The following is a 57,671-nucleotide window of genomic DNA, read 5'->3' on the forward strand; positions in this document are numbered from 1 at the left end:
AATGTAAGCTCTATTTTATTTACAAACGAACAAAGAGTTAAAGCCAAAAACACCGCATTCTTTAAGACGATTGAAAAAACAAGTCAAATCGAAAAAAACCGCTTATGGCTAAACTTGACCAATTCAGATGGTGCCTTCAAGCAAATGCTTATTGGATATGCAACAGGAGCAACCAATAATTTAGATTATAATTATGACGCCACAACAATGGGAAGCAACTCCTACATTGATTTTTATAGTATTAACGAAACTAAAAAACTAACCGTGCAAGGCCGTGCCTTACCTTTTGATAATTCTGATATTGTTCCTATTGGTTATAAAAGCACTGTTCAAGGCAATCTTACAATTTCTATTGATCATACTGACGGTTTCTTTGACACTCAGGCAGTTTATCTAGAAGACAAAACAACAGGTAGTATAACCGATTTACGTACTTCTAATTATACTTTTAAAACAGCCGTTGGAACCTTTACAGATCGTTTTTTATTGCGTTATACAAATAAAACCTTAGGCACAGATGATTTTGAGAATGTAAAAGATGGGATTTTGGTTGCTGTAAAATCAAAAGCAATAAATGTTACTAGCGGAGCTGAAAACATTAAAGAAGTACAAATCTATACAATCGGTGGCCAAGCGCTTTATAGCAAAAATAAAATTGAGGCAAAAGAATTAAATATTACAAACTTGCATTCTACCAATCAGGTTTTATTGGTAAAAGTAATGCTAGAAAATGATCATACGGTCACAAAGAAAATTATATTCAATTAATACCAAAACCCATCTTTATGATGGGTTTTTTATTTTCATTTTTTTTATAATCAGAAAACAAAATCTCTAACCCATTCCAAAACTTGATTAATCTCTTCTTGCGAATTATAACTGTGAATGCAAAAACGAAGACGCTCCTGACCTTCTGGAACAATCGGAGAAAAAATGCACTGAACATCAAACCCTTTGTCCTGAAGTTGCTGTGATAACTTGCTTACATTCTTATTTCCTGGAATAATAGCGGAATGTATTGAGGATTTACTGTGAACGAACATTGGTTTTAGTCCTAACATTTTTTTCTGCTGATTAAAAAACACAATATTCCTCCGAAGCTTTTCAATAGCTTCTTTTTCAATTTCCAATTGATGGTACGCTGTAAAAATTGTTGCAACAGCATGAGGATACAAAGCAGTAGTATAGATAAAACTTCGAGCAAAATTGATTAAATAATCTCTAAGTTCGATGCTTCCTAAAACTGCCGCACCTTGACATCCTAAGGCTTTTCCAAAAGTTACAATTCGAGCAAAAATTCTATTATGCAAATGTAAATACTGAACCAGTCCTTCTCCTTTTTCACCAAAGACTCCTAAAGCGTGGGCTTCATCAACTACCAAATAACAATTGTATTTTTCTGAAAGCTGTACTAACTCTTCTAAATTCGGACTATCACCATCCATAGAAAAGACAGTTTCTGTTACAATATAAAATGTTGCATTTGAAAATTTAAGAATATACTTTTCCAAATCTTCAAAATCATTATGGATAAACGAATATGATTTTGCTTTAGACATTGCAATTCCGTCTTTTATAGAAGCATGACACAATTCATCATACAAAACAACATCACTTTCTTGCGGTACAGCGCTAAAAAACCCAAAGTTGGCATTATAACCCGAATTGAAAATTAAAGCAGATTCTGCCTCATGAAATTGCGCTATAAAACTTTCTGTAATTTGATAAAGCAAATGGTTTCCAGTTGTCGATCTTGAACCTGTTGCTCCATTTTGAAAAATCTCATTTTCTAATAGATAAGCATGAGTATGCTTATAAATAATTTCTGATTTAGAAAATCCGATATAATCGTTTGAAGAGAAATCCACCAGATTATTAAACACGGGTAATTTTCTAAACAGATTTTCCTCTTTACAGCTTTCTATTTTTCGATTAAGATTTTCTGGAAACTTCATAAAAACAAAGTTAGGCAATTCTTATTAGAATAAAATAAACAGCGGATTATAAGCAATCCGCCGTTATTCTAAATTTTAAACAGCACTTATAAAAGGTGATTGTCTAATGTAATTTGACTCGACCATCTCTTTTACCAGAAACTTTGATATATCCAACGCTGTAATTTCATCTCCCAAACAATCATCAAGATTTATAGAGATTTCATTACTATCATCAGAAAAAATAATTAACGGAACACGAACTTGCGTCCAATCTACCTCGCTATCATATAGAAGATCATAAGTGAATTGTCGGTCTTTCTGGATCTCAGGAAAATTAGCTTTCATCCAGTCTGTTGACATAATTGTTTTAGCGCTTTTTTTATCAAACGGAGTATCAATATTTAGTCCTGCAAGAAGAACATATCTTTGAATTCCATACTCATTCATAGCATTTAAAACATTCTTTGTTGACTGACTTGCCACCATTGGTTCTCCGAGCCTCTGTCCAACAGTACTGATCACAGCTTGACAATCTCTAAGCAATAAACTTATTGATTCATCATCAATAGCATCTCCTTTAATAATTTCTATTTTTTGATTTTGAATAGTAAAATTGTCCGGATTTCTTAATAGAAGTTTTACACTAAATCCGTTTTCTAGTAATTCGTTTACTAGATATTTTCCTGTTCTTCCGCCACCGCCAAGAACAGCAACTTTTGATATATTTTTCATATATATTCTTTATAAAATTTGACATAAAAAGTTATGTTCCATCATTCAAGATGAAACAAAATGCAAAAGCTTACTGAGCCTTTACAATCGATCAAATATTTTATAAAGAGATTTTGATACTTCAAAAGTAATAAAATAAAAAAGCCAGACAAAATGCCTGACTTACAATTTATTGTATTTTTCTTTCTCTACCCATTTAAAATTTCCTTTTTCAGTAGCATCAAGTAAATCAATATTGAGCTTATTCGAAAGATTTAGAGAGAATTGAAATGCAGATTCTTTATCTTCAAAACTGTACATTTCATAGTGCCTATTTTTGACATACCAAAGTTTTGTTCCAAACTCACCATATCTATCTTCGAAAAAAGAAACATATTCAAATTCTGTTGCCTTCAATTTCACATCATATGAAAATGGCCCAACAATATACCTAGAAATTATAGTGTTGGTCTTCAAATTTACCAGCATATTTTTAGTTGCAGAAAATTTAAAACCGTAAACCAAGCAATATGTCCCACACAAAAGAAAGACTACAAAAGCCCTAATCGCTATTTTAACCGACACTTCAATAAAAGCAAAATACACAAACAAAAGGATCATATAAATAAAAGCTCCAAAAAACACTGATGCCAGTAATAGTTCGTACCAAGCTCGTTTTCCTGCAAAAATCGAAATTTCATTCTCTGTTTTTTCTTCCATGCACCAAAAATAAAAAAAGCCAGACAATACTGTCTGGCTTTTTCAGCTTATTTTGAAATTGTCTTAGTCAACTAATACAATTATCTTATTGTTTTTCATTTCGATTGTTCCTGACTTAATCCCTAAAGTATAAGTTTGGTCATTAACTCTCGTAAATTTATCAGCAGCCTCTTTAGAAAAACTGAAGCTTGGAGCTGCAATTTTAATTGTTCCTTCTTCTAAGATTGAAACAATTGGGGCGTGATGATTTAAAATCTGAAAGCTTCCGTTAACTCCTGGTAAAGTAACTGATGTTACCTCTCCTGAAAATAATTTCGCTTCTGGTGATACTATTTCTAAAATCATTTTTTTTGAGTTATGAGTTATAAGTTATGAGTTATAAGTGAGTAGAAACTCATAATTTATAACTCATAATTCATAATTATATTAAGCTTCAGCTAACATTTTCTCTCCAGCTTCGATTGCATCTTGAATAGAACCTTTCAAGTTGAAAGCTGCTTCTGGAAGGTGATCTAACTCACCATCGATAATCATGTTAAATCCTTTGATAGTATCTTTAATATCAACTAATACACCTGGGATACCTGTAAATTGCTCTGCTACGTGGAATGGCTGAGACAAGAAACGTTGTACACGACGTGCTCTTGCTACCGCAAGTTTATCTTCTTCAGATAATTCCTCCATACCAAGGATCGCGATGATATCTTGTAATTGTTTGTATTTTTGAAGAATTTCTTTTACTCTTTGTGCACAGTCGTAGTGCTCGTTTCCTAAAATTTGAGGAGTTAAGATTCTAGAAGTAGAATCTAACGGGTCAACCGCAGGATAGATACCTAACTCAGCAATTTTACGAGACAATACAGTTGTAGCATCTAAGTGCGCGAAAGTTGTAGCTGGCGCAGGGTCAGTTAAGTCATCCGCAGGTACGTAAACCGCTTGTACAGATGTAATAGATCCTTTGTTTGTAGATGTAATACGCTCTTGCATTGCACCCATCTCAGTTGCTAAAGTTGGTTGGTAACCTACCGCAGATGGCATACGTCCTAAAAGTGCTGATACCTCAGAACCTGCTTGTGTAAAACGGAAGATGTTATCAACGAAGAATAATACGTCTTTACCTTGGTCTGATCCAGCTCCATCACGGAAATACTCAGCGATAGACAATCCTGAAAGTGCCACACGTGCACGAGCTCCAGGTGGCTCATTCATTTGTCCGAAAACGAAAGTAGCTTTAGACTCTCTCATTCCTGGCATATCTACTTTAGATAAATCCCATCCTCCATTTTCCATAGAGTGCATGAAATCATCACCGTATTTAATAATTCCTGACTCTAACATCTCACGAAGCAAGTCATTCCCTTCACGTGTTCTTTCACCTACTCCAGCGAATACTGAAAGTCCACCGTGACCTTTTGCGATATTGTTGATCAACTCCTGAATCAATACTGTTTTACCTACTCCAGCACCACCAAACAATCCAATTTTACCTCCTTTTGCGTAAGGCTCGATCAAATCGATTACTTTGATACCTGTAAATAAAACTTCAGATGAAGTTGATAAATCTTCAAATTTTGGTGCTGGTCTGTGGATTGGCAAACCGTTCTCTCCAGACTTTGGCAAATCACCTAAACCGTCAATGGCATCTCCAACAACATTAAATAATCTTCCATATACGTCTGGACCGATTGGCATTTGGATTGGGCTTCCAGTTCCAACTACTTCATATCCTCTGCTTAAACCATCTGTTGAATCCATAGAAATGGTACGAACAGTGTTTTCACCAATATGAGATTGTACTTCTAGAACTAAGATAGTTCCATCTTTTTTAGTGACTTCTAGTGAATCATAAATTTTTGGAAGTTCAACATCTTTACCGTTGAAAACTACGTCTACTACTGGTCCAATGATTTGAGCAACTTTTCCTATTACTTTTGACATTACTTATGTATTTATTAAATAGCTATTTAGGTTTATCGAAAATACCTCTTTTTTCAGAGCGCAAAGATAATTTTTTAAAATATAAAATCAATTTTTTTTTCATAAAAAATAGCATGATTTTGTTTGATTCATAAAACTTGCCCAAAAAACAACAAAAACAGCATTTTTTTAATAAAAGAAAAAACCGCTTCATTGGCATAAATGAGCGGTTTTTTAAACTAAAAAAAATGGCTTTTATGGAAGTGTTGCCGGATATTGAATTGGGTATTGAGCCAAATCGACATGACGAAGCGTTGAACCATACTTTTCATTAATAGCATCAATAAATATATTCGCTATCAATCCGTATCCTCTTGCACTTGGATGAACTCCATCTAAAGAAAATGCACCTCCAGTTACATAAGTAGATGACATTACGAAATTCCCAAATCGAACACCACCGCTTGATAATTGCGTCATAGTATTAACTGTGTTTACAAATGCAAGCCTTTTTTCGTCTGCAATTGCTTTTATGGCTAAGTTATAAGCATCAGTTGCCTTCTTCACTTCATTAACTTCGTCTTTTGTCAAAACCCAGTTATCAGCCAAAGGCACAGAAAGACCATTAACTTTTGTTGGATCTCCACCCACCGTTGTTCCAATAAATGTTCTTGCAGACAATACCACTAAATCTTCTTTTGTTGCTTGTCTATAAGATGGAATACCATACGCTGAAAGATTAGTAAGATAACTATCTACAACAACAACTGCATTATTTCCTGCTTTAAAATTTATAGTCCTGCGAGCCGCCTCGTCTGCCGCCAAAAGCTTATTGGCAACCATCTGCTGTAAACCTCCATTATAAGCTGCATAACCAGCATTTAACTGTGTCGCCAAAGCCGCACTAAGAGGAGCAGGATTATAAGGAACAGTTGTAAAATATGGCAAAGTTGTAATATAAGGTAAATTTGCCACAACTCCTTTTGCACCATTAGCCGTTAGAGCTGTAACCAAATTAGAATAAATAGTTTTAAACACTGTTGGATCTGTAATATCATTACTTCCATAAGTCGCTGGATTCATATTTCCAGTCTGATCTTTACCAATACCTCCAGAAGTAGCATAACTCAACACATCATTTCCTCCAATAAAAAGAGAAAAGAATGTCGGAGCCTGAGCCACAGCATCTGCCAAAACAGTAGTAGTGGCCGAACTAGAAAATCTTGCGAAATAAGGATTTGCAGCTCCAGTTGCTACACCTGCCACGTTTCCATAACCTGCCGCAACCAGATGGTAGCTTTTTGCCCCAGGAACTCCCATATTATTAAACGTTCCTGTTAAATGTGATGTTATCTCAGTTGTCGGTTTTCCTGAAACATTGACTGGAGCCTGACCATTAAAATAAAGCCTTGTTCCTGCAACAACATTACCTCCTAACAATAAACCTCCGATATTATCATTCATAAGCGGCTGTGTAAAAGCTCCACCACCCACTGCCACAAATTGCTGCGACAAGATATTTACATATGAATTTTCTTGGCCTTTTTTAAACAATGCATTATCGCTGTAACCTGCAGCAAAAGAATCGCCAAGCGACACATATTTAGTAAAAACCGCAGAACCTGGAACTACCGGAACTTCTTCTGGAGCATTATTATCATCATTATTACAAGCTGCCATAAAGGTTAAAGAAACCAGCAGCAGCATTTTTATATTTTTTTTCATGTTAGTACTTTTTAAATTATTACCTCTTCATTTTTCAAATAACTTCAAAGAAGCTACATCAATTTCACATAAATAATTACCCTTATGGATTAATTGTCCAAGAAGCAAACCACATTTGACCAATCATACCCGCCCCAATAACCTGAAGATAATCTGAGCCGAAAAGGTTTGTTGCTCCAACTTTAATAACCGATTTCCATTTTGGAATAGCATAATTTACCTGAGCATCCAAAACTGTATTTTCAGGAATCATACCATCCCCAAAAGAAGATTCCCATAAGTACTCAGAATTCCATCTTACATTTACATTAAAGCCTAAATTTTTAATCACTTTAGCATTTCCTAAAGAAGCTTTAATTCTATGTTTTGGAGTGTTGAATCCAGCCACGAAATCTGGGTCATCCGCTTGATTGAAATCAAACTGAGAGTAGTTATAATTTACACCCACTTCAAAATCTTTATAGACCTTTTTAGATAATCCCGCTCCAAAACCAAAAGAAGAAATTCGAGCAGTTGTATTGGTATAAACTTGATACACTCTTCTATCACCAAATGCAAGAGCTTGGTAAGTTTGCTGCACAGCAGGATTTGTCGGATCTGTACCAACAGTTCCATAATAAGGAGAAATAACTCTCGCAGTATTCATGAAATCATTATAAATATTATAGTAAGCGTTCAAATCTACAGACAAGTCATTTTGCACTACTGTACGATATCCTGCCTCAAAAGCCTGAACTTGCTCCGGCTTTACCAGTCCGATATCTGCAACTTGAAGATCTCCAGGATTTGCAGACGCAGCAAAAGCTTGAACCGATGCTACTGTATATGCATTATGGTAAGCATTCTGACCTGACATCCCTATAGTTGCTGGCTGTCCTGCGGCTTGCCCTGCCGCACTTACATTTACCGTTTCCTGAAAACGATCTAAGTTTTCTGGAGCCGACCCAATTAATGCAAATGGCCCTAAATCTAAACCAATATACTGATCTTGTGTAGTAGGATTACGGAAACCTGTTTGATAAGACAATCTGAAATTATGAGTTTTTGATGCTCCCGCAGAATACACAAATGAAATTCTTGGCGAAATGTTTCCATCAAAATTCTGACTCTTATCATAACGTAAAGATCCTGTAAACTTCAATCTATCGTCTAAGAATTTTTTCTGCAATTGAGCATAAGCACCATATTCTTTATATTCAATCGGACCATCATAATCTGTAAAAATTGTTCCCTCCGAATCCATCACATATTTTCTCCACGAACCTCCAACTTGAACTTCAGCCCATTTAATAACATCTCTAAAATTATAATTCACATCAGAATGATATAATTTTGAATGATCAATAAATTTAGCCCCTTGAGTCAAATCCGGATTCTGAATAACAGTCGACAAAGCACTATTAAACTGAGCACTTCCCGGCTCAAATCTTGGAGAACCTGATGGCTTTGGAATAAACGATATTTGCGCAGGCAGAACATTGTAATCTGCAAAATTTCTCGCAATTTGAGCAGACTCATTTGCATTAGTCCCCATTACCGCTCCAGCATATTGATATGCAGTAGCATAATTTGTAAACCACTCTTGATCAGATTTGGCTGCTCGGTTAACATTCCAAGCCGCAAACCTCATATCATAAGAATTTCCAGCATCTTCACTTGTAAAATATATTCTACCAAAAAAGTTTTTCCCTTTTACCTCAAACTTACCTTGTTGCATTAAGAAATCTTTCAAAGCATATCTGTTAGCCCCCTGATAAATTGTACTTCCTGTACCAATTTTATACTGAAGAATAAACTCTGTATCATCAGCCCATGGTTTAATATGCGCACTAAAATCAGCTTTCATGCTTTGAACCTTATTATCTGTTAAGTCCTGCTCACGATATCCCGTTCTACTAACTTGTCCAACGTTTGGAATAAAAGTAGTAACCTCGTCACCATAAATATTCAAACCATCATAGTTCTGATTCATAGCATGCCCAACAGAACCTCCCGTCATACTTCTCGTGTCGTTTGCGATCCACTCGGAAGCTTCCATGTAAGTAAAATTAGCCTTCATCGCAAAATGCTTCGTAAAAGCTTTTGCCGCTCTAATTCCAAAATCATTATAATCATTTGTTCCAGCAGCATCTTGACTAGTCTGTCCGTATTTGTAGTAAACACTTATTCCTTCATTAGTAAAAGGGCTTTTACTTGTCATAAACATAATTCCATTGAAAGCATTTGCACCATAAAGCGCCGAAGAAGCACCTGGCAAAAGTTCTACACTGGCAACATCAATATCCGAAACCCCAATAAGATTTCCTAAAACGAAATTTAATGCAGGAGATGAGTTATCCATTCCGTCTACCAACTGCATGAAACGAGTATTGGCTACTGTAGCAAAACCACGAGTATTTATCGATTTAAAAGAAATACTACTTGTATTAAAGTTTACCTCTTTTAAATTTTCTAAACCATCATAAAAAGTTGGAGCAGTTGTATTTTTTATTTCCTGAAGCCCCATACGTTCAATTGTAACAGGAGATTCAATTACTCTTTCCGGTGTCCTTGAAGCAGAAACTACAATTTCATCCAATTTCGTTTCTTCGTCTTTAAGCACCAGAACCAATTTTTGATTGGCTGCTGTCACATTAATCGTTTTTGACTCAAACCCGATGGCTGAAACTTTAACAGAAAAAGGGAGTTTGGCATTTGTTGTCAATTTAAATGTCCCGTCAAAATCTGTGGACGCACCACTATTTTCACCGACCACAACAACATTGGCACCAGGAATAGATTGCTTGTTACTGTCAGTAACCGAACCTGTAATTGTATTCTGCGCAAAAGATACTCCGCTGAATAACAACATAATTAGCAAGTAGACTCTCATTAGGGTTAGTTTTATCGTTAGTATATATAGCCAAAATACATAATTATTTTAATATGCATAAAAAAATGTTAAATAAAATTAATATTTATCACTGTTTTGTACAATATTTTAACTATTTACTAATTCAATTTATTAAAATAAAACCAAATAAAACCTAAAGAAAAATTAGTTTACTATGCATACATATAAATTTTTATCAAAAAACTGAAAAATTCATAAAAATACATGTCTTCAAAAAAATTTTTGACAATAAAAAAAAGCGAGACCTAAATCTCGCTTTTTTAACATATTCACTATTCCTACATTACTTTGACTCAACTTTTTCCAATCTTTTGTTTAAGTCTATGATTTGCTTGTTTTGTTCAATGATATATAGAGTCATTTCTTCAATTTTTTGCAATAATTTTGCATTCATTTCGCCAAGATTAACTCCATTTTTCAAAACTTCCTCTTCACTTGGAATATTTTCTAGATGTCCTTTTTCTACAATGTGCCTTTCTACTTCTTCTAAAGTTGGCAAACTATAATTCTTTTTAAAAACAAAATCTGACCAATCTTGCATATCTACTTTTACTTCCTTCGAGTGGATCGTTCCATTTACATCTAGTTTGTTTTTTGGATTTAATTCTCCTATACCAACGTTACCATTTGTTAAAATAGACATTTTTGCAATATAGTTAGTAATAAAATGCAAAGGATGGTTACTTTCCGTACCAACAAATCCACCACCTTCATGCCATGAAGAATGTGAAAAAATCCCAACTCTATAACTCGAATTTAATGAAGTTGCCAAAATCTTAGAATTATGAACTCCTGAAACATCTAATACTCTACCCCAACCCTGAACATTTGATGGATTACTAACTCCAACACCCAAATCACCTAATACAAAACCAGCTCCATCAATTTTCAAATTTCCAGAAGATTTAACATCATTCTTCGAATCTAAAAGATATCGCCAGCTTTCCCAAGTATATTGATCATAAAATGCACTTCTATAAAGAATTCTACCTCCATCCCATGTATTATCAAAATACAACTGCGAAACTAAATGACTTTCCTTTCCATGTATTTCTAACAAAGACCCAAATTCAGAAGGAGCATTTAAACCATGATAATTATCCCATAATCTTATTGACATAGGCTGCACACCTACTCTAGGAGGACTATTAAAATCTTTTTGACTATCACTCCAATTTAAACTTTTAGCCCCTAAATTACCATCAAAGGTCTGGCTGTAGCAATATGAACTAAACATTACCACACAAAACAATACAACTCTTTTCATATATTCTATTTTAACCTTTTTAATCTTTGAAAAGTCCTTTTAAAAACTCCCCCCGCTCCCGCACAAATCCTTTCGTGTAAAACGTTCTGCTTAAACATTAAACATCCTAAAAACTACCATATCAGCAATAAGTCCTTTTTGGCCAGAATAATCTATTGCACTGCTGTACACATAATCTTCTGCTTTATAAACCAATCCTTCTTCAACTGGATTATTGTGAACATAATCTATCTTTTGCCCTATCACTTTATTACTCCACAGTTCTATTGGCTTATTATCATGTCTCCAAAATTGATGATGCTTTACATTAGAACTTTTTTCTGCTTCTTTCTTAAAGAATTCCAACAAGAATTCTCGTCTGCTTTCTCTTGGGTTTTCTTGTATACTTTTGACTATAGATTGACTAGTAAATCTTTTCAAATCTCCAATCAATAATTCTGGATTTTGTCCAGTTATACTTCTGAAAACTAAATGCACATGGTTTGTCATAATACACCAAGCATGAATTTCTAATCCTTTCTTTTTTTGGCAAAACTCTAAGCTTTCCAAGAACAAATCTTTATATTCATTTCTAGTAAATACATCTAACCAGCCTACTACCGAAAAACTGATAAAATACAAGCCTTCAGGATTATGAAACTTATAATTTCTGCTCATTTTTTCTTAAGTACTTACAAATTTTAAACTTCAACTCATTTCCATTATGCCACACGAAAGGATTCGTGCGGGAGCGGGGCAGGTGGAATAACCACATTTTGCGGTAAAGCTCTTAAAGGAATTGAATTCAATTGTAAAGACTCCAATGCAGACTGATTCTGTTTAATCTAATTTAAAAGTACTTTATTAACAAAAAAGATTGTCAATATGTTTTTTATACAACTCACCTAAAAACTAATCTTAATCCCTTCTTTTATAAAACTATCAAAATCTTTATCGGTTTTAATTGGATAATCTCCTAACAAAAGACTTTTCTGAGGATCATTTTTATTATAAGCTACAACAAACTTGTCATTTACATTAGGTGAAGATGGTAATTTATAATGCATAGCATCATAATTATTTACATACTTAACATTATTTACCATATAAGAATATGTGATAGAACTATAGCGAACATTATATCCTATAGGTGCTCTAGAAAAGTAAACTTCAATAGTGCCAACTGAATAATCATAATCACCCAAATCTTTTATAACTTTACTCCTGTTTAACTTACTTGACCATAAAAACACAATTAAACTAACAATTATAATTACTGCCAAAACATTCGCATCATACTTTTTAAACATACCTTATCCTTTATATTTATTTTGTGAAATATTGTAATTGTACTTTTGCGGAATCACTGTTCGCTGTGGAATAAAAACTGGCGCAGGAGGAATAACTACATTTTGCGGTAAAGCCCTTAAAGGAATTGAATTCAATTGTAAAGACTCTAAGGCAGGCTGATTCTGTTTGATTGCCTGTACGGGTACTTTCGTATTATTAGGAATTTGTCTCGAACCTTCTAAACCTCCTAAAATTAACGCAGAACCTATATTAACCGGATTAAAGGCCGTTTTAAAGCCTTCATTAAAATCACCTGTAACCATTGATGTTGCTAAAAAAGAAGCCATCACAGTTCCAAAGGTATTATTTATTCCCTCTCTCACAATAGGATTGCCAAAACCAACTAATCCGTTTGGAAGCAACAATCCTAGACCTTTTCCAAATCCTAATGTCAATCCTCCTACAGCAAATCCATTAATAGTGCTTTCAAATGTAGTTGACATATCATCGCCATTAATTACAGAATTGCTAAAATTTTGAAATCCGGCTGCCCAAACAACACCATAAGGACCTCCATAAACTGTTAGTGCACCAGCCGCCGCTCCTGTACCTGCATACGATACAAATTTACCCCATTTAATATCAGAAAATTTTCCTGTTCCTCCCGTTATTTTATCCCAGTTTTGATAAACATTTACTGCTGCACTAACAACTATAATTGCCGCAACAATTAAAGGTACAATTTCCCCACTAGGATCTGTATAAGCTAATGGGTTATTCCAGCAATACCCATATCTATTAAAACTCTGCGTATTTGAAGGATCCTGCACAAAATTATCCGGCTGTAAAAAACGATGCAGCTTAGGATCGTAAATACGACCGTTCATATTTATTAGCCCTACACTCTGCAAATGTTCGTGACCTGTATAACCTCTGTCTAATATTGTCAATCCAGCAAGATTGTTTCCTGCACCATCCTGTACATTTACAACAGCTCCCCAGGCATCAAACAATCTTTTTTCAAGTATCGCTCCATTTGCATCAACAATAGACACAATACTGCCTTGATAATCTCTTTGTAAATGTAAGAGATTTTGCATATTTCCGTCGCTTTTTACTGCAATTGGCGCGCTGTAGCCATCTCCTCCTATATAGGTTATAAACTCAAAAACGCCTGTTACAATATTATGCTTAATCTCCATTGTGCCATCGGCAGAATAATATTTGCGTAGTGGTCTTTGGAGTTTATCATCCTGCAATCCTCCATAAAACATGGCGGTACGGCTATTTGCATCATTATAATTAAAACTTATTTTATCTATTCCTGCTTCTTCAATCTGTACTGGGCTTTTAAAAGTATTGTAACTAATATTTTGAACAGGTCTTGCCACATAATGTTCTAGCGCCTCTGGTGTTACGTCTATCGAATTGTTCTGATAAGGATTTCCTGTTATAGTATAACTGTAAGTTCCCAGATTATTCTGCGTTATTCTTCCCTGATCATCATACAATTGTTTTTCTTGTTCACCTCTAACATTTGTAAATTCTCTTAAACGGTCTTGTGCATCGTATTTAAAGTTTTCGTTTCGGCCAAATAAACTATTTTTTCTACTGGTTAAATTTCCGCGTTTAGCATCAAAAACAGTGTTTAAAGTCAAAATATTAGCAGAATTGGAAACTCTATCATACTTAAACAGCGTTGTTAAACCATATGTGTCATAATCACGGGTTATTGCCACTGGTCCGCTTTGGGCTGTACGCAATTGACCTCTTGCATTTACCGTATTCACCTGCCATAAAACAGCACTTGTAGCATTGTCCAATATTTGCCAATGTGAGCCATTTTTATAAACGTTTTTAACCGTCTTGCTGCTCAATTTTCCTCCAGCCACAGCAGTTGAAGTTTCAAGTTCTACTCTTCCAAAAGCATCATAACCTACCGTTTTTGTAAAACTAGCAAAAGGTGTTGTTTCAACAGAGCTGCTAACTCGCTTATAGTTATCATAAGTATAGTCATTAATGATAACATTTGTTCCATTACTTAAGTCTTCAAACTTAGAATTTAAAAGCAATTTAGAAGACGAGTCGTATGCATATGTTGTTTTTGAATTTGTATTGGTTCCCGAAATTGTTTTCTGTTTTATTTTTCCAACTTCATCTAGAACATATACTGTAGTTCCGTTTGGAGTGGTTTCTGAAATCGTTTCGCCAAAATCGTTATACCCGTACGTGTATGTTCCTGCTGATGCATCTACCAATTTTGTTTTCCTGCCCCAGCCATCTTGTTCTATTGTGGTATTAATGCCATTGTAATTTGATGATTTTAGATTTCCATTTGCAAAATAAGTATACGTAATAGTTCCTCCAGGACTATCGGTCATGGAAACAATATTGCCTATTGCGTTTTTCACCGAAGTTTTAGATTTTATTCCATCACTTATTGTTGTTGTTAATCCTGAATACGTAATATTAGTTACTTTTCCTGTAAACGATTCGTTTTGCATTGTTCTTCCATATTCATCAAAATTAGTTTGATTCCATTGAGTGGCTGATATACCAAAATAAGGCTCACTTACTTTATAATTTCTGTCATAAATATCGTATTCATACGAAATAAATGAGAAAGAACCATTAATATCTTTTATTCCAGATTTAGTTTTTCTTCCTAAACTATCAAAAGTTTCCTCACTTGCACTGCCATCATCAGCAATGATCGAAATAATTGTCTGTTCATTATTTTTAGTATAAGTACAACTGCTAATTTTTCCTAAATAATCAGTAGTTGTCGTTTTTTTAAACCATGAGTCATAATCATACGAAGTTTTTAACCCAAATGGATTTGTTTCGTTTTTCAATAACCCATTGCTTAGATTATACTCATAAGCAGTAGATAATCCTTCAATATCTTTACTTGTTGTCAAAAAACGCCCTGAAGCATCGTAAACATAACTAGTTGTTCTCGGAGTTAAACCTGCTGCTGTCACGGTTTTCTTCGTAACATTACCAAAAGCATCATATATATTATCCTCTACGATATAATCTGTATTTGTTCCTTTTTTCTTAACTTGAGTCAATAAGCTGTTTTGGTAAAAATACAATTCTTCTGACATCATTACATCACCTGAAACAGTAACACTTTGGTTCTTGGAGGAAGGTCTTCCAATTACATACGGAGAAGAGGCAGGAGCTTCATAACCAATATTTGAAACTGTAGTTTGAACGGTACTTCCCGATTCTTTTAGTACCGTAACAGATTTTACAACATTATTATAAATATCATAGTCTATTGTGGTTTCGGTACTTGTATTTTCTAAACCATTAAATTGTTTAGTTTTACTATTTTTAATTTTAAAAACTTTGTTAGATTGCAACTCACTTTCGTAAGTCAGCAATGATTTAGTGATAAAATTTGAAGGTGTATTAATCGATGTTCCACTGTTGGCATCTTCATTTATCTTAGCCGAAAATGTACTTCCTGGCTTAATCCATGTATTAGGCTTTAAAATTATACTTTGAGTTGCTGTTAAACTTTCGGTTCCTGTCACATTATAACCGTTATCTTTCACTATAGTATTTGGAATACTAATTGCATTAGGATTATATCTTAAAGGGAAATACAAACCTAACACCGTATAATTTTCTACATTAGCCCCTCTTAAATTAGTGTCAAATTTAGAAATAGTAGAGATTATTTGAGAATCATTTTGATACCAATTTGTTTTTGAGGTAGAACGAAATCCTAAGAAGCCAAGCCCTTCTGCATTTAAAACAGCTTCTGCATAAAAATAACGTTGCTTTTTAGATACCTCTTTACTTTGTTTTTCTAACATAGAGACCATCTTAAAACCTTGCGAAATTACAACATCTGTATTAGGAAACACTTCTGCTAAAGCCGAAGGCGTGTAAAAAGGTTCATAAGGATCTTGTTTCAGAGGTCTATATGTGATCGTCTCTTTTACTTGATTCCCATTGGTGATTCCTTTGAGCAAGACATCTTCACGATTATCTTTTGGACTGTTGAAAGATATAATTTCATTATCGCTGATTAAACTATACTCTAAATTTTGATTGATTTTATTATGATTTGTAAAGATTGGAATTGAACTTCTTTTTACTCCCGCAAGCTGAGATGATTTATTAATCAAGTTAAAACTAATTGCACTTCCTGTACAAGATAAATTTTCGAGCAAAACCAATTTTGTAATCTGAGACTCTCCTTTTCTTGAATAATCTGCACCGCTTCCTGTCATGACATATTCTACAGTAAAATTTTGCTGGTACAAAATATCTGTTTTTCCATCTCCATTAAAATCATTAGCAACAAAAGTATTCTCATTTAAACTGTAAGTAGTTGTTGGAAAACCAACAACACCAAAATATCCCATATATGAGGTATAATAAGGCAAACCTATTGCTGTATTTACTTTGTTGAATCTTGTTCCTGTAGAAAAATAAAAAGCCCAGCTATCTACATTGTCCTTTTGTGGTATTACAAAATCCATTTTTCCATCGCCGTTAAAATCTCCAAATAAAATTTGTCGTTTAAGATCCAAACTTGCATCAGCAATATCATTTTGATATAATAAAACCAGCTTTTTATCTTTAGTTAAGGTGTACACTCTTATATAGCTAGGTTCAAAAACATAGATATCAGATTTACCATCGCCATCAAAGTCAGCAACAAAAATTTTTGAATTTCCTACGCTGTTAATGACGATATTTCCAATATTCTCCGGTTCGTTGGAGTTAAGGCGTCTATCTAAATTAAAAAGATAAGATTTCCCTCCTTGATAAAAAGTTTGCGGATATTCTGTTGTGTGGTTTCCAAAATTACAAACCCTCGTAGTGTAATAGAAATTCTTTTCGATTGCAATCACGTCGGTTAAACCATCACCATCAAAATCTCCACTAACATACTCTATCGGAATATTTTCTAATACTAATCCCTTATAATCTTTGGGATCGCAATACGACCAATTAGATTCTTTTGCTACCGTTTTACTAAAATTATATTGTTTTTCATAATGTTTAGAAGTAGAAGAAGTAGAACCTGAACCGTAAAGCGAAATAATACAATTTGTATCTGTCTTTTTTAATGTGAGCCAACCTTGTGGTAGCAATTTATTATCTGAACTTAAAAAAGAAGCAGTAAAAATATTATCAAAAGTGTCAACATTCTCTGTTTTTCCAGAATTAAAAGCCCCAGGGGTTACATCAGAAAACAAGGTAAACTTATTTTTCCATCCCTCTGTCCTTGAAAACAATAAAACATCTGTTTTTCCGTCATTATCAAAATCACCAGATATATAGTCTGTATTTGTGTAATCTATTCCTGAAATTCCCAATGTTGCTGGTTGAGCTATTACCAAAGGAACATCGCTAACCGTAGTTTCGTATGTAAATATTGTTGGATTGTAACTCTTACTGTTATCACCACTTTTTTCTGTTAGGTTTTTCAATCTCTGATAACCCAAAGATGTTTCTTCCTGCTCTAAAATATAATTTCTAAAACCTACACCATTACCTACAACATTAATCTCTTTAAGAATTGTATTTCTAACAATACTTAAACCTCCAATATAAAACTGTTCCGCGCGTTTTCTAGTATCATATTTAAATTTTATTTCATTTATTGGCGTTATAGTTGTAATACTACCATATTTTATAGATATTATATTTAATACATTATTAAATGAATTCTCTGATGCAGAATAATTATAGCTTATTCGCACCCCTTGAGGATTTTCCCAATATGTAATTGCCCAATCTGTTATAGATCTAGAATCCGAAGAATAACCATAATGAGCCTTGGAACCATCCGGATATTCAACTAAAAAATAAGCAGGACCATAATTTACACCCAAAGGATGTACTCCAAAAGATGTTATTTTTATATTAGAAAAACTTTCAGTCTCATAAATTGTTTTATCAGCGCCGTAAACTCCATTAGTTCCATTTTTGACTATTAACCGCTGACCATCTAATGCAAATCGATCTAAGGCATTAAAATCAATTGCATCAATAACATCGTCATGAAATTTAGTTGTAGGAATTCTTGAAATTGTGGAAATTCCGGCTATATTCCATCCGTAACCCGCCATTCCATTTCCTCCCTGGCTATTGTATGATAAACTTATTTGCGGTACAACTCCATTAATCCCTGGAGGAACTGCAATAGGAATTTTGTAAGTTGCTGCACCAGTAAGCGAGACCGATAACTCCCCTTCTGTAACCCCCACTTCTGTTGACTGCCCAAAACCAAATAAACCAATTAATAAAAACAATAGGCTGATATAAAACTTCTTCATTACGAACTACTTTTTAATGATTTTAATAGACTTTTCTCCTCCGTCTCTATAAGAAAGTAAGACCAGATAAACCCCAGTTGGATATTGCTGAAAAGGGATGCTTAAATTATTAGTATTGGAATTGGGCTGAAAAGTTCGCAATACTTGTCCTGTAATAGAATAAACATGCACAGAAGCCACATAATTATCATGTGCCAATTCCCACTTTAAATACAATTCTTCTTTTACAGGGTTTGGGTAATAGGAAACAACATCTTCTGGAAAGAATTTTTCTAAATCATTTTCGGTTAAGGCTTCCGGTTCTACAATATCTTTTGCAGATTTAGCCAAACAGTTAATACACAATATTCTGCTTATTTGATTACCAGCCTGATCGTAGCTGAAGTTGAGCTTGGTTTGGGCTATTGAAAAAAAGGAGCAATGAAGAAAAATAAGGAGTAAAGTTTTTTGCACGGCATATAAATTTAAAATATTTCTTACAAACATATAATTATATTTTAAATCCTACAAATTTAATGTTAAAAAAAAATTAAAAGCACAAAAAAAGCGAGACCTAAATCTCGCTTTTTTAACATATTTTATATTTAAATAAAACCTATTCTACTGTAACCGATTTCGCTAAGTTACGAGGCTGGTCAACATTACAACCTCTCATAACTGCAATGTAATAAGATAGTAATTGCAATGGAATTGTTGTAACTAATGGCGACAATGCATCTGAAGTTTCTGGAATTTCGATTACATAATCTGCTAATTCACGAACTTGAGTATCGCCCTTTGTAACTACAGCAATAATTTTACCGCTTCTTGATTTAATTTCCTGAATATTACTTACAATTTTATCGTAATGTCCTTGTTTTGGAGCAATAACAATAACTGGCATTAATTCGTCAATTAAAGCAATCGGACCATGCTTCATCTCAGCAGCCGGATAACCTTCTGCGTGGATATATGAAATCTCTTTTAATTTCAATGCACCTTCTAAAGCAACTGGGAAATTATATCCTCTACCTAAATAAAGACAGTTTGGCGAATCTTTAAAAGCAGCAGCAATCTCTTTTGCTTTATCATTTGTTTCTAAAGCTTCAGATACTTTCTCAGGAATGATTTCTAATTCTTGAAGATACGTATGGAAATCTGTATTTGACAACGTTCCTTTTGCTTTTCCTAAACGTAAAGCAATCATCGTTAATACTGTAATCTGAGTAGTAAATGCTTTTGTTGAAGCCACTCCAATTTCTGGACCTGCGTGTGTATAAGCACCCGCATGGCTTTCTCTAGAAATAGAAGACCCAACTACGTTACAAACTCCAAATACAAACGCTCCGTTTTCTTTAGCCAATTTAATAGCTGCCATAGTATCCGCAGTTTCACCAGATTGCGAAATAGCAATAACTACATCATCTTTATTGATAATTGGATTTCTGTATCTAAATTCAGAAGCATATTCTACTTCAACAGGAATACGTGTAAATTCTTCAAAGATGTATTCTGCTACTAAACCTGCATGCCAAGAAGTTCCGCACGCTACGATCAGAATACGTTTTGCGTTTAAGAATTTCTCCAAGTTATCTTCAACACCTGCCATCTGAACAATTCCTTCATTTGCGTGAAGCCTTCCTCTATAAGTATCTTTAATTACACTTGGCTGCTCGTAGATTTCTTTAAGCATGAAATGATCATACCCTCCTTTTTCAATCTGCTCCAAGTTCATTTGAAGTTCTTGAATATAAGGATCTACTAAAGAGTCATCTTGGATTTTTCTAATTTTAATTGGCTTGTGCAATCTGATATTTGCCATTTCGCCATCTTCCAAATAAACTGCATTAGAAGTATATTCAATAAATGGTGAAGCATCAGAAGCAACAAAATACTCTCCTTCTCCAACTCCAATTGCCAACGGACTTCCTAATCTAGCCGCAACAAGTTCGTTTGGATTTTTTTTATCAAAAACAGCAATTGCATACGCACCAACAACTTGATTCAACGCAATCTGAACCGCTTTACCTAATTTAATATTTTCTTTCTTTTGAACTTCTTCTATTAAATTAACTAAAACTTCAGTATCTGTATCTGATTTAAAAGTATAACCTCTTTTGATAAGCTCCTCTTTCAAAGGTGCATAATTCTCTATAATTCCATTATGGATGATTGCCAAATCTCCAGAATTAGAAAGATGAGGATGCGAATTCACATCATTAGGAACCCCGTGAGTTGCCCAACGTGTGTGTCCAATTCCAATATTCCCGTTTGTTGTAAAACCTTCATTGGCTTTAGCTTCAAGATCAGAAACCTTACCTTTTGTTTTACAAACTTTAATACCTGCCTCTTCGTCATACAACATAACGCCGGCACTATCATATCCTCTGTACTCAAGACGCTTTAATCCTTTTATTACAATAGGATAAGCCTCTCGGTGACCGATATATCCAACAATTCCACACATATATATTTATTAATTTGGTTTCGTGTAGTATACTTCGAGTTTCAGTCTTTTCTTTTCTTGTTCTGAATCAGGTGAACCACCTTTTTTCCCTCCAAATAAGACTGTACCCAAAGGATTCATAACTGATGTTCTTGCTGCCGCAGAAAAATATTCAATTGGATTATCATTAATTTGAATCTTGTTCTTCAACGCATTAAACGTAAGCGTTGTAGCACTTTGAGAAACAACCAGTCCTAAATCAACATTTTTAGCCGTTGCATCCTTAATTAAATTACGAAAATGGCTTGTGATTCTAATTTTATAACTCGTTCCTCTTTTATCTGAACCCACAGTAATCAAACCTCCATAAGCAGAAGAAGCATCTGCAGAATAATCTGCCAAAACGGTATTATTTGTCAAATTGTACAAATACACTCTATTTGGCTCTTCTGTACCTGCCATTTTAGCGGCATCAATATAAAATACTAAGTTAGCTTCGTTAACCTTCCAGTTCTTAAGCACAACATTACTTCTAATTTCATCCAGCTCATCAGGAACACCATTTCCGCCACTTACAGGTACACCAACAGAATTATAACTCAATACATCTGTCTGATTAAAAAGTTTTATAATAGCCAAAGATCCCTGTCCGCCTTTTAGATAAAGCTTTTCGTCTCCCTCCGTTTTATTCACATTTGCCGTTATAGCACTTACATACTCAGGATTTCGCACATCATCTAGAAAATTAGCTGTATTTGATGTTGTTGCAGAAGCACCTTTTAACCCCATTTCGATCTTCTTAATCTCCATAGCGTCATCGGCATCTGCTGTAGATTCTGTTTTAGCTTTATAATAAATCGTAATTTTACCTTCACTAAAATTCATCAAAGCCATATTACTTGGACTAGACCCAGATTTTTCAACATTAAAATACAGACCTCTGAAATATTCTTGAAAAACATCTTCTGATGAAAGTTTAGAAGCCGCTGCATTCAATATTTTATCTTGAAAAAACTGCTTATTAAGATGCAAAGTCATCTGAGGTTTTTTTCTATCTGTTGTTACTACTTTTGTAGTAGGATCAGTAGTTTTGGTTACAATCTCTTTTGCATTAAAATAAAACTCATCATTCTCTAAAACCCCACCATTATTTAATCTTTCTCCAACTTTTTTATTAGAGAATTCTGTATTTTGATCTGTATAATAAAACTGTGGCAACTGATTACCACCACTAAAATAACTACTTCTCATCTGGATTCCAGATTCATAAACGCTTAATTTTAGTTTTCCATTTTTATCTCCGTAAATAGAATCTAACTCATAAGTATTGTTCCCATCTTTATCAGTAGCTGTAATATGGCTAAAATATGGAATTTCTATTTTTACACTATCAATTACAGCAGACGCCCCAATTGTTGGAGCATAAGAGGTCAATCCCACCTGAGTTACAAAATTTGCAGTTGTAGTCCCAAAAAGCGGATTATCAAAAATACCTAACGCATTTGGCGTCATATTATTTGACTGAATAGGAGTAACTTCTTGATTAAAAGCTATAACATCATATTTTTCAGACTCAAGTCCAAAGTGATCATCACCAACCAAACCATCACCAATCGCATTGAAATCTTTGTCACAAGAATATAAAAAAACAGCCAGTACAGCTAAAAGAGATTTCTTAAAAAAAGAAGTTTTATACATGTCTAATAATAAAATTAAAATTTAAAGTCCAAATGTTCTGTAGAAATTTGTATAAGCATCAGCAAATCCATCTTTCCCGGCGAAAGGTAAAAAAGGTTTTCCTGAAGATTCTATAAATTTTGTTAAACTTGGAGAAACATTTTCTGACGCAATAATTACCCCATCTGAATGTAAGATGCTAGCTTTTAAAACATTCTCGTAATTTGGAGTTTCTAAATCTGACACAGCCTCATGCGGAACACCGTCAAATTTAACTTTATTGATCATCTCTAAATCTAGATTTTCATCAAACGATTGTCCGTAAACAGAAGTAATAATTTTAGTTTCAGAAAACAATGCTTCATGTTTATAATAATGCTTCATATAAATTGGAAGCATAGCTGCAAGCCAGCCATGAACATGTATAATATCTGGAACCCAGTTTAATTTTTTTACAGTCTCTACAACACCTTTTGCAAAGAAAATTGCTCTTTCGTCATTATCAGGATATAAAGCGCCCTCCTCATCTGTAAAAGTGGCTTTACGTTTAAAATATTCATCGTTATCGATAAAATAAACCTGGATTCTTTCTTTCGGAATAGATGCTACTTTAATAATCAACGGCATGTCTAAGTCATTCACTACCAAATTCATCCCTGAAAGTCTAATCACTTCATGCAATTGGTGTCTTCTCTCATTGATATTCCCATATCTTGGCATGAAAATTCTTATCTGACCACCTTGATCGTTAATCATTTTCGGTACGTCATAAGACATTAAAGAAACCTCATTTTCAGCCAAATAAGGCACGACTTCAGATGATACGTATAATATCCTCTTATCTTTCATAATAGTATTTTACTTAATTTTGGTAATAAAAACGTCGCAAAATTACAAAAATTTATGCAGTTTATAACTAATATATTATGTTTGCACTAAATTTTAATAATACCTCGATGCATATTTTCTACAGTAAAGCAGCGTTGATAGCCTATCTTAAAACTATCAAAACCGCAAATTCAACTATCGGATTTGTACCAACAATGGGCGCTTTACACCAAGGACATTTGGCTTTAATGCAGCGTTCGCTAAAAGAAAACGACGACACAGTAGTGAGCATTTTTGTCAATCCAACACAATTTAACAACCCAGAAGATTTAGCAAAATATCCTAGGACACTAGAAGAAGATGTTAAGAAAATGCGTACATTAAGTGATAAAATTATTTTATACGCACCTTCAGTTGAAGATATTTATGAAGGAAATACCGTTTCGCAGGCTTTTGATTTTGACGGATTAGAAAACCAGATGGAAGGAAAATTCCGTCCTGGTCATTTTAATGGCGTTGGAACAATTGTCAAAAGGTTATTTGAAATCGTAACTCCAACAAATGCTTATTTTGGAGAAAAAGATTTTCAGCAGCTTCAAATTGTTAAAAAATTAGTTGAAAAAACAGAATTACCTGTAAACATTGTGGGATGCCCAATTTTTAGAGAAGAAAATCAACTGGCAATGAGTTCAAGAAATGAACGTTTGACGGCAGAGGAAAGAAAGGACGCTTCAATTATTTACAAAACTTTAACTGAGGCAAAAGAGATTTTCCAAAATCATAGTCCGCAAGAAACAATCGAATTTGTAGAAAATTCTTTCAAAGACAATAAAGAGTTTGAACTAGAGTATTTTGTTATTGCTGACGAATCTACACTTTTATCTATCGATCAGAAAGAGAATGATAAAAAGTACAGAGCATTTATAGCTGTATTTGTTAATTCTATAAGGCTGATAGATACCATTTCATTAAATTAATCTAACTTTGCATCATGCAAATTCAAGTTATAAAATCAAAAATTCATCGTGTTAAAGTAACCGGTGCCGATTTAAATTATATTGGCAGCATTACTATTGATGAAACTTTACTAGAGGCTTCAAACATTATTGAAGGCGAAAAAGTATCTATTGTGAACATTAATAATGGCGAACGTTTTGAAACTTACGCTATTAAAGGCGAAAAAAATTCAGGTGAAATCACTTTGAATGGTCCAGCTGCAAGAAAAGTTCAGAAAGATGACATCATCATCATCATTTCTTACGCAACCTTGGATTTTGAAGAAGCGAAAACTTTCAAACCTTGGATTATTTTCCCTAACGAAAATGATAATTCGCTAACCTAATCAATTCTTTCATTTTTAAGAATTTACTTTCTTTGTCAAAAGCCATTTTTGAACAAAGAATTCTTCTTTTGTCTCAATCCAAAATGATTTTGACACTAAAACATTGCGCTTCAATTTTTGCCCCATTTAAGAACGAAGCAAATAAAATAGTATATTGCTACACTATTTTCAATACTTTTTAATTTACTGAAATGCCACAAATCATGAAAAAAGTTTACCTACTGACACTTTTGATTTCGTTCTCGTCGTTTGCCCAAAAAACGTTCGATAATATTAAATCAGAAAAACTGGGAGAAGAGCGTAGAATTACAATCGGACTTCCTGCTTCTTATGAAGCAAACAAAGACAAAAAATACCCTGTTCTTTATTTATTGGATGGAGATTATTTATTTGATCCGTTCTCTGGAGCCATAAGTTATGGAACCTATTGGGATGATATTCCAGAAATGATTATCATCGGAATTCATCAAAACAAAGATGAAGAACGCTATGATGACACCACAATAGATCAAAATGAAGGTCTTCCTTTTGAAAAAGGAGCAAAGTTTTTCGAATTTATTGGAGCAGAATTAATTCCTTATATCGAAAAAAAATATCGCACCTCGCCTTTCAGACTTATTGCAGGTCATGATGTAACAGCAAGTTTTGCCAATTTTTATTTGTACAAAGAAATTCCGCTTTTTAATGCCTACATCTGTTTAAGCCCAGAGCTTGCCCCAAAAATGGAAGTGCGCATTGCGGAGAAGTTTGCCAAAATAAAAAGTCCAATTTTCTATTACCTTTCTGCAGGAGAAGGCGATATTAAGAAAATTAAAGAACCGATAGAAAAATTAAACAGTAATATTAAAATCGCTAATAATCCGTTAGTGAATTATAAATATGATGTATTTAAAGGTGCAACGCATTACACAGAAGTTTTGCATTCAATACCAAGTGCTTTGTACCAGATTTTTGAAATATACAGACCTATAAATTCTGCCGAATACAATGATAAAATTGCGGTTCTTCAAACAGGTTATGCGGAATATTTAGAAAAAAAATACACTGCTATGTCTGAAGTTTTAGGAGTTCAAATTCCTGTTCGAATGAGTGATTTTAAAGTAATGGAAAATCTTATTTTAAAAAGAAACGCTTACGACGAATTAGGTAAAATGGCTGAAATTGGAAATGTAAATTACCCAAAAGCTATGTTAGGCGAATATGAATTGGGTTTGATGTACGAAAAAATGGGTGATCCTAAACATGCTTCAAAAAAATACCAAAATGCTTCACAAATGGAGCCAATTGGTGATTTGAATAAAGACTTGATGTATGAGAAAATTGACGAAATGAATACACTTGCTAAAAAAAGTAAATAATGTCAAAAGTTAAAACTTCCTTTTTTTGCCAAAACTGCGGAACCCAATATGCCAAATGGCAAGGGCAATGCAATGCGTGCAAAGAATGGAATACGATTGCCGAAGAAATTATCCAAAAACAGGATAAAGTAGCTTGGAAAAGTGAACCTACTCCTACAAGCAAAGCGCCAAAGCCTTTAAAAATTAACGAAATTGATTCTACGCAGGAAGTTCGAATGGATACAACCGACGGCGAATTAAACCGTGTTTTGGGTGGCGGACTTGTTCCTGGATCTTTAACCCTTTTGGGCGGAGAACCCGGTATCGGAAAAAGTACACTTTTACTTCAAGTATCATTAAAGTTACCTTATAAAACATTGTATGTTTCTGGAGAAGAAAGTCAGAAACAGATAAAAATGCGTGCAGAAAGAATTACACCAAATAGTGATAACTGCTATATTCTAACTGAAACTAAAACGCAGAACATTTTCAAACAGATTGAAACCATTCAGCCTGAAGTTGTCATTATTGACTCCATTCAGACGTTGCATACTGATTACATCGAATCGACCGCAGGAAGTATTTCTCAAATCCGTGAGACTACAGCAGAACTGATCAAATTTGCCAAAGAAAGTAATATTCCAGTCATCTTAATTGGCCATATTACTAAGGATGGAAATATCGCAGGACCAAAAATTCTAGAACATATGGTTGACACCGTTCTTCAGTTTGAGGGCGACAGAAACCACATTTACCGAATTTTGCGTTCGCTTAAAAACCGTTTCGGTTCAACATCCGAACTTGGTATTTACGAGATGCTTGGAAGCGGTTTACGAGAAGTAAGCAATCCTTCTGAAATTTTGATTTCTCATAAAGACGAAGAATTATCTGGAACTGCAATTGCTACAACTTTAGAAGGCATGCGCCCACTTATGATTGAAATTCAATCTTTGGTCAGCACGGCAGTTTACGGAACTCCGCAACGAAGCACAACAGGTTATAATGCAAAACGACTAAACATGATTTTGGCTGTTTTAGAAAAAAGAGCTGGATTCCGTTTAGGCGCAAAAGACGTTTTCCTAAATGTTACTGGTGGAATTTCTGTTGATGATCCTGCCATTGACTTGGCCGTTGTTGCGGCAATTTTATCTTCTAATGAAGATATTCCGGTTGGAAAAGGTTTCTGTTTTGCTGGCGAAGTCGGACTTTCTGGCGAAATTCGTCCTGTTAATCGAGTGGATCAGCGTATTCAAGAAGCTGAAAAATTAGGTTTCGACACCATATTTGTTTCCAAATACAATAAAATTGCTTTAAAAAACACAGGAATTAAGATTGAGCTTGTTGCAAAAATTGAAGATGTTGCAAGCATCCTTTTTGGCTGATTTCAAATACCACTCCTTCTATGAATTTTCCAAAACAAAAAATATACAAGGCATTAAAAATACTAGGAATAGTAATTTTAGTGCTTTGCATCGGACTGTATTATTTTCGTAACTCACTTTTAAACCAAGCCATCGCAAAAGTTACCCATAAAATGGCTGTTCGGTATAACAGTAATTTTTCTGTAGAATCGGCTTCATTTGATGGTTTATCGACTATAAAATTGACAGATGTTGTTTTAGCTCCAATAAATGCTGACACGCTTGTTAAAATAAAGAATGTAGAAACTAGCATCAGTTTAAGCAATTTACTTATTGGAGATGTTCAGCTTGGAACTTTAAAAGTTGATAACGGTTACATTCAATTAGTCAAAAAAGGTAAAAAACGAAATTTTGATGCCTTTTTAAAAAGAGACAAAGAAGAAACAGAATCAAACGAAAAACGTAAATATGCTTCATTTGCTTACAGAATCATTTCTAAAGTATTGAATTTGGTTCCGACCGATATGGACTTGAAAAACTTCAAATTCAAAATCGACGATAACGGAAAACAAACCAATATCGCGGTAGATAAATTAGTTTTAAGCAACAAACAGCTCGAGACCAATCTTCATGTCCAAGCAAAAGATTTTGATCAACGCTGGAACATTAAAGGATTTGCGGATCCAAGAAATAAAAAAGCAGATATTCGTTTTTTCAATTTAGATACTGGCGCGATTCGCGTTCCGTATTTAGATGAGCGTTATAACTTAAAAGCAAGTTTTGATTCTATTCGATTGAATGTTCAAAACATTGATAAAAGCGGAAGCGAATTGCATATTGATGGTTATACTTCGATTACCAATCTTAAAATCAATCACCCAAAAATTGCCAGCAAAGATGTTGTAATAAAAAATGCTCGTTTTGATTACCGATTTTTATTAGGCGATAGTTTTATTTCTATCGACAGTTCTTCGACTATGCAGTTGAATAAAATCAAAGTTCGTCCTTACATTTCTTACGACACTGAAAAAGATACGGTTTATACTTTGAAAGTTGATATTCCGAAAATGAAAGCGCAGGATTTTATCGTTTCGCTTCCTGATGGTTTATTCACTCATTTTCAAGGAATGCAGGCAACCGGAAATTTTGATTACAAACTAGATTTCAAATTCAACAAAAATAAACCAAATACGCTTGTTTTTGATAGTAAACTTAACAAAGAAGATTTACGAATTACCAAATACGGAGAAGCCGATTTAAATAAATTAAACGGTGAATTTGTTTATCGTGCGATTATTCAGAATGTATTGCAAAGACCAGTTTTGGTTGGAAATGCAAATCCGAATTATACACCTTTGGACCAAATTTCGCCTTACTTGAGAAAATGTGTTTTAACAACCGAAGATCCTTCTTTCTTCTCGCATCGAGGATTTATAAACGAAGCGTTCAAACAATCGATTCTGAAAAACATTCGAACTAAAAAATTCTCTCGCGGTGCCAGCACAATTAGCATGCAGTTAATTAAAAATGTTTTTTTAACTCGTGAAAAAACGCTTTCGCGAAAGCTTGAAGAAATTCTACTAGTTTACATTTTAGAAAACAACCGAATTGTAAGCAAAGAAAGAATGCTTGAGGTGTATTTCAACATCATTGAATGGGGACCAAATGTTTACGGAATTGGTGAAGCGAGTCATTTCTATTTTCAAAAAAGTCCTTCAGCTTTAAATGTAGACGAATGTTTGTACTTGGCAACGATTATTCCGAAACCAAGAAAATTCATGTATCAGTTTAATGATGAAGGTAACTTGAAAGATTACGCTATTAAAAACCAAAAATTCTTGAAGAATTTGATGTTTAGAAGAGGACTTTTAGTTCCAGAAGACACGATCGGATTATTGCCGGTTTACATTTCTGGAAATGCGCGTTCTTTAATCAAAATTAAAGTTCCAGATTCGACTGCAGTCAAAACAGATTCTTTGGCTGTTGATGATGAATTTGATTTATAGTTGTTTTCTGCCACGAAGGCGCTAAGACACGAAGTTTTTTTCTTTTTAATCTCGCAAAGACACAGAGTCGCAAAGTTTAATCCATTAAATTCAATAGCGTCCAGCTTTAGGATGAAAATATAAATGCAAATCAAAGGGCTTTAGCCAAACTAGTAAAGTTTGGCTAAAGCCCTTTTTCTATTTCGATCATATTCCTATTCAAAAAACTTTGCGACTCTGCGTCTTTACGAGATTAAAAAAACTTCGTGTCTTAGCGCCTTCGTGGCAAAAAAACTTAAGGCGCAGGATCGGGAATTATAGCCTGAACCGCATCAATTTCAGCTAAGATTTGTTTAGAAAGCGTAATATCTATCGTGTCGATATTTTCTTTTAATTGCTCTAAAGTTGTTGCGCCAATAATCGCACTTGTCAAAAATGGCTGTTGCAATACAAATCCCATTGCCAATTGCGTTAACGTTAAACCATGTTTTTTAGAGATTTCCTGATACAACTTAGTCGCTTCGGTACATTGGTCGCTACTGTAACGTTTGTATTGCGGAAAAAGATTAATTCTCGCTTTCGGATGACTTTCTCCAGTTAAGAATTTTCCAGTCAAAACTCCGAAGGCTAAAGGAGAATATCCTAATAAACCAACATTTTCATATTTTGAAACTTCTGCAGAATTCACTTCAAATAAACGGTTCAATAAAGAATACGGATTTTGAACGGTTTTGATTCTTGGCAGATTGTTGTATTTGCTTTCTTCCAAAAGACGCATCATTCCCCAAGCGTTTTCATTAGAAACTCCGATGTGTTTGATTTTACCTTCTTTGATTAATCCGTCGAAAGTTTCTAAGATTTCTCTGAAATTATCTTCCCAAACATCATCATGTCCATGAAAAGCACGCTGACCAAAATTATTGGTTTTCCTTTCTGGCCAATGCATTTGATACAAATCGATATAATCAGTCTGAAGTCTTTTTAAACTGTTTTCAACCGCATATTTAATACTTGCTGGAGAAAAATCCAGCTTTTCACGCATGTATCCAAAATTCGGATTTGGCCCTGCAATTTTAGAAGCCAAAACCACTTTATCTCTATTTCCTGATTTCTTAAACCAAGTTCCAATAACTTTTTCAGTGCTTCCGTAAGTCGCTTCACTCGCCGGAACCGAATACATTTCGGCTGTGTCAAAAAAGTTTACTCCTCTTTCAAGAGCATAATCCATTTGTTCGTGTCCTTCTGCTTCTGTATTCTGCTGCCCGAAAGTCATCGTTCCAAGGCATATTTTACTAACTTTTATATCGGTGTTGGGTAATGTTGTGTATTTCATTCTTTTTAAGGTTCTGAGTGGCTAAGGTTCTAAGTTTACCTTCTTTGTTTTTTAAATTATTAATTGAAGAAACACAAATGTACGAATGGATTTTTCAAATCGGAATGCGTCAAAGGTTAAAAAAAGTACAAGATTTTTTTAAGCTGCTAAGGTTCTGAGAAACTAAGATTCTTAAGTTTTCTCAATGAAAAAAGGTTCAAAGTAAAACTTTGAACCTTTTTAAACCTTAGTGCCTTAGAACCTTAGCACCTTAATTTATACTATTAAGCATCTCCGCAATCTCGTCTAATCTAGGAGTCAAGATAATTTCGATTCTACGGTTTTTAGCTTTTCCTTCTGGAGTTGCGTTGCTTGCTAGCGGAGAAAACTCGCTTCTTCCAGCTGCTGTTAATTTTTGTTTATTGATTTTTGAGTTTTCGCTTAAAATCGCTACGATTGCTGTTGCTCTTTTAGTCGATAAATCCCAGTTGTTTGCAATTGGTCCAGAACCAGCATACGGATCGTCGTCTGTATGTCCTTCGATTAAAACAGAAAGATCAGGATTATCACCTAAAACTTTTCCAAGTTCTACAACCGCTTTTCTACCTTCAACACCAACTGCCCAGCTTCCTGAATTAAAAAGCAATTTGTTTTCCATAGAAACATATACTTTTCCGTTTTTCTGTTCAACAGTTAAGCCTTTACCTTCAAATCCGTTTAAAGCTTTAGATAAAGTTTCTTTCAGCTTACGCATTGATTCTTCTTTAGCCGCAATCATATCTTCCAATTCTTTCAAACGATTAGCCGTTTTATCCAAACGAGCTTGTTCATCTGCAAGAGCTTTTCCTTTTGCTTCCAATTGCGCTAATAATTCACGGTTTTTAGCCATGTTTTTCTCTAATGCATCATTGCTGTTTTTCTCTAACGCATTATACGAATCTTGTAAAACTTTATATTTATTTTGAGCCGCCGCTAAATCTGCTTTTTGTTTTGCCAAATCATCATTAGCAGTTGCTAAATCTTTAATCAGCTTATCACGATCCGTTTCTAATTGATTCTTTGCTTTCTTTAAACTTTCGTTTTCATCAGCAATAGAGCGATTCTCTTTCTTCAAATCTGAATACTTTGTTTCCAAATCATTATAAATTTTCTTAGAAACACATGATGTTGTGGACAAGGCTAATGCCAGCAATCCGATGGAGGCTTTTTTAATCATCTTACTTTAATTGTTTTTTATTTTAGGCGTTTAAAATCTCACAATTTCAAAATTCAAAATTAATTCTTGAATTTAAACCACCTTTCTCTCAACAAGAACAATACCAAAAATTAGTCAATTTCGACCAAAATAGGACAATGATCTGAATGCATAGCATCAGGTAGTATAACAGCTCTTTTTAATCTGTCTTCTAACACATTACTAACTAAATTATAATCGATACGCCAACCTTTGTTATTTCCTCTTGCTCCCGCACGGTAACTCCACCAAGAATAATGATGCGGTTCTTTGTTGAAATGGCGGAAACTGTCAATAAAACCAGATTTCATAAACGCATCCAGCCAAGCACGTTCTGCAGGAAGAAATCCTGAAACGGTTTTATTACGAACAGGATCATGAATATCTATCGCTTCGTGACAAATATTATAATCTCCACATATAATCAGATTTGGAACTGTAAGTTTCAATTCATTAATATAATTCTGGAAATCATCCATGAACATAAATTTATGATCCAGTCTTTCAATATTTGTTCCAGATGGAAGATATAAACTCATTACCGAAACATCGTCAAAGTCTGCACGAAGATTTCTTCCTTCAAAATCCATGTGATGAATTCCTGTTCCGTAAACAATATTATTCGGTTTTGTTTTAGAAAGAATCGCTACTCCGCTGTATCCTTTTTTGGTTGCAGGATAGTAATATTGAAACGGATAACCTGCTGCTGTAATATCATCAACCGGAATTTGATCCTGTGTAGCTTTTATTTCCTGAAGGCATATTACGTCAGGATTTGCTTGTTGTAGCCACTCGATAAACCCTTTGTTTATTGCCGCTCTAATTCCGTTTACATTATAAGAAATAATTTTCATCAGTGATTTTTTTAGGATTTCAAATGTAATAAAAAAGTGCAAAGTTTGTCTTGGAAACAATGAAAAGTAGACTTTTTTGTTATCTTTGTTCGCTGTTCTAATAATTTAAAAGTAGTACATGGGTTTAGTTACCGCGAAAGAAGTTGCAAAAGCAATAAATGTTGAAAAGTACGGAGTTCTCGGTACCTTTTCTGGCTGGATTCTTATGAAGGTTCTTAAGATCTCGACCCTTAATAAAATTTACGATCGTAATAAACATTTGGAAGACCTTGACTTTTTGAATGGAATTTTGGATGAAATGGAAATTAAGTTCGAAATCCCTGAAGAAGATTTAAAACGTCTGCCAAAAGATGGTGCATATATAACCATTTCTAATCATCCGCTTGGTGGAATTGATGGAATTTTGCTTTTGAAATTGATGCTTGAAAGAGAGCCAAATTTCAAAATCATTGCCAATTTCTTATTACATAGAATTGTTCCGATGAAAAAATACATTATGCCGGTTAATCCTTTTGAGAATCATAAGGATGCAAAATCGAGCGTAATTGGTATTAAAGAAACATTGCGTCATTTGAGCGATGGAAAACCTTTGGGTATTTTCCCCGCAGGTGAAGTTTCGACTTATAAAGATGGTAAATTAGTAGTTGATAAACCTTGGGAAGAAGGCGCTCTGAAACTAATCAGAAAAGCTAAAGTTCCTGTAGTTCCAATTTATTTTCATGCCAAAAACAGTAAATTATTCTACTGGCTTTCTAAAATTGACGATACTTTACGTACTGCAAAATTACCTTCTGAATTGCTTACACAAAAAGACCGTGTGATTAAAGTGCGTATTGGAAAACCGATTTCTGTAAGTGAGCAAAACGAAATAGAATCTTTTGAAGAATATTCAGAATTCTTGAGAAAGAAAACTTATATGTTGGCTAATCCGTTTGAGAAAGACACCAAACTTATTGATACAGCAAGCTTAAAAATTCCGAAAGCGCCCAAAAAAATTGTAACACCTGCAAGCGAGTCAAAATTGATTGATGAAGTTCAGGCTTTACGCGATAGCGACAGCAGATTTTTACAAAGCAAAAACTATGAGGTTTTCTTTGCAAGCGCAAAAGAAATTCCGAACATTTTGCACGAAATTGGACGTTTACGCGAAATCACTTTCCGTGAAGTTGGTGAAGGAACAAACGAATCTATCGATATTGACGAATACGACCAATATTATCACCATATGTTTTTATGGGATGATGAAACCAACAAAATCGCCGGCGCGTATCGTATGGGATTAGGTTCTGAAATCTATCCAAAATACGGAATCGAAGGTTTTTATCTGACTGATCTTTTCAGATTCGAGCCAGAATTGCACGATATGATGCACAAATCGATCGAAATGGGTCGTGCTTTTATCGTAAAAGAGTATCAGCAAAAACCAATGCCTTTGTTCTTATTGTGGAAAGGTATTATTCACACCACTTTACGTCATCCTGAGCATAAATATTTGGTTGGAGGTGTAAGCATCAGTAATCAGTTTTCAGACTTCTCTAAATCGTTGATGATTGAGTTTATGAAATCAAACTACTACGATCCGTATATTGCGCAATACATACATCCGAAAAAAGCGTACAAAGTAAAACTGAAAGACGCAGACAAAGATTTCATTTTCGACGAAGCAGAATCTGATTTGAATAAGTTTGATAAAATCATTGACGAATTAGAGCCAGGAAACTTACGTTTGCCAGTTTTAATTAAAAAATACATCAAACAAAACGCAAGAGTTGTAGCTTTCAACGTTGATCCATTATTCAACAATGCGATTGATGGTTTAATGTACATTAGAATTGCAGATATTCCAGAAAGCACTATGAAACCTGTTATCGAAGAGTTTCAGATTGAATTGGAAAAGAAATTATCTGAGAAGGAAGATTAAGTTTTCTTTTGATATATAATAAATTAGAAAATCCCATTTGCTTAAATAGTAAATGGGATTTTTTATTTTGTTTCTTAATTAGAACGGGCACGGATTGCAAATCCGCGCTGTCGGCTATTTCAATCTAGCCACCATTGATTTTCTTCAACAACATTTCTTTCTTTCTTAAAGATGTTTTCAATTTTAGATTTAGAATAATTCAATAAATTTTTTGGAACAATTATTTGCAACATTCCTCCTCCTGCATCAATCAATTCTCCATTATTTCCCTTTTTAACTTCATCGTCCACCATTATTTTTATTTGTTCAGAACTGCATTTACTTAAAATATCTTCGCATATGTTCTTAAAAACGTCAATAATTTTATCCGTAAATTTAAATTGAGCATTATTCGATAATGAAATTACAAAACATTCCATATTTTCAGAAGCTGGAGTTATTAAAGACATCCACTCATTACCACCTACATTGTCATTTTCTAAGCTAGTACAAGCCATCAACTGTTCCATTGGATTTAGTTTTATGATAGATGCATCTAACTCAATCCAATTAATTTCTCTACTCATTCCCTATTAAAATTAATCTCTTTCTTTTTATACGGATAACCGTTTTATTCTGTTTTTATATCTATATTCTTTAAACAACTTCTTTTCGATTTAAATTGAAAATTTCCTCTCCTATGCCATCAAGTTTGCTTAATACTGCTTGTGAGCCAGATTCTTTCATTACCTCTAATTCTCTTTCCGAAACTGGCACAATCCATAAAAAAGAGATATTTGATTTGGCATAACTAGTTTAAGTTAATTTGAGGCAAAACTTTTAATTTATTAGTAAGTACCGCATACTTAAATTTTTGACTAATACTAGTTTGAAATTCGACAGTATGCCCTTCTCTAAAAATGCAATATAGCCCCATGGTATCATTGTAATACCCGATAGCGCGGATTTGCAATCCGTGCCCTCAAAGAGTATCACAATAAATTGGAATGGGCACGGATTGCAAATCCGCGCTATCGGGTTTTTTACTATCTGGGGAAATCAAGAATTTGTTTTTTTAACACTTCAGTATCTGAGGTTTGCCAATTCTGATTTGATATTTCTCCAAGTGTCTTTCTAGCAGCTTTTAAAAGTTCCTTCTTTAGATTTGATTCAGAACATTTTATTGTGTAAATACAATCTTCAAAATCAATATATGATCTAATAAACACCATCTCTAATTCATTGCTTTCATTTTTTTTAGCCTTTACTTTCAATGGCCCATCCATAAATAACATTTCAAAACTATCGTCATTCAATGCATGGAAATTTTTAAAAGCACATAACCACCAATTTAAAATTACAATTACAAAATCATTCCATCCTTCTTCTGGAAAAGAAAAATCATTTATTTTAAAATAAATTTCACCTGTAATTGAGTCTAATCTATTCTTATTAAAACTTTCTGGATTTACAATTATTTCTATTAATTCCAACATTTAACTTATTTTTCTCTTATATATTTAATAGTGCTGATTTGCAAATCTGCGCTATTGTGTTTATCGAAATTTTCCATCGTTCCGAAGCTTCTTTATCTTTTCTTCATCAGTAAGTTCAAATAAACTTTTGTCTTTATTTTTTTGTGCGCAGAATATCTTTGAATAATTATAAGTTTTTTTGAAGTTTAATTTTAAAAAATTGTAATAATATTCATCAAGATAAAGATTGAATTCTCCTTTAAAACTATCATCATCGAAATCGTCAGACCACTGAAGTCTACTACAAATAATTTCCGAAAGCTCTTCTTTAGTAATATTTTCTACTATTAAAGGATCAGGTAAAGCAATTCTAAACGCAAGAACTTCGACACCTTCTTCTTCCCACCATTCCAAAAGATTAAATTGAGTCATATCTTTTCTTGTTAGTATATGAAGTTTTTCTTCTAACTTTTGATACGCAATATTTTCTTCATCTCCATTTTCATCACAAAAATCTGCATATTCCATAACAGACTTTAATATTTCTGAGTATAATTTTTCAGCAATTTCTAATTGTGGCTCTATTTCCTTTCTCAGTTTCATATATTTTCAAAATATTTCGATATCGCGGATTTACAATCCGTGCCCGCAAAGAGTATCACATTAAATGGAAACGGGCATGGACTGTAAATTTGGGCTGTCGCTGTTTTTATATAAAAAATCCCATTTTCATTCAATACATGAAATGGGATTTATTTTTAATTACAATTTTTTATAAACTAGAACAAAGTTATTCTTTTCCAATTTCTTCTAATTCTTCTGTCGGATTTTTAGGATCTCCACCATATTGATTTGGTCCTTTTTCACCTTCAGTACAAGCTAAAATTAAGCTGTAAAGAGGAATAAACATATACCAACCGCTTTTTCCAACATCGTGCATTCTTCTAACTGCTACAGCAAATAATGGCACCATAATACCTAAAATAAATATTCCAGCTAAAATTAAAAACACTGTTCCTATTATAGGAATAAAGCCTAAAACAATAAGTCCAAAATAAATCAAGATACTTAAAGGACCAAACATCCAATATTCTTTTCTTCTAGCTCTACCTTTAAAATTTGCATAGTTATTTAAAAGTGTGTTTTTGTACATTTCTAACATAATAAAATCTTTTTACCCCCTACTCTTAAGGCTTTTCAGTTACTCCATTAATACTTTTTAACAGAGCGCAAAATTATTTGCTTTGAAAATCACCAATAGACTCTAAAAGTTTTTCTTGTATCAGAAAAAGACATTTTTAAGCATAAAAAAATCCCATTCATTTCTGAATGGGATTTTTAAATATGATTTATTGTTATTTAAAACCAGCCTTTGTAACCAATCTGATACGTTTGATAAAACTCCTCATCGTCTCTGGTTAGATATATTATACCTTCAATAAGTCCAATTATACCGCCAATTCCAAATGCTAAACCTAGAAGAAGCTGAATTATCCCTTCTTTGGTGTAACCTAAATAAAACTTATGAATTCCTAGATATCCTAATAAAATGGCTAGAATTCCTGCTAACACTCTTTTATTTTCCTGCCCATAACGTGGATTATTCCAATCTTCTCTCTTTGTATTTTCCATGATCTTAATTTTTATTATTCTTAAAACAGTACTTAAACAAAAAACCTGATTGTTCCGAAATCAGATTGTTAGATTTATTAAAACCAGATTGATTGATGCAAGATATCGTCAAAAGAGTTGTTTCTCACAAATAAAACCAGTCTTATAAAATGATAGACACCCAAAAAAACAGCTAATATGTAAGCCAACTTTCTGTTGTATAAAAGTGCGGTAAAATATTCTTTCTTGGTAATTAATTCTGTAACCAAAACAACAATCGTTACGGCACAAAAAGCAATAACAAAAGGACCTAAAATGTGATAAGAAATTGATTTGTATAGATCTCCCTGATAAAAATAAACTAGAGACTTTGTAATTCCGCATCCTGGACACGGAAAACCTGTCAGCATCTTAAAAGGGCATAATGATTGATCTGTTTCCAGATGATCATTATGATTATGAAGCATTAAAAAAAACGGAACTATCAGTGTAATTGCTGCACCGATAATTCCGTAAATTTTACGTCTTGATTGCGTATTATTTATATAATCTGTTGATATCACCTTGTACAATCATTGCCGCAGCAATAGGAAAAAAGAATCCTAAAACAATTAATAAAGTAGATTGGTCTTTTTGAAGCTCACCAGTTTTCTCATACACTTTTGGCAATGCATCTTTACCTGCCAAGTAGTAGAAGTAAATATTAACTGGCATACAACAACCTGCAAAAATTGCAACTGGCTGTGAAATAACTTCTCTTTTCGCTACAGCATTAAAAACCTCAGCTACTTTAATGTTCCAATAAATTAAATACAATCCGCAAGTTAAAAATCCAAATAGCAAAACCATAATAGGATCTACTTTAAATACTGGGATTTGTTCTTCAAAATTATTCGATGTTTCTTGTAATTCCATCTTTGTTTAAAAAATTTATTAATTCCTACTCTTCGGATTTTCGGCTTTCTCCAAACTTCAAAAACAAACCTATTTAGACTCATTCTTTTAAAATTCGGAAACAATATTATTAAAAATTAACAAATAAAACTAATCTCACTAAATAAAATTTACAAGAAAAAACTCGTTATTAATCTCTAAAGGCTGTAGGCTAGTTTTTGCCGTACACTGCTTTAATTTTGTCAACAATTACTTGCGCCAGACGCTCATGACTTTCAAAAGTCCAACCCGCAATATGAGGCGTCAGCAAAACATTTTTAGCTTCCATAAGATACTGAAGCGCCGCTGGTGTATTGTTTTCTTGAAATAAGGTTTCAAAAGAAAGTTTTTCATATTCCAAAACATCCAAACCTGCTCCTAGAACTTTTTTCTCTTTCATAGCTTCAACCAAATCGGCTGTAACGATGTTTTTACCACGCGATGTATTAATAATCCAAAACGGCTTTTTAAACGCATTTATAAAGGCACTGTTGACCATTTTATCAGTTTCTGGTGTCCAAGGAAGGTGAAGGCTTAAAACATCTGCTTTTTCGCGTAATTCTTCCAAGGAAACTTGTTTAGCATTTTCGTCGCCAACATTATCCAAAATATCATAACATAAGACCTCCGAATCAAAACCTTTCAATTTTTTAGCAAAAGCTTTCCCCATATTCCCGTAACCAATAATTCCTACTGTTTTTAAATCCAGTTCATGGCCTCGATTGCTTTCACGATTCCAGTGCCCCGCTTTTACTTCTGCATCGGCTTGATTTAAATTATTAAACAATGACAAAATCATGCCTAACGAATGTTCTGCAACAGCATTGCGATTTCCTTCTGGCGCAGCAATAAGATGAATTCCTTTTGAAGAAGCATACTCACAATCAATACTTTCCAGACCCGCACCAACTCTTGCAATAAATTGCAACTTAGTTGCTTTATCTAAAAATGCCTTATCAATCTTGAATCGGCTTCTAATTACGATTCCGTTATAGTCTTGTATTTTTGCTTCTATTTCTTCTTTTGAAGATTTGAAATCGGCATGATTTTCGAAACCAGCTTCTTCCAATTGATTCCATAAAATTGGATTATTGCTGTCGATATGAAGAATTTTTATGCTCATTTTGAGTTGAATTTTATAACTACAAAAATACGGTTAATTTAATCTAATGGATAACATTCTGAATAAAAAGCATAATGTTCTTGCCATTGCTTATTAATAAAAAAGCCATCATCATGAATATAATTAACAATTAATTTTCCGTTTGATTCCTTTATTCTCGAAAGATCTGATGCTCCCGAAATTTCAAATTGACGTATAATTTTTCCTTTTTTATCTAATACAAATATTACTGTAGAAAAAAGATGTTTTGAGGAGAGATTTTCGAGAATTATTGAAAGTATAAACTCTCCATTTGCACGTTTCAATCCAACTGCGTTTTCAAAAGTCCAAGCAATTTTACAATTCTTAGGAAACTTAATTTTAAGTTGCCATAAATCTATTTCATTGACATTTTTTGTAAATATTAGTTCATTTCGTTTAGAATTTATAGTCTTTACACTGAAATAGCAGTTTTCATCTGTGTCCCAGTAAAAAATATTAGAATCTAATACAGTACTACTATCTCCTCTAGTATTATAAGTTGTGTTGTGCTTGTTTTCAATTTCATTATTATCGACTGCTAATTCTTTCTCTAACATTTTCTCTTCCAATGGTGTTGGTTCTCGATGAACCCTATCGTAATACGGAGTTCTCTTGTCAGAATGATCTTCAATGACTTGCAAATCCTCATTAACAATAAATCTTTGCAGGGACCTTGTTGTAAATAAATCTGTTTCTTTAATTTTTAGACCATTTATATAATATGAATTATACTTGTACAAAGTGATATCGTCTATAAAAGTATTTTCATAATCCTTAAAAACATTCAAATTCAATAATTTGAAGTTTTTATCAAGTATTGCTATAAAAGGAAATTCTTTCTGATTATTTCTTTTTACGGTACCACTTACAAAAATTTTATTTCTTAAATAATCGATTGAAAATAAATTAGCTTCTAAAGTAAAACCTTTATCTATTATAGGTTTAAGTAAAACATCTCTAATTGATATACTTTCAGAGACATAACCAGAGCTTCTCTTTTTAAATGTCATTTTTTCAATCTCATATCTTATGTTTTGTAACTCATCATCAGTACCTATTAATTCTCTATTGGTTAGATTTAAACCTTTTCTAACATAAATAGTAAACCCTCCATCATAATTATCAGCAATCCAGGACTCACGAAAATTATACTTTGAAACTCCATCTCCAATATTATGTTTGTATAATTTATTCCCCTTTTTGTCAAGCACTAACACAAACGGAATGCTCTTTTCGCTTTTTACAATACTAATTATATTTCCATTGGTTAAGACATTGAAAGCTACTAGATCTGATTTTTCTAATTCAGTTTTATATCTCCATAAATTTGAAGTATTGTAATTGCTAGAATAATGAATAATCGATTTCACTTCCAATTTCTCATTACTATCTATAATATCATCCTTTTGATAAGTCTGGTCTATTTTTACAGGTTTTTGAGAATATGTGATCGTTTTGCCCAAAGATTTTTTTTCACAAGAAATCTGCGAGAAAACAAAAAACATAATTATAACTGCAAATAAAAGTCTGACAGAATTCATATCTAATCATTAACAAATTACGTGCAAAATTAAAGAATATTCCTATAATTAAAAATACTGAAATTTAATTCTAAATTATTCAAACTCCCCCTGCACAAAATTCAAACTTTTTATTGCTCAGATTTTTTTTTAACTTTGAAAGAATAAGGATTCTACAATCCATCATATAAATCTTCAGAAAATCTTCCCTAATGAAACTTACCAAGACTTTTAAAGCCTTTTTTGAAAACGAAAAATCGGGAGGAATTATCCTGCTCTTTGTCACGATTTTATCTCTTTATCTTGCGAACTCTTCCATTCAAGTTCCATACGTTGCTTTTTGGGAAAAAGAGGTTGCGGGTCATTCTATAACCCATTGGATCAATGACGGACTGATGACTATTTTCTTCCTTTTGATCGGATTGGAGTTGGAACGCGAGATTTATCATGGTGAATTATCCAATATTAAAAATGCTTCTCTGCCAATTATGGCCGCTTTTGGCGGAATGCTGGTTCCTGCCGCAATCTTTCTGGCTTTAAATTATGGAACGACCACACAGAACGGAGCCGGAATTCCAATGGCTACCGATATTGCTTTCGCAATCGGAATTTTATCCCTTTTAGGAAATAGAGTTCCAACTTCGCTAAAAGTCTTTTTAACTGCTTTGGCGGTTATCGACGATTTGGGAGCCATAATTGTTATTGCCGTTTTCTACACTACATCAATTTCGTTTTTGAATCTAGGAATCGCACTTGGAATTTGGGGCTTATTATTTATCTTAAATAGAATGAAGATTCATAATCTGATTCCATACTTAATTGGCGGAGCAATAATGTGGTATTTTATGCTTAATTCAGGAGTTCATGCAACCATTACGGGAGTTATTCTAGCATTTGTAATTCCGTTTGGAGATGGCGGAGAAAAAACCTCATCGTATAGATTACAGCATTTTTTACATCAGCCAGTTGCTTTTTTTATTCTGCCGCTGTTTGCAATTGCAAATACCGCTATAACTATCACAGAAAACTGGCATGAAGGTCTTAATCATGTTAACACATACGGAATCATTCTTGGCCTCGTGGTTGGTAAACCGCTCGGAATTTTACTTTTCTCTTCTGTTGGTGTAACTGCAGGTTTATGCACTTTGCCGAAAAACTTAAAATGGGCACATATTTTAGGTGCAGGAATGCTCGGCGGAATTGGGTTTACTATGTCAATATTCATTACGGTTCTTGCCTTCAAAAATCCTGAAGTTATAGTTTTTTCTAAAATAGCCATTCTTATTGCTTCTTTAGTAGCAGGTTTAGCAGGTTTCTTGTACTTGAAATATATCCTCAATAAAAAACCAAAATGAATATGACAATTTGTAACAAATTGAGCTATTTTTTCTATTTATCTTTTCTGGGTTTGATCGTTATATCCTGCAATAAGAAAACCGAAACAACAGCAGAACAAAAGCCAGAAAATGCAATTTCTGTGACTAACGCTAAAAATCTTGTTTCTGTTAAAGATTCTATTTCGGGAACTTATAATTCTAAAACCGAAGACTGTAATATCTCGTTGATTATTTCTAAAAATCAAAAAGATTACCATTACATCTTTACAACTAAAAATAGAACATTAAAAGGAAAAGCTATTTTCTCTCAAAATAGTTCTGGCGAAAAATTTATTTCCTTAGAAGGAATTAAATGGGATGAATACGAAGGTGATATCAGCAATGAAGAAAACGATTCGATTCCTGCAAAAGAGTTAAAAATACCTGTTGGAATCGATGCTTTGTATGTAAAAGATACTCTTACAATTCAGAATTATGGCAATGCGATGAATTCGTATACTAAGATTTCTGAATGTGGGTTGAAGTATATTCAACTAATAAAGAAATAAATTCCAAAATATTTTAAATTCCAAATTCCAAGCTATTCGATAATATCTGTCATTCTGAGGAACGAAGAATCACACAAGTAAGTTGATAACGATTGACGATTTTGAATGTGGAGTTTCTAGTGTGATTCTTCGTTCCTCAGAATGACAAAACTAGCATTAACTTTATAAAACAAAAAATTCCAAACTCCATTTTAAAATTGGAATTTGGAATTTTTAATATTAGAATTTCTTTAAAAACCTAACCTTTAATTTGTTTCAAAGAAGTCTTAATTCCTTTAATTAATGACGAACTGAAACCATTGTGTTCCATTTCATTTAAACCGACAATCGTACAGCCTTGAGGTGTCGTTACACGGTCGATTAATTGTTCTGGGTGCACTCGTTCTTCAAGAAGCATTTTTGCTGCTCCTTTTACCGTTTGAGCGGCAATTGCAAGAGCAGTGTTAGAATCAAATCCAATTTCGATTCCTGCTTGCATAGAAGCGCGAATATAACGCAATGCATACGCAGTTCCGCACGCGCCTAAAACAGTCGCTGCATCCATTAATTTTTCATCGATTACAGGAGCAGTTCCTAAATCTTGAAATAAGTCGACAACTGGTGAAGCATTTGCTGCATATTTTTCAGGGAAAGAAATACAAGTTGCCGATTCTCCAAACTGTGCCGCAATATTTGGCATAATGCGAACAACTGGATATTCAAAATTTGTTTTGGTTTGAAGCATATCCAAAGACAATCCGCTTACAGCAGAAGCAATTGTTTTATTCTGGATAACTGGCAGAATTTCGGCCAAAACAGTATCTACTTGATAGGGTTTTATAGTTAAAATTACAACATCAGCTTCCTCGATGTTGTGTTTATTATCGTTAGAAACAGTAATTCCGTACTCAGATAAATATTGAATACTTGCAGTGTTTCTTCTTGTGACAGTAACTTGGTTGTTTTTCGAGAATTTAGCAATTCCTAAGGCAATAGAAACCCCAAGGTTTCCTCCTCCAATAATGTGTACTTTCATTTTGGTTTGGCTTTAATTTATTTCTGATTGGTAAACAGCATTTTGCGCTTGCAAATTACGCAGATTTTAGAGATTTTAAATCACTGCAAAAAGCTAATTTGTGGCAAAAATTTAGAATCCGAGAATCAGATTTGCTACTCCAAAGTATAACATGATTCCGAATACGTCGTTGGTCGTTGTAATAAACGGACCTGTAGCAATTGCGGGATCAATTTTGTTTTTGTTCAAGAAAAGCGGCACTAAAGTCCCCAAAGTGGCAGCAAACAAAATCACGACAATCATCGAAATTGAAATGGCAAACCCAACTAAATATTGCTGATACATGATAGAATGATAACACAATAAAAGAAATGAAATGATACTTCCAGAAATCATCGAAACGGTAATTTCTTTGGTAAAATAACCACGGCTAAAATCTTTCAGCGTTCCATTTGCCAAACCTTGTACAACGATTGCCGAAGCCTGAACGCCAATATTTCCTGCAGTTGCAGAAAGTAACGGCACAAATATGATTAATGTAGAATATTTTTGGAATGTTGCTTCGTTGCCTTTCAAAACAAAAGACGCAACAATTTCGATCACCATTCCGATCAAAAGCCAAGGCAGACGCGCTTTTGTCAATTCATAAACGCTGTCATTCGACTCAACATCTTGCGTAATACCGGCAGCTAACTGGTAATCTTTGTCGGCTTCTTCCTTGATTACGTCTACAATGTCGTCAATAGTAATTCTCCCAACTAATCGCCCTAACTCATCAACAACAGGAATTGCCTCTAAGTCGTATTTCTGCATGATACGAGCGACTTCAACATCTTCCGTATCAACATTTACAAAATTTAATTTTCGGATATAGACTTCGCCAATCTGAGTTTTAGTTGAAGAAGTTAGTAAATCTTTAAGTGAAAGTCTTCCTTTAAGTCTATTTTCATCATCCACTACATAAATAGAATGTACTCTAGATACATTTTCTGCCTGAATTCTCATTTCTTTAACGCAGGTCAAAACGTTCCAGTTTTCATTCACTTTTACAAGCTCTTTCCCCATTAGACCACCAGCCGTGTTTTCGTCGTAACGCAAAAGATCAACAATGTCTTTGGCGTGTTCAACGTCTAATATTTCAGAGATTACTTCCGCTTTGATTTCCTGCGAAAGTTCTGCGATAATATCGGCAGCGTCATTGGTTTCTAGCTCGTCAAGCTCTTCTGCGATTTCCTTTGGTGAAAGTCGGCTTAAGATATTTTCACGCAGATCTTCTTCCAATTCAAGAAGAATTTCAGCTGTTTTATCACTATCTAAAACCTTAAAGATATAGGTTGCCTCGTCGAAATCTAATTCGTCTAAAATTTCGGCAATATCAGCATGGTGCAGATCATTAAGTAAAACTTCTAATTCGCTGTCGTTTTTCTTGTTGATCAGCTCCTCTAGCTGCTGTATAAATTCTTTACTAACTTTGAACTCCATCGGTTTCTATTTTTAGAGTTAGTTCAATAAATTCATCGACGCTAAGCTGCTCTGGACGTTTATCAAAGATAGTGTCTTCTCGCAAATTGTCTGATAAATTTAATGTTTTCAAACTGTTACGTAATGTTTTTCGTCTCTGCTGAAAAGCGGTTTTTACAACTGTAAAAAATAACTTTTCGCTGCAAGGAAGACTGTAATCTTCCTTTCGGGTCATTCTCATCACACCCGATTTAACCTTGGGCGGAGGAATAAAAACGTTTTCATTAACCGTAAACAGGTACTCTGTATCATAGAAAGCCTGGGCTAAAACTGATAGTATTCCGTATGTTTTTGAGCCTTTCTTTTCGCAGATGCGTTCGGCTACTTCTTTCTGGAACATTCCCGAAAATTCAGGAATCTGATGTTTAAGATCTAATGTCCTAAAAACAATCTGAGAAGAAATATTGTACGGAAAGTTTCCAATTATGGCAAACTGTTTGTCTTGGTAAACTTCATTTATATTATACTTCAGGAAATCCTGAGAAATAATCTTGTCTTTTAATTTTGGATAATGTGCATCCAAATACGCTACTGATTCGGTATCGATCTCAATAACGTGTGTGGTAATTGGCTTTTCAAGTAAATATTTAGTAAGCACACCCATTCCTGGTCCTATTTCTAAAACCTCATCATATCCTTTAAGAGTCAAAGTATCCGCAATAGCTTTTGCGACGCTTTCGTCTTTAAGAAAGTGCTGTCCTAAATGTTTTTTTGCTTTTACTTTTTCCATTTCATTTCTTGTTTGCCACCAGGCTGCAAAAGTATTCTTTTTTTGCCACAATCCCGATAACTATCGGGACAAAGACACAAAGATTTAATTTCTTTTGACTGAATACTAATTACTGAAAACTGGACACTAAATATTAATGCTCCGAAATAACTTCCAATTCTGTTCTAAAAGAAAGCATTTTATCAGCAAATAAGCCTAATGCTTCTCTATGAAATTCTGGTTCATCTTCGATATAAAACTTCTCCAGAGTTTCTTTGCTGTCTGTTATATACTGTACAGAATAAGTAATACCGCCCATTTCTTCTTCTACGAGAACTTTTACAATTCGTGCTGAAGAAAATTTATTAGTAGCCAGAATTTCTGGTATGTGCTTTTCCTGCATCCATTTTAACCATTGGTCATGAACGCTTTCATGTATGTTTGTGGTAACGTTGTAAATAATCATTTTTTCTAAGGTTCTGAGATGCTATCCCGATAGCTATCGGGACTAAGGTTCTGAGGTTTCTCTCGAAACTCAAAACAATCTCATTATTAATTCTTTTCTCTTTGGAATTTGGAATTTAAAAATTGGAATTTTATAAATTCTTATCCCCTCTTAACTCTCGGTATTTTTTTCTGGCATCAACAAAGTAAATACTGTCTTGATGATTAAAAATTACCTTTTCATATAAAGGCTTCGCCTTTTCTATATCTTTTAACTCGTCGTTGTAGATTTCTGCTGAGAAAAACAATGCTTCATCAACATAAATTCCGACACTGTGATTGTCAATGATTTGCTGATATTGGCTTAAAGCCGAAGCAAAATCTTTCTGACTTTCGTACACTTTTCCTAAACGAAGCAAAGTTACGGCTTCTATTTCCTGACCTTTATAAGTCTTTAAAATATTCTGAAACTGTGTAATCGCTTCTTGTTTTTTATTCTGATAGATTAAAAAATCTCCCTTTGCAAATGCTTTTAAAGCAACTTGAGTCGAATCTGCAGCGGTATTATCATTAATTAAAAGAAAATATTCTAAAGCATCATTGGCGATTAACTGCGTATTGGCCGCTTTTAATTCTTTAAATTGTTTATTTGCCCATTCAAAATCACCTTTATAATAACTTGTTTTTGCTGCTTTCAAACTGGCTTCGTGTGCCATTACATCATTTTTCAAGTCCAATTGAATTTGCGAATAATAAATCAGCGCCTGATTGTACTTTTCTTCTAAAAGCAAAATATCGGCCAACTCCATTTTAGCGTCAGCTTTTTGATATTCGTTTAGATTTAATTCTAAAGCCTTTTTGATTACTGCCTTTCCTTCTTCTGTCTTTTTCAAATTAAAAGCCAGAAAATGCGCTTGAATGATTTGCAAAGATAAGGTAAAAGGACTGATTTCGTAAGTAGCCAGCAATTGCTTCAATTCCTGATCGATTAACGGATAGTCTTTTTCCTGTGCATTATCAATCTTTATTTGCATTAAATAAGCATTCGACTGAATCAGCAAACCTAAATCTTTGGTGTTTTGAAGAATGAAATTCAGGATTTCAACAGCTGTTTCGTCATCGTTTTCATTCATCGCAAACTGACTCAAATTGACAATGCTCATCAACGATTCTGGCTCGCGTTTGTAAATGGCTTTTTCCTGAATAAAGGCTTTTCCGAATTCTTTCTGCTGTACATAGAACCAGCTTAAATAATGATTCCAGAAAACGTCTTGATCTTTTTGGGTTCTTAAGATTAATGCTTTTCGCATTGCATCTTTAAAAGCCGTATTATCGGTTTCGCCATTCATGAATCTTGACAATTGCGTCTGAATCAAATTGGTGTTCTGCGGATTTGTAAAAGATTCTGTCAATAACAAATCAATCATTAAATCGGTTTTACCCAACTGTCCGTACAGCATTCCGATTTGAAAATTAAAATTGAAATTGGGTTGAATCTGCATTGCAGTCTGATACGCTTTTAAAGCATATTCTAGCAATACTTTTTTCTCAAAAGAACTTGCAACTCCGTAAACATCATTCGGATTGACCTTTATTTTCTCGATTGCCTGTTCGTAATAATTTTTGGCTTTTGCGTCGTTTTTCTGTAATTGAAAATTATACCCTAATTCAACCAAGAAAACACCTTGTTTGTAGCGGTTGTAACGATCTTGAATTGCTTTTTCAGCATTGGCAAACTGCTGTAACTGCTGATAACAATCAATCGTTCTTAAAAAATACTGCGTGTTAGAGGGCGCATTTTTCAAAAGCTCTTCATAACTGATTTTAGCTTTATCAAAATCACCTTTATCGTAATAATATTGTGCCAGCTGCTCGTTTTGTCCAAACGCAAAACCAGAACATAACAAAACGATACCAATCAATATGTTTCTCATATTTTTTAAGTTTTCAGTCGCAGTTCTCAGTCTAAGTTTAACTGTAAACTTGGACTTTTTTAGTTTTCAGTCGCGGTTTTCAGTCTTGTTAAAACTGTAAACTGTCACTGCCCACTGAGACTTTCTTAGTTTTCCAAAAAATCAGAGCTAAACCAATTAAAATAAATGGGATACTTAAAATCTGTCCCATATTAATCAGCATATTATTTTCAAAAGCTTCTTGATTTTCTTTAAAAAATTCAATTATAAAACGAGCTGTAAACAATAAAGTTAAGAAAGTTCCAAAGATTAATCCTTGTGCATTTCTAATTTTTTCTGATTTGTACATATAAAACAGAATTCCGAAAATCAGCAAATAAGCAAAAGCTTCATACAATTGTGTTGGATGCCTCGGAATCAAATCATCTCTTTGAAAAACTACTCCCCAATTTCCGTTGGTTGGTTTTCCATAGATTTCAGAATTCATAAAATTTCCCAATCTGATAAATGTACCCGTTACAGGAACTGCAACAGCCATCTTATCTAAAAGTTCTAAAAAATGCACTTTGTATTTTCGGCAATATAAAATCATTGCCGTAAGCACTCCAATAGAACCTCCGTGACTTGCCAAACCTTGATAACCCACAAATTGATAAACTCCTTTTATTTTCTGAATCGGCAAAAGGATTTCTATCGGATGTTTGAAGAAATACTCAGGTTCGTAAAAGAAACAATGTCCAAGTCTCGCACCCAAAACGGTCCCGACTATTACATAAATCAATAAACTATCGAGATTGTCTAGCGAAAGATTTTCTTTCTTATAAATATTTCTAACAATATAAAAGCCCAAAAGAAGTCCGCAGGCAAAAAGAGCTCCGTAATATTTTAAAGGAAAACTATCTGTAATCCAGAAAATAACAGGATCTACGTTCCAGTTTAAAATTCCATTCATCATACTCCGTTTTTTAATTTCTATAAATTAAGAAAACCTAACAGGTTTTAAAAGCCTGTTAGGTTTGTATCTTAAAAACTATATTTTTTTTAGTTTATAATATCAAATCCACAGTACGGACGTAAAACTTCTGGTATTACGATTCCTTCTGGGGTTTGGTAATTTTCAATAATTCCGGCTAAAACTCTAGGAAGCGCTAATGAACTTCCGTTAAGTGTGTGCGCAAGCTGATTTTTTCCGTCTTTATCTTTGAAACGTAATTTCAAGCGGTTTGCCTGGAAAGTTTCAAAATTAGAAACAGAACTAATTTCTAACCAACGGTCTTGTGCTGTAGAAAACACTTCAAAATCGTAAGTCAAAGCAGATGTGAATCCCATATCACCACCGCAAAGACGTAACACTCTGTAAGGTAATTTCAATTCTTTTAAAATACCTTTTACATGTTCTACCATTCCGTCAAGTGCTGCATAAGAATTATCAGGATGCTCGATACGAACAATTTCTACTTTATCAAATTGGTGCAAACGATTTAATCCACGAACGTGTGCTCCATAAGAACCTGCTTCACGACGGAAACATGGCGTATACGCAGTTTGTAAAACTGGTAATTCGCTTTCGTTCAAAATTACATCGCGGAATAAGTTAGTTACTGGAACCTCTGCCGTTGGAATCAAATATAAATCATCAATTCCAGCGTGATACATCTGTCCTTCTTTATCTGGCAATTGTCCTGTTCCGTACCCAGAAGCTTCATTTACCAAATGCGGCACCTGAACTTCGTTGTATCCTGCAGCTGTATTTTTGTCTAAAAAGTAGTTGATCAAAGCACGTTGAAGCTTTGCTCCTTTTCCTTTGTAAACAGGAAATCCTGCTCCAGTAATTTTTACACCCAATTCAAAATCGATGATATCGTATTTCTTCACCAATTCCCAGTGAGGCTGTGCACCTTCATGCAAAGCTGGAATATCTCCTTCTTGAAAAACATTCAAATTATCGTCTGGCGTTTTTCCTTCAGGAACAATATCTGCTGGAAGGTTTGGTAATGTGTATAATTTATTCGTCAACTCAACAGCCAAAGCTTCTGCTTTTTCGCTCAGTTCTTTGCTTTTTTCTTTTAGTGAAACTGTTTTTTCTTTTAAGATGGCTGCTTTAGCTTTCTCTCCAGCTTTCATCAATTCACCAATATCTTTGGACAATTTATTAGATTCTGATAAAGTATTGTCTAATTCCACCTGTGCAGCACGACGATTTTCGTCTAATTGAACCACCTCTTCAACAACGCTTTTAGCATCGATATTTCGTTTTGCTAAAGCTTTGATTACTTTCTCTTGATTTTCTCTAATAAATGCAATTTGTAACATAGCTTGATTTTTATAACTATTGTATTTTTTATAACGGAAGCAAATTTAAGGAAATGTTTGTTAACATTAGGTCAAAGTTTTGCAGTAAAACCGAAATCTCCTATAAACAGCAAAAGCACTATAAAAGTGCCCTTGATGTTATTTGGATTTTTTTGGATTTTATTCCAAAAAACGAAGTCTGTCATCTCTATGAAAAGCGTATTCTCGTCCGTTATACTTTATTTTTTCTAATTCTTTTTTAATTTTCAAATCACTTTTTTCTTCAATACCATTTTCTAAATCATTTTCTACGGCTTCTTCATAAGAAAAGTTTTTGGTAATAATTAAGTCAAAATAACCGTTTGTTTTATCATTAGAAAAACTCATACCTGTTTCTAAAGTTTCAATTTGAAAAGTACCACTTCCGTTAGAATCTCCATTGGTCAATCGAATTGGGTATTCGTATAAAACCTTTTTTATTTCCTTATCGGCCAGAGTTATTAATGTAAATTTCTTCTCCGAATATAAAACAATTCGGCTGCTTGCACTGGCCTCGGTATAAAAAGCAATTGCTGGAGTAGTTTCGTTTAGGAAAACTAGATCTTTCAAAATATGAGATTTCGAAAACTGAATAGCTTCATTATCATAATAACCTAAATTATCGTCAAATTCTTCGGCGATTACGCTTCCATCTTCACGATTTACAAATAAGTATTTACGCTGAAAATAGTTTCCCAGCTCATTATCATTATCATTAGTTGTGAATGCTTTTTTGTCGTGCGAAACAGTTGTCAAGACAAAAAAAACGATTTGGTCGTCATAATTGATAGAACTTGTTTCATTAATTTTAATATCTGAATATTTGATTTTGAGATTTGCTGCCACTTTAGAAAGCAGCTGAAGATTCATTTCTTTTGAGTCTTCAATTTCATCCAGATTTTTAAAAATGAGTTTTTTTACTTGTTTCTTGTTAAAACCAAGTTCTGTATCGGCTTGCGAAAGAAGTTCCTGATCCTGAACCTCAGCGGTGTCTTGAGCTTTTTCATTCTTCCCGCAGGAAAACAAAAACATCAAAACGCCACATAAAAGAATCGTTTTTTTCATAGGCTTTGATTTATTAGATATTAGGGCATTCCAAATATATAATTTTCTTACAAACCTCAGCAAAAAAACAAAAATTTAATCTCTCTTAATTTCGTGTCCTACAAACTCTTCCAGTGTTTTAAACATTTCTTCAACCGAAAGCACTTCTGTATCAGGATGCGATTTTAAAAATGCAGCATTCAATTCGGCCAGATTTTCGTCCAAGTCAAAATAAGCGTTGTTATTCAGCAAATCCTTGAAAGCGTTCGGAGCATCATATTTCTCTTTCAGAAATTTCCCTAGTTTGATATTGCTCTGCAATCGCAATTTGCGGCATTGTTCTTTAAACAATTCCAAATGCTTTTCGGCACCAATCAAAGCTAAACCTTCTTCTATTAGTTCATTAAGTTCTTTATTCCATCCTGAATCATGAACAAATTTCGAAAAATTTCCTTCCGCATATTTCGAAGTATAAAAATCTAAATAATAACTCATTAAAGCATCTTCGTGAATTAAATCATCGTCTATTTTTTCTTCACGCATTAAATTGATCACCGAAATATTCGAATTTACAACATCTTGAGGATTTGCGCTGTTGGCTGCCGTTTCTGAAATAATGATTTTACCGAATTCCATTTGAGTTTTTATTTAAAATATTGTTTTGCAAAGTTGGGAGAAATAATTGAATCTTCCTTTTCAAACTTGGTTAATTTGCGTTATTTTTTATGCTGTTTAACCTACAAAATAGTCTTTTTGACGTAAAATACAATTTTTCTAGCTTTTCTGCGTTTGTCCTTACAATCTTTAACACAAATGCGCGTTATCAATATAAATTAAAAAGTTGATCAAAAATTGATTACCTTTAAGCAACCATTTATAAAAAAGCATATCTGTTTAAGAAATAAGACTTTGCAACAAAGTTTTCCTAGCTAAAACCAAAAACATGAAACAGATCTTACTACTATTTAGCATCCTGCTTTTGCTGGCCAGCTGTGACAATGATGAATTGCCACAGTCTGATGTTCCGTTTGCATTAGTGGGTAAAGGAGATTCTTTTTCGAATGGCCAAAGCATTGCTCAAAGACATTTGGTGATTAAAGACGCTAAAACTTGGAATAACTTTAAAAAAGAAATGAACATCACTAGCGATGTAGCAAAAGATTTTAAAGAAACCAATATTGATTTTACCCAATATCAAGTTATCGCTGTAATTGATAAAACACAACCCAACGACGGACATTCCATCGATATTGTAGAAATGACCGAAAACCGCAATACTATAATTGTAAAAGTCGAAAAGCTGGAAAATGGTAATCTTACTAAGAAATCATCCAAACCTTACGATATTGTAAAAACAGCAAAAACAGACAAAAAAGTGGTTTTTGAGCAATAATCTTTTGTAAGTTTTCTAACTATTCAATATTAAACAATCTCAAAATATAAGAGAGTTCATAAACTATAAAAAGCACTGCTAGAATAGCGTGAAACTTTTTATTATCTATTTTCATTGCTATCAAACATAAAATAATATGGCTTATAACTCGAACATAGTATTCGTTTTGGTTGTATAGAAAATAGTCTCCACCTTTAATCGCAGTATCGATTATATCTGCTCCAAAACTTATTGCCAAAACCGAAAAGAACCATTTTTTTCTGGAATAAAAATAATCTTCGTATCCCGTGTAATCTACTAAATCGTCGGGATAAAGAATCGCACATAGCAAATAATAAATCAAGATATAGCAGATAATAAAAAAATAATCTGCAAAATACCACTCGTGAATTAGTTTTAAGTTAAACTCCCACCACCAGAAGTGAATAAGCATCAGAAATACATAAAATACCCATAAAGCATGCACAAAATAAAACTTCTTTCGCCCAGGATGCTGGATAAAAATTACAGAACCTTTTATGAGATGCGTTAGACTCAAACCCAAAATAATCCCGATAATTGATTTGACATGTGTAAGTTCTTCCATAAATAAATATTTTATTTATAATGAACTAAAATTACTTTATTTACTTCAAAATAAAATGTTTGCATATTGATTTTTAACTTCTTACAATTCTAATCTCGACTTGTTTTTTGATTTGACAAACGAACTTTTAATAAAAAAGTAATATTAAAATAACCATGAAAAGCAAAACCTATTCATGAAATACAATAATAAACAGTAATTTTAGTCCATTCAAACTCCGTTTAGCAGTAAAAACAGAAAAGTATGAGTCAAAGAAAAGTATTAGAATATTACGTTTTAGACGTATTCTCAAACGAGAGCTACAAAGGAAACCCGCTTTCTGTAGTTTTTACAGATGGAAATCTAAAACTAGAAACCTATCAGAATATTTCTAGAGAATTTCGCTATTCTGAAACCTCATTTGTCTATTATTCTACAAGAGAAAAATCGCTTGTAGTACGTTCGTTTACTCCAACAGGAATCGAAATCGATGGTGCAGGTCATAATTTATTAGGCGCAGTCTGCGGTGCTCTTCTAAAAGGGCTTCCTATTTTTGATGAGCAAAATGAAAGTGAGCCTTTTGTAATTATGAAACATTCGGCAATTCCAGTAACGGTAAATTTTGATTTGGATAATTTTTCTCCAGTTGTTCAAATGCATCAAAAATCGGCTGTTATCAAACAAGAAATCCCAACGTACAAAATTGCAGTAGCGCTGGGCTTAAAAATTGAAGATTTGGATGTAAATGCTTTTGTGCCAACAATTGTTAAAACAGAAGTTGCACATACAATGGTTCCTATAAAAAACAGTCAAATACTTAACAGTTTTGTTCCCGACAATCAGCTTTTAATTGAAATCTCAAAAGAATACGATTTTGAAGGATTTTATTGTTTCACTCCAGCTGAAGAAGGTCTAGATCATATAATAGAAACAAGATTTTTTAATCCCATAATCGGAATTAATGAAGATCCGGCAACAGGAACCGCAGCGGGACCTTTAATTGGCTTTTTAACGCAAAAGAAATTCACTAAATCAGATAAAGAATATAAAATTCTTCAAGGTGTAAAATTAAAGCAGCCTTCAATGATTGAAGTTATGAATCGTGAAGAAGATATTTTAGTCGGTGGTTCTTCGATTATAACGATGAAAGGAGAGCTTTATATATAAAAAAAAGCCGCATTTTGAAGATGCGGCTTTTTGTATTTTATTTCTTAATTTCCTGTGGCAAAGTTTTTTTCTGCTCTTTCTGCTCTGGCGGAATTCGCTTTTTCAGAAACAAAATCTGACCTAAATGACTCGATTGATGTTCCATAACGTGAAACCAGCAATATTGATTGGTCATATCATATTTTAATTGAACTTCGGCAAACCAAGCATCGTCTCTTTTCTTTAATTCTTCAATGGTTTTTGCTCTTACTTCATTATAAATATCTAAATAATATTGAATCGGATGTCCTTTAAACTCGTCTCGTCCACCTTGATCAAGATTTAAAGCGTTGTTCCAAATTTTCTTTTCTTCTTCATTAAAATCTCTGTTTTCAAAAGTAAAAACCTGATAATATTTTTCGGCTGCGGCCAAATGCATCACCAAAGCTCCAATTCGATTTGCTTCCTCATCATGAAGATAATCAATTTCATATTGACTCATATTTTTCACCGTTCTTTCTACACGAGCTTTTAAATCTTCGAGCATCGAAATCATATCAGCTATTTTTGGAGAAGCACCTTCAACATTTCCAATTCTTGCTTGTGGACGTGGCTTAATTCCAGTTCCTTCCAATAATATGCTACTTTTACCGTCAATACTTGATTTATCAGAAGTGATTTTATATTCCTTAACTTTAACTATTGCATCTTTTGATGTTCCTAAACTCCATTTCGGAATATCTCCATTTTTTACAGGAGTTTCAAAACTTGAATTTAAAACTGTAAAAGGCTCAAAAACTCCTTTATCATTTTCAATCAATAATTCAAATTTATCAAAATAGAATTTTCCATTATTAAGACACAAACCGCCAAAACTTAACGATTTACTGTTTGCATCTAATGTTCCTTCTACCGTATAAGAATTCCATTCTTTAGATTTTATCGGCCGATCTTGCATGTTATCAAAAAAGCCTTCTTCATCGTTTTTAGTATCGACACGCGCCCAAACTCCCGCCCACGCATTTGGCTCTGAAGTTTCAACTTTAACTGAAGCTATTACTTTAAATTTCTTCTTGACTTTAGTCTGAATATCAATTGTTTGATTGAAAGATGTCCAATCACTAGAAATTACTTTTTGTGTTTGAGCATAACTTATACTGAAAAACAAAAACAACAGTGGTATTATTAGTTTTTTCATTTTTGGAAAATTAATGTTACTGTAAATGTAATATTGTTTTCCTAAGTAATAACTTACTTTTCAAAAAAAGCTTCATAAAAAAACCGCATCAGGCAGGATGCGGTTTAAAATATTTAAAACTAAAAAAACTTCTTAGTTCGTTTTCATTGGCGGTAAATCGAACGCTTTTGAATCGTGTTCGAAGTTGTTTCTGTGTGCTCCATCGCAAAATGGTTTGTTTGAAGAATGTCCGCAACGGCAAAGACCAAGTGCTTGTCTTCCTTGTAAACCGTAAAGTGTTCCTTCTGGATCCATGATTTCAAAATCTCCTTCAATTTTGATTGATCCGTTTTTATTGATGATTAATTTTGTCTTGCTCATAAACTTGTTTTTTTCGGATGCAAAGATTGCGAAATATATCTTTATTTATAAGCTTCGAACGTAGTTTAAACTGGTTCTATTTTATGTGGGTTTCCGAAGAGATACACGCACAATCTTGTCATCCTGACGAACGAAGAATCAGACACGTAACTACACATTAAATGTCCACCAATCCTTGTCGAATTTCTAGTGTGATCCTTCGTAACTCAGGATGACAAACGGAACGGTTACTCTAAAGTTTTATAAATAAAATTCTTAAACTTCACACTTCCTTTTCCAATCGAACAAAGACCAATTCTTAATCCCAAAAATCCGCTTAATACATTATGATTGTATCCTGAAACTTCAACTGAATTCTCAATTTTCTTCCAATCTTTTCCGTCTAAACTGTAAAACATATCAACTGTATTTTTAATGTTTTTCAGTTTAAGAAAGACTTTTCGCGTATGCGTATTTTTCTGTGTTGGAAATTGCCAACCTCTC

General features: G+C 33.6%; 52 protein-coding genes (2 of these 52 running past the window's edge). 11 read left to right on the forward strand and 41 right to left on the reverse strand.

Going from position 1 to position 57,671, the window contains the following annotated elements; genetic code table 11:
* On the forward strand, window positions 1–768 hold the 3' portion of the coding sequence (locus DMA14_RS14280; protein ID WP_111425285.1) for an Ig-like domain-containing protein. Its footprint begins 3,498 nt before the window's first position; 768 of the gene's 4,266 nt are visible here — the last part of the coding sequence; its start codon lies beyond the left edge, outside the window; the stop codon is at window positions 766–768.
* Between the two features lie 50 nt (window positions 769–818).
* On the opposite strand, the gene DMA14_RS14285 is transcribed toward DMA14_RS14280, so the two are convergent.
* From DMA14_RS14285 to DMA14_RS14355, 15 genes are all read right to left on the reverse strand, one after another.
* Entirely contained in the window at window positions 819–1,955 is a 1,137-nt protein-coding gene (locus DMA14_RS14285; RefSeq protein ID WP_111425286.1) for an aminotransferase class I/II-fold pyridoxal phosphate-dependent enzyme, read from the reverse strand.
* A gap of 75 nt (window positions 1,956–2,030) precedes the next feature.
* A complete protein-coding gene (locus tag DMA14_RS14290) occupies window positions 2,031–2,669 on the reverse strand; it encodes an NAD(P)-dependent oxidoreductase (protein WP_111425287.1) in 639 nt (212 codons plus the stop codon).
* A 162-nt stretch (window positions 2,670–2,831) separates the two neighbouring features.
* On the reverse strand, window positions 2,832–3,368 hold the full coding sequence (locus tag DMA14_RS14295; RefSeq protein ID WP_111425288.1) for a hypothetical protein: 537 nt from the start codon (window positions 3,366–3,368) through the stop codon (window positions 2,832–2,834).
* Between the two features lie 63 nt (window positions 3,369–3,431).
* Complete coding sequence (locus DMA14_RS14300; RefSeq protein WP_111368086.1) at window positions 3,432–3,713, reverse strand: FoF1 ATP synthase subunit delta/epsilon; 282 nt, start codon at window positions 3,711–3,713, stop codon at window positions 3,432–3,434.
* A gap of 81 nt (window positions 3,714–3,794) precedes the next feature.
* Entirely contained in the window at window positions 3,795–5,306 is a 1,512-nt protein-coding gene (atpD, locus tag DMA14_RS14305; RefSeq protein WP_111425289.1) for a F0F1 ATP synthase subunit beta, read from the reverse strand.
* Window positions 5,307–5,540: 234 nt separating this feature from the next.
* Complete coding sequence (locus DMA14_RS14310; RefSeq protein ID WP_111425290.1) at window positions 5,541–7,010, reverse strand: SGNH/GDSL hydrolase family protein; 1,470 nt, start codon at window positions 7,008–7,010, stop codon at window positions 5,541–5,543.
* A gap of 82 nt (window positions 7,011–7,092) precedes the next feature.
* Complete coding sequence (locus tag DMA14_RS14315) at window positions 7,093–9,882, reverse strand: TonB-dependent receptor (protein WP_111425291.1); 2,790 nt, start codon at window positions 9,880–9,882, stop codon at window positions 7,093–7,095.
* Between the two features lie 304 nt (window positions 9,883–10,186).
* Window positions 10,187–11,170 carry a hypothetical protein gene (locus tag DMA14_RS14320; protein WP_157957710.1) on the reverse strand — a complete coding sequence of 328 codons (984 nt, stop codon included), beginning with the start codon at window positions 11,168–11,170 and terminating at the stop codon, window positions 10,187–10,189.
* A gap of 90 nt (window positions 11,171–11,260) precedes the next feature.
* Window positions 11,261–11,827, reverse strand: a complete 567-nt coding sequence (locus DMA14_RS14325) for an REP-associated tyrosine transposase (RefSeq protein WP_111425293.1) — start codon at window positions 11,825–11,827, stop codon at window positions 11,261–11,263.
* A 227-nt stretch (window positions 11,828–12,054) separates the two neighbouring features.
* On the reverse strand, window positions 12,055–12,459 hold the full coding sequence (locus DMA14_RS14330; RefSeq protein WP_111425294.1) for a hypothetical protein: 405 nt from the start codon (window positions 12,457–12,459) through the stop codon (window positions 12,055–12,057).
* Window positions 12,460–12,462: 3 nt separating this feature from the next.
* Window positions 12,463–18,747, reverse strand: coding sequence for an FG-GAP-like repeat-containing protein (locus DMA14_RS14335; protein WP_111425295.1), 6,285 nt, complete (start codon window positions 18,745–18,747; stop codon window positions 12,463–12,465).
* Between the two features lie 6 nt (window positions 18,748–18,753).
* Window positions 18,754–19,233, reverse strand: a complete 480-nt coding sequence (locus DMA14_RS14340; protein ID WP_111425296.1) for a T9SS type A sorting domain-containing protein — start codon at window positions 19,231–19,233, stop codon at window positions 18,754–18,756.
* A gap of 109 nt (window positions 19,234–19,342) precedes the next feature.
* The gene (gene glmS / locus DMA14_RS14345; protein WP_111425297.1) at window positions 19,343–21,193 is read right to left on the reverse strand and encodes a glutamine--fructose-6-phosphate transaminase (isomerizing); all 1,851 of its coding nucleotides are present in this window, start codon (window positions 21,191–21,193) and stop codon (window positions 19,343–19,345) included.
* A 9-nt stretch (window positions 21,194–21,202) separates the two neighbouring features.
* Window positions 21,203–22,870 (reverse strand): DUF4270 domain-containing protein, encoded by a 1,668-nt coding sequence (locus DMA14_RS14350; protein ID WP_111425298.1) that lies wholly within the window; start codon window positions 22,868–22,870, stop codon window positions 21,203–21,205.
* A gap of 21 nt (window positions 22,871–22,891) precedes the next feature.
* Complete coding sequence (locus DMA14_RS14355; protein WP_008465476.1) at window positions 22,892–23,698, reverse strand: glycogen/starch synthase; 807 nt, start codon at window positions 23,696–23,698, stop codon at window positions 22,892–22,894.
* A gap of 77 nt (window positions 23,699–23,775) precedes the next feature.
* Between DMA14_RS14355 and panC the strand changes: the two genes are divergently transcribed.
* From panC to DMA14_RS14380, 5 genes are all read left to right on the forward strand, one after another.
* A complete protein-coding gene (gene panC, locus DMA14_RS14360) occupies window positions 23,776–24,654 on the forward strand; it encodes a pantoate--beta-alanine ligase (protein ID WP_111425299.1) in 879 nt (292 codons plus the stop codon).
* Between the two features lie 14 nt (window positions 24,655–24,668).
* A complete protein-coding gene (gene panD / locus DMA14_RS14365; RefSeq protein ID WP_008465481.1) occupies window positions 24,669–25,019 on the forward strand; it encodes an aspartate 1-decarboxylase in 351 nt (116 codons plus the stop codon).
* 203 nt (window positions 25,020–25,222) lie between these two features.
* Complete coding sequence (locus DMA14_RS14370) at window positions 25,223–26,377, forward strand: alpha/beta hydrolase (protein ID WP_111425300.1); 1,155 nt, start codon at window positions 25,223–25,225, stop codon at window positions 26,375–26,377.
* Entirely contained in the window at window positions 26,377–27,738 is a 1,362-nt protein-coding gene (gene radA / locus DMA14_RS14375) for a DNA repair protein RadA (RefSeq protein WP_111377621.1), read from the forward strand. Before DMA14_RS14370 ends, radA begins: the two co-directional genes overlap by 1 nt.
* 20 nt (window positions 27,739–27,758) lie before the next feature.
* Window positions 27,759–29,723, forward strand: a complete 1,965-nt coding sequence (locus DMA14_RS14380) for a transglycosylase domain-containing protein (protein WP_111425301.1) — start codon at window positions 27,759–27,761, stop codon at window positions 29,721–29,723.
* A gap of 274 nt (window positions 29,724–29,997) precedes the next feature.
* Here DMA14_RS14380 and DMA14_RS14385 read toward each other — a convergent pair whose 3' ends face one another.
* The 3 genes from DMA14_RS14385 to DMA14_RS14395 all read right to left on the reverse strand — a co-directional run bounded on the left by DMA14_RS14385 (window position 29,998) and on the right by DMA14_RS14395 (window position 33,102).
* Window positions 29,998–31,035 carry an aldo/keto reductase gene (locus DMA14_RS14385; RefSeq protein ID WP_111425302.1) on the reverse strand — a complete coding sequence of 346 codons (1,038 nt, stop codon included), beginning with the start codon at window positions 31,033–31,035 and terminating at the stop codon, window positions 29,998–30,000.
* A gap of 250 nt (window positions 31,036–31,285) precedes the next feature.
* On the reverse strand, window positions 31,286–32,230 hold the full coding sequence (locus DMA14_RS14390; protein WP_111425303.1) for an OmpA/MotB family protein: 945 nt from the start codon (window positions 32,228–32,230) through the stop codon (window positions 31,286–31,288).
* Window positions 32,231–32,340: 110 nt separating this feature from the next.
* Complete coding sequence (locus DMA14_RS14395; RefSeq protein ID WP_008465497.1) at window positions 32,341–33,102, reverse strand: exodeoxyribonuclease III; 762 nt, start codon at window positions 33,100–33,102, stop codon at window positions 32,341–32,343.
* A gap of 118 nt (window positions 33,103–33,220) precedes the next feature.
* On the opposite strand from DMA14_RS14395, the gene DMA14_RS14400 reads away from it, so the two are divergent.
* A complete protein-coding gene (locus tag DMA14_RS14400) occupies window positions 33,221–35,023 on the forward strand; it encodes a GNAT family N-acyltransferase (protein WP_111425304.1) in 1,803 nt (600 codons plus the stop codon).
* Between the two features lie 119 nt (window positions 35,024–35,142).
* Here DMA14_RS14400 and DMA14_RS14405 read toward each other — a convergent pair whose 3' ends face one another.
* The 10 genes from DMA14_RS14405 to DMA14_RS14450 form a co-directional block, all read right to left on the reverse strand.
* Window positions 35,143–35,589: a hypothetical protein gene (locus DMA14_RS14405; RefSeq protein WP_111425305.1), complete on the reverse strand. Its 447-nt coding sequence runs from the start codon at window positions 35,587–35,589 to the stop codon at window positions 35,143–35,145.
* Window positions 35,590–35,659: 70 nt separating this feature from the next.
* Window positions 35,660–35,797 carry a suppressor of fused domain protein gene (locus DMA14_RS23140; protein WP_111425306.1) on the reverse strand — a complete coding sequence of 46 codons (138 nt, stop codon included), beginning with the start codon at window positions 35,795–35,797 and terminating at the stop codon, window positions 35,660–35,662.
* A 251-nt stretch (window positions 35,798–36,048) separates the two neighbouring features.
* A complete protein-coding gene (locus DMA14_RS14415; RefSeq protein WP_111425307.1) occupies window positions 36,049–36,498 on the reverse strand; it encodes a hypothetical protein in 450 nt (149 codons plus the stop codon).
* Between the two features lie 60 nt (window positions 36,499–36,558).
* The gene (locus tag DMA14_RS14420; protein WP_111425308.1) at window positions 36,559–37,080 is read right to left on the reverse strand and encodes a hypothetical protein; all 522 of its coding nucleotides are present in this window, start codon (window positions 37,078–37,080) and stop codon (window positions 36,559–36,561) included.
* 187 nt (window positions 37,081–37,267) lie between these two features.
* On the reverse strand, window positions 37,268–37,639 hold the full coding sequence (locus DMA14_RS14425) for a DUF805 domain-containing protein (RefSeq protein WP_111425309.1): 372 nt from the start codon (window positions 37,637–37,639) through the stop codon (window positions 37,268–37,270).
* A 197-nt stretch (window positions 37,640–37,836) separates the two neighbouring features.
* Complete coding sequence (locus tag DMA14_RS14430; protein WP_111377626.1) at window positions 37,837–38,109, reverse strand: TM2 domain-containing protein; 273 nt, start codon at window positions 38,107–38,109, stop codon at window positions 37,837–37,839.
* A gap of 77 nt (window positions 38,110–38,186) precedes the next feature.
* Window positions 38,187–38,651, reverse strand: a complete 465-nt coding sequence (locus DMA14_RS14435) for a DUF2752 domain-containing protein (RefSeq protein WP_111425310.1) — start codon at window positions 38,649–38,651, stop codon at window positions 38,187–38,189.
* On the reverse strand, window positions 38,626–39,003 hold the full coding sequence (locus DMA14_RS14440; protein WP_008465507.1) for a DUF4234 domain-containing protein: 378 nt from the start codon (window positions 39,001–39,003) through the stop codon (window positions 38,626–38,628). The genes DMA14_RS14435 and DMA14_RS14440 overlap by 26 nt, the downstream gene beginning before the upstream one ends.
* Window positions 39,004–39,193: 190 nt before the next feature.
* Window positions 39,194–40,144, reverse strand: a complete 951-nt coding sequence (locus DMA14_RS14445; protein WP_111425311.1) for a 2-hydroxyacid dehydrogenase — start codon at window positions 40,142–40,144, stop codon at window positions 39,194–39,196.
* A 38-nt stretch (window positions 40,145–40,182) separates the two neighbouring features.
* Window positions 40,183–41,628, reverse strand: a complete 1,446-nt coding sequence (locus tag DMA14_RS14450) for a hypothetical protein (RefSeq protein ID WP_157957712.1) — start codon at window positions 41,626–41,628, stop codon at window positions 40,183–40,185.
* Window positions 41,629–41,897: 269 nt separating this feature from the next.
* Between DMA14_RS14450 and nhaA the strand changes: the two genes are divergently transcribed.
* Window positions 41,898–43,040: a Na+/H+ antiporter NhaA gene (gene nhaA / locus DMA14_RS14455; RefSeq protein ID WP_111425313.1), complete on the forward strand. Its 1,143-nt coding sequence runs from the start codon at window positions 41,898–41,900 to the stop codon at window positions 43,038–43,040.
* Window positions 43,041–43,042: 2 nt separating this feature from the next.
* A complete protein-coding gene (locus tag DMA14_RS14460; RefSeq protein WP_111425451.1) occupies window positions 43,043–43,570 on the forward strand; it encodes a hypothetical protein in 528 nt (175 codons plus the stop codon).
* Between the two features lie 238 nt (window positions 43,571–43,808).
* Here the strand turns inward: DMA14_RS14460 and proC are convergent, their stop codons facing one another.
* The 9 genes from proC to DMA14_RS14505 all read right to left on the reverse strand — a co-directional run bounded on the left by proC (window position 43,809) and on the right by DMA14_RS14505 (window position 53,162).
* Window positions 43,809–44,585, reverse strand: coding sequence for a pyrroline-5-carboxylate reductase (proC, locus tag DMA14_RS14465; protein WP_111425314.1), 777 nt, complete (start codon window positions 44,583–44,585; stop codon window positions 43,809–43,811).
* A gap of 111 nt (window positions 44,586–44,696) precedes the next feature.
* Entirely contained in the window at window positions 44,697–46,046 is a 1,350-nt protein-coding gene (gene mgtE, locus DMA14_RS14470) for a magnesium transporter (RefSeq protein ID WP_111425315.1), read from the reverse strand.
* On the reverse strand, window positions 46,030–46,815 hold the full coding sequence (rsmA, locus tag DMA14_RS14475; RefSeq protein WP_111425452.1) for a 16S rRNA (adenine(1518)-N(6)/adenine(1519)-N(6))-dimethyltransferase RsmA: 786 nt from the start codon (window positions 46,813–46,815) through the stop codon (window positions 46,030–46,032). The genes mgtE and rsmA overlap by 17 nt, the downstream gene beginning before the upstream one ends.
* 133 nt (window positions 46,816–46,948) lie before the next feature.
* The gene (locus DMA14_RS14480; RefSeq protein ID WP_008465514.1) at window positions 46,949–47,260 is read right to left on the reverse strand and encodes a DUF4286 family protein; all 312 of its coding nucleotides are present in this window, start codon (window positions 47,258–47,260) and stop codon (window positions 46,949–46,951) included.
* Between the two features lie 130 nt (window positions 47,261–47,390).
* A complete protein-coding gene (locus tag DMA14_RS14485) occupies window positions 47,391–49,172 on the reverse strand; it encodes a tetratricopeptide repeat protein (protein WP_111425316.1) in 1,782 nt (593 codons plus the stop codon).
* 88 nt (window positions 49,173–49,260) lie between these two features.
* On the reverse strand, window positions 49,261–50,106 hold the full coding sequence (gene lgt / locus DMA14_RS14490) for a prolipoprotein diacylglyceryl transferase (RefSeq protein WP_111425317.1): 846 nt from the start codon (window positions 50,104–50,106) through the stop codon (window positions 49,261–49,263).
* 86 nt (window positions 50,107–50,192) lie between these two features.
* A complete protein-coding gene (gene serS / locus DMA14_RS14495) occupies window positions 50,193–51,464 on the reverse strand; it encodes a serine--tRNA ligase (RefSeq protein ID WP_008465517.1) in 1,272 nt (423 codons plus the stop codon).
* Window positions 51,465–51,623: 159 nt separating this feature from the next.
* Window positions 51,624–52,547, reverse strand: a complete 924-nt coding sequence (locus DMA14_RS14500; protein ID WP_111425318.1) for a hypothetical protein — start codon at window positions 52,545–52,547, stop codon at window positions 51,624–51,626.
* 75 nt (window positions 52,548–52,622) lie between these two features.
* Entirely contained in the window at window positions 52,623–53,162 is a 540-nt protein-coding gene (locus DMA14_RS14505; RefSeq protein WP_111425319.1) for a DMP19 family protein, read from the reverse strand.
* 307 nt (window positions 53,163–53,469) lie between these two features.
* Here DMA14_RS14505 and DMA14_RS14510 point away from each other — a divergent pair, with 307 nt between their 5' ends.
* Window positions 53,470–53,919: a protease complex subunit PrcB family protein gene (locus DMA14_RS14510; RefSeq protein ID WP_111425320.1), complete on the forward strand. Its 450-nt coding sequence runs from the start codon at window positions 53,470–53,472 to the stop codon at window positions 53,917–53,919.
* A gap of 19 nt (window positions 53,920–53,938) precedes the next feature.
* On the opposite strand, the gene DMA14_RS14515 is transcribed toward DMA14_RS14510, so the two are convergent.
* Window positions 53,939–54,505 (reverse strand): hypothetical protein, encoded by a 567-nt coding sequence (locus DMA14_RS14515; protein ID WP_111425321.1) that lies wholly within the window; start codon window positions 54,503–54,505, stop codon window positions 53,939–53,941.
* Between the two features lie 243 nt (window positions 54,506–54,748).
* Between DMA14_RS14515 and DMA14_RS14520 the strand changes: the two genes are divergently transcribed.
* The gene (locus DMA14_RS14520; RefSeq protein WP_111425322.1) at window positions 54,749–55,651 is read left to right on the forward strand and encodes a PhzF family phenazine biosynthesis protein; all 903 of its coding nucleotides are present in this window, start codon (window positions 54,749–54,751) and stop codon (window positions 55,649–55,651) included.
* A 37-nt stretch (window positions 55,652–55,688) separates the two neighbouring features.
* On the opposite strand, the gene DMA14_RS14525 is transcribed toward DMA14_RS14520, so the two are convergent.
* The 3 genes from DMA14_RS14525 to DMA14_RS14535 all read right to left on the reverse strand — a co-directional run.
* Complete coding sequence (locus tag DMA14_RS14525; protein ID WP_111425323.1) at window positions 55,689–56,828, reverse strand: DinB family protein; 1,140 nt, start codon at window positions 56,826–56,828, stop codon at window positions 55,689–55,691.
* 132 nt (window positions 56,829–56,960) lie between these two features.
* Window positions 56,961–57,188 (reverse strand): CDGSH iron-sulfur domain-containing protein, encoded by a 228-nt coding sequence (locus tag DMA14_RS14530; RefSeq protein WP_111368922.1) that lies wholly within the window; start codon window positions 57,186–57,188, stop codon window positions 56,961–56,963.
* 227 nt (window positions 57,189–57,415) lie between these two features.
* Window positions 57,416–57,671: the end of a family 43 glycosylhydrolase gene (locus DMA14_RS14535; protein WP_111425324.1), read on the reverse strand. 1,247 nt of this gene lie beyond the right edge of the window; 256 of the gene's 1,503 nt are visible here — the last part of the coding sequence; the start codon falls outside the window, past its right edge; it ends in the stop codon at window positions 57,416–57,418.

The sequence above is a fragment of the Flavobacterium sharifuzzamanii genome (assembly GCF_003254585.1).
Taxonomy (GTDB): Bacteria; Bacteroidota; Bacteroidia; order Flavobacteriales; family Flavobacteriaceae; genus Flavobacterium; species Flavobacterium sharifuzzamanii.

Coding starts and splice junctions, on each gene's coding strand:
- DMA14_RS14425 (WP_111425309.1), bottom strand. CDS start 37,639: ATGTTAGAAATGTACAAAAACACACTTTTAAATAACTATGCAAATTTT.
- DMA14_RS14500 (WP_111425318.1), bottom strand. CDS start 52,547: ATGAAAAAAACGATTCTTTTATGTGGCGTTTTGATGTTTTTGTTTTCC.
- DMA14_RS14285 (WP_111425286.1), bottom strand. CDS start 1,955: ATGAAGTTTCCAGAAAATCTTAATCGAAAAATAGAAAGCTGTAAAGAG.
- DMA14_RS14405 (WP_111425305.1), bottom strand. CDS start 35,589: ATGAGTAGAGAAATTAATTGGATTGAGTTAGATGCATCTATCATAAAA.
- DMA14_RS14430 (WP_111377626.1), bottom strand. CDS start 38,109: ATGGAAAATACAAAGAGAGAAGATTGGAATAATCCACGTTATGGGCAG.
- rsmA (WP_111425452.1), bottom strand. CDS start 46,815: ATGGAAAAAGTAAAAGCAAAAAAACATTTAGGACAGCACTTTCTTAAA.
- lgt (WP_111425317.1), bottom strand. CDS start 50,106: ATGATGAATGGAATTTTAAACTGGAACGTAGATCCTGTTATTTTCTGG.
- nhaA (WP_111425313.1), top strand. CDS start 41,898: ATGAAACTTACCAAGACTTTTAAAGCCTTTTTTGAAAACGAAAAATCG.
- serS (WP_008465517.1), bottom strand. CDS start 51,464: ATGTTACAAATTGCATTTATTAGAGAAAATCAAGAGAAAGTAATCAAA.
- panD (WP_008465481.1), top strand. CDS start 24,669: ATGCAAATTCAAGTTATAAAATCAAAAATTCATCGTGTTAAAGTAACC.
- DMA14_RS14520 (WP_111425322.1), top strand. CDS start 54,749: ATGAGTCAAAGAAAAGTATTAGAATATTACGTTTTAGACGTATTCTCA.
- radA (WP_111377621.1), top strand. CDS start 26,377: ATGTCAAAAGTTAAAACTTCCTTTTTTTGCCAAAACTGCGGAACCCAA.
- DMA14_RS14440 (WP_008465507.1), bottom strand. CDS start 39,003: ATGGAATTACAAGAAACATCGAATAATTTTGAAGAACAAATCCCAGTA.
- DMA14_RS14485 (WP_111425316.1), bottom strand. CDS start 49,172: ATGAGAAACATATTGATTGGTATCGTTTTGTTATGTTCTGGTTTTGCG.
- DMA14_RS14315 (WP_111425291.1), bottom strand. CDS start 9,882: ATGAGAGTCTACTTGCTAATTATGTTGTTATTCAGCGGAGTATCTTTT.
- DMA14_RS14400 (WP_111425304.1), top strand. CDS start 33,221: ATGGGTTTAGTTACCGCGAAAGAAGTTGCAAAAGCAATAAATGTTGAA.
- DMA14_RS14340 (WP_111425296.1), bottom strand. CDS start 19,233: ATGTTTGTAAGAAATATTTTAAATTTATATGCCGTGCAAAAAACTTTA.
- DMA14_RS14415 (WP_111425307.1), bottom strand. CDS start 36,498: ATGTTGGAATTAATAGAAATAATTGTAAATCCAGAAAGTTTTAATAAG.
- DMA14_RS14420 (WP_111425308.1), bottom strand. CDS start 37,080: ATGAAACTGAGAAAGGAAATAGAGCCACAATTAGAAATTGCTGAAAAA.
- mgtE (WP_111425315.1), bottom strand. CDS start 46,046: ATGGAGTTCAAAGTTAGTAAAGAATTTATACAGCAGCTAGAGGAGCTG.
- DMA14_RS14505 (WP_111425319.1), bottom strand. CDS start 53,162: ATGGAATTCGGTAAAATCATTATTTCAGAAACGGCAGCCAACAGCGCA.
- atpD (WP_111425289.1), bottom strand. CDS start 5,306: ATGTCAAAAGTAATAGGAAAAGTTGCTCAAATCATTGGACCAGTAGTA.
- DMA14_RS14350 (WP_111425298.1), bottom strand. CDS start 22,870: ATGTATAAAACTTCTTTTTTTAAGAAATCTCTTTTAGCTGTACTGGCT.
- DMA14_RS14390 (WP_111425303.1), bottom strand. CDS start 32,230: ATGATTAAAAAAGCCTCCATCGGATTGCTGGCATTAGCCTTGTCCACA.
- DMA14_RS14460 (WP_111425451.1), top strand. CDS start 43,043: ATGACAATTTGTAACAAATTGAGCTATTTTTTCTATTTATCTTTTCTG.
- DMA14_RS14370 (WP_111425300.1), top strand. CDS start 25,223: ATGAAAAAAGTTTACCTACTGACACTTTTGATTTCGTTCTCGTCGTTT.
- glmS (WP_111425297.1), bottom strand. CDS start 21,193: ATGTGTGGAATTGTTGGATATATCGGTCACCGAGAGGCTTATCCTATT.
- DMA14_RS14445 (WP_111425311.1), bottom strand. CDS start 40,144: ATGAGCATAAAAATTCTTCATATCGACAGCAATAATCCAATTTTATGG.
- DMA14_RS14355 (WP_008465476.1), bottom strand. CDS start 23,698: ATGAAAGATAAGAGGATATTATACGTATCATCTGAAGTCGTGCCTTAT.
- DMA14_RS14530 (WP_111368922.1), bottom strand. CDS start 57,188: ATGAGCAAGACAAAATTAATCATCAATAAAAACGGATCAATCAAAATT.
- panC (WP_111425299.1), top strand. CDS start 23,776: ATGTTTGCACTAAATTTTAATAATACCTCGATGCATATTTTCTACAGT.
- DMA14_RS14320 (WP_157957710.1), bottom strand. CDS start 11,170: ATGAAAAGAGTTGTATTGTTTTGTGTGGTAATGTTTAGTTCATATTGC.
- DMA14_RS14380 (WP_111425301.1), top strand. CDS start 27,759: ATGAATTTTCCAAAACAAAAAATATACAAGGCATTAAAAATACTAGGA.
- DMA14_RS14310 (WP_111425290.1), bottom strand. CDS start 7,010: ATGAAAAAAAATATAAAAATGCTGCTGCTGGTTTCTTTAACCTTTATG.
- DMA14_RS14525 (WP_111425323.1), bottom strand. CDS start 56,828: ATGAAAAAACTAATAATACCACTGTTGTTTTTGTTTTTCAGTATAAGT.
- DMA14_RS14300 (WP_111368086.1), bottom strand. CDS start 3,713: ATGATTTTAGAAATAGTATCACCAGAAGCGAAATTATTTTCAGGAGAG.
- DMA14_RS14515 (WP_111425321.1), bottom strand. CDS start 54,505: ATGGAAGAACTTACACATGTCAAATCAATTATCGGGATTATTTTGGGT.
- DMA14_RS14330 (WP_111425294.1), bottom strand. CDS start 12,459: ATGTTTAAAAAGTATGATGCGAATGTTTTGGCAGTAATTATAATTGTT.
- DMA14_RS14385 (WP_111425302.1), bottom strand. CDS start 31,035: ATGAAATACACAACATTACCCAACACCGATATAAAAGTTAGTAAAATA.
- DMA14_RS14290 (WP_111425287.1), bottom strand. CDS start 2,669: ATGAAAAATATATCAAAAGTTGCTGTTCTTGGCGGTGGCGGAAGAACA.
- DMA14_RS14335 (WP_111425295.1), bottom strand. CDS start 18,747: ATGAAGAAGTTTTATATCAGCCTATTGTTTTTATTAATTGGTTTATTT.
- DMA14_RS14395 (WP_008465497.1), bottom strand. CDS start 33,102: ATGAAAATTATTTCTTATAATGTAAACGGAATTAGAGCGGCAATAAAC.
- DMA14_RS14325 (WP_111425293.1), bottom strand. CDS start 11,827: ATGAGCAGAAATTATAAGTTTCATAATCCTGAAGGCTTGTATTTTATC.
- DMA14_RS14295 (WP_111425288.1), bottom strand. CDS start 3,368: ATGGAAGAAAAAACAGAGAATGAAATTTCGATTTTTGCAGGAAAACGA.
- DMA14_RS14480 (WP_008465514.1), bottom strand. CDS start 47,260: ATGATTATTTACAACGTTACCACAAACATACATGAAAGCGTTCATGAC.
- proC (WP_111425314.1), bottom strand. CDS start 44,585: ATGAAAGTACACATTATTGGAGGAGGAAACCTTGGGGTTTCTATTGCC.
- DMA14_RS14510 (WP_111425320.1), top strand. CDS start 53,470: ATGAAACAGATCTTACTACTATTTAGCATCCTGCTTTTGCTGGCCAGC.